Source organism: Chromobacterium sp. FG22 (assembly GCF_057809415.1).
Genome location: NZ_JBMDJX010000020.1, coordinates 1 through 55,493, shown reverse-complemented (window position 1 = coordinate 55,493; position 55,493 = coordinate 1). Strand labels below are relative to the sequence as shown.

General features: G+C 65.2%; 53 protein-coding genes and 2 tRNA genes (1 of these 55 running past the window's edge). 21 read left to right on the top strand and 34 right to left on the bottom strand.

The features are described from left to right. Window positions 1-2,030, bottom strand: the 5' portion of a protein-coding gene (locus ACODSD_RS18000) for a heavy metal translocating P-type ATPase (protein WP_488877966.1). The gene continues 328 nt to the left of window position 1, outside the view; the window shows 2,030 of its 2,358 coding nt (coding positions 1-2,030); its start codon is at window positions 2,028-2,030; the stop codon falls past the left edge of the window. A gap of 142 nt (window positions 2,031-2,172) precedes the next feature. Here ACODSD_RS18000 and pncA point away from each other — a divergent pair, with 142 nt between their 5' ends. Both pncA and ACODSD_RS17990 read left to right on the top strand, forming a co-directional pair. Then, entirely contained in the window at window positions 2,173-2,805 is a 633-nt protein-coding gene (pncA, locus tag ACODSD_RS17995) for a bifunctional nicotinamidase/pyrazinamidase (protein WP_488877965.1), read from the top strand. Window positions 2,806-3,003: 198 nt separating this feature from the next. After that, the gene (locus ACODSD_RS17990) at window positions 3,004-3,909 is read left to right on the top strand and encodes an SAM hydrolase/SAM-dependent halogenase family protein (RefSeq protein WP_488877964.1); all 906 of its coding nucleotides are present in this window, start codon (window positions 3,004-3,006) and stop codon (window positions 3,907-3,909) included. 9 nt (window positions 3,910-3,918) lie between these two features. On the opposite strand, the gene ACODSD_RS17985 is transcribed toward ACODSD_RS17990, so the two are convergent. The 13 genes from ACODSD_RS17985 to ACODSD_RS17925 all read right to left on the bottom strand — a co-directional run bounded on the left by ACODSD_RS17985 (window position 3,919) and on the right by ACODSD_RS17925 (window position 17,090). Further along, window positions 3,919-4,827, bottom strand: coding sequence for a fimbrial protein (locus ACODSD_RS17985; RefSeq protein ID WP_488877963.1), 909 nt, complete (start codon window positions 4,825-4,827; stop codon window positions 3,919-3,921). 215 nt (window positions 4,828-5,042) lie between these two features. Continuing rightward, window positions 5,043-7,583: a fimbria/pilus outer membrane usher protein gene (locus ACODSD_RS17980; protein WP_488877962.1), complete on the bottom strand. Its 2,541-nt coding sequence runs from the start codon at window positions 7,581-7,583 to the stop codon at window positions 5,043-5,045. A gap of 59 nt (window positions 7,584-7,642) precedes the next feature. Continuing rightward, on the bottom strand, window positions 7,643-8,374 hold the full coding sequence (locus ACODSD_RS17975; RefSeq protein WP_488877961.1) for a fimbrial biogenesis chaperone: 732 nt from the start codon (window positions 8,372-8,374) through the stop codon (window positions 7,643-7,645). Between the two features lie 179 nt (window positions 8,375-8,553). Beyond that, window positions 8,554-9,144, bottom strand: coding sequence for a fimbrial protein (locus tag ACODSD_RS17970; protein ID WP_146176578.1), 591 nt, complete (start codon window positions 9,142-9,144; stop codon window positions 8,554-8,556). A gap of 428 nt (window positions 9,145-9,572) precedes the next feature. Further along, window positions 9,573-10,652, bottom strand: a complete 1,080-nt coding sequence (corA, locus tag ACODSD_RS17965) for a magnesium/cobalt transporter CorA (RefSeq protein ID WP_048412489.1) — start codon at window positions 10,650-10,652, stop codon at window positions 9,573-9,575. Between the two features lie 7 nt (window positions 10,653-10,659). Continuing rightward, window positions 10,660-12,147, bottom strand: coding sequence for an exopolyphosphatase (gene ppx / locus ACODSD_RS17960; RefSeq protein WP_449727711.1), 1,488 nt, complete (start codon window positions 12,145-12,147; stop codon window positions 10,660-10,662). A 198-nt stretch (window positions 12,148-12,345) separates the two neighbouring features. Continuing rightward, the gene (gene phoU / locus ACODSD_RS17955) at window positions 12,346-13,047 is read right to left on the bottom strand and encodes a phosphate signaling complex protein PhoU (RefSeq protein ID WP_107798437.1); all 702 of its coding nucleotides are present in this window, start codon (window positions 13,045-13,047) and stop codon (window positions 12,346-12,348) included. A 113-nt stretch (window positions 13,048-13,160) separates the two neighbouring features. Next, window positions 13,161-13,820 (bottom strand): ribose-5-phosphate isomerase RpiA, encoded by a 660-nt coding sequence (gene rpiA, locus ACODSD_RS17950; protein ID WP_107798436.1) that lies wholly within the window; start codon window positions 13,818-13,820, stop codon window positions 13,161-13,163. 106 nt (window positions 13,821-13,926) lie between these two features. Beyond that, window positions 13,927-14,403, bottom strand: coding sequence for a 2-C-methyl-D-erythritol 2,4-cyclodiphosphate synthase (ispF, locus tag ACODSD_RS17945; protein ID WP_107798435.1), 477 nt, complete (start codon window positions 14,401-14,403; stop codon window positions 13,927-13,929). 1 nt (window position 14,404) lies between these two features. Continuing rightward, complete coding sequence (ispD, locus tag ACODSD_RS17940) at window positions 14,405-15,088, bottom strand: 2-C-methyl-D-erythritol 4-phosphate cytidylyltransferase (protein WP_107798434.1); 684 nt, start codon at window positions 15,086-15,088, stop codon at window positions 14,405-14,407. After that, complete coding sequence (gene dnaQ, locus ACODSD_RS17935) at window positions 15,085-15,804, bottom strand: DNA polymerase III subunit epsilon (RefSeq protein WP_227104610.1); 720 nt, start codon at window positions 15,802-15,804, stop codon at window positions 15,085-15,087. Before dnaQ ends, ispD begins: the two co-directional genes overlap by 4 nt. Before the next feature lie 70 nt (window positions 15,805-15,874). Beyond that, on the bottom strand, window positions 15,875-16,318 hold the full coding sequence (gene rnhA / locus ACODSD_RS17930) for a ribonuclease HI (RefSeq protein ID WP_081550245.1): 444 nt from the start codon (window positions 16,316-16,318) through the stop codon (window positions 15,875-15,877). 46 nt (window positions 16,319-16,364) lie between these two features. Further along, a complete protein-coding gene (locus ACODSD_RS17925; RefSeq protein ID WP_107798432.1) occupies window positions 16,365-17,090 on the bottom strand; it encodes a class I SAM-dependent methyltransferase in 726 nt (241 codons plus the stop codon). 13 nt (window positions 17,091-17,103) lie between these two features. On the opposite strand from ACODSD_RS17925, the gene gloB reads away from it, so the two are divergent. Together gloB and ACODSD_RS17915 are read left to right on the top strand one after the other, a co-directional pair. Beyond that, window positions 17,104-17,868 carry a hydroxyacylglutathione hydrolase gene (gene gloB, locus ACODSD_RS17920; protein ID WP_488877960.1) on the top strand — a complete coding sequence of 255 codons (765 nt, stop codon included), beginning with the start codon at window positions 17,104-17,106 and terminating at the stop codon, window positions 17,866-17,868. A 326-nt stretch (window positions 17,869-18,194) separates the two neighbouring features. Beyond that, entirely contained in the window at window positions 18,195-20,006 is a 1,812-nt protein-coding gene (locus tag ACODSD_RS17915) for a lytic transglycosylase (protein WP_488877959.1), read from the top strand. Between the two features lie 56 nt (window positions 20,007-20,062). Here the strand turns inward: ACODSD_RS17915 and ACODSD_RS17910 are convergent, their stop codons facing one another. Both ACODSD_RS17910 and dtd read right to left on the bottom strand, forming a co-directional pair. Continuing rightward, window positions 20,063-21,142, bottom strand: a complete 1,080-nt coding sequence (locus ACODSD_RS17910; protein ID WP_107798429.1) for an FUSC family protein — start codon at window positions 21,140-21,142, stop codon at window positions 20,063-20,065. Between the two features lie 3 nt (window positions 21,143-21,145). After that, on the bottom strand, window positions 21,146-21,598 hold the full coding sequence (gene dtd / locus ACODSD_RS17905; protein WP_488877958.1) for a D-aminoacyl-tRNA deacylase: 453 nt from the start codon (window positions 21,596-21,598) through the stop codon (window positions 21,146-21,148). 135 nt (window positions 21,599-21,733) lie between these two features. Here dtd and yaaA point away from each other — a divergent pair, with 135 nt between their 5' ends. Beyond that, a complete protein-coding gene (gene yaaA / locus ACODSD_RS17900; protein WP_107798427.1) occupies window positions 21,734-22,507 on the top strand; it encodes a peroxide stress protein YaaA in 774 nt (257 codons plus the stop codon). 258 nt (window positions 22,508-22,765) lie between these two features. Here the strand turns inward: yaaA and ACODSD_RS17895 are convergent, their stop codons facing one another. Beyond that, window positions 22,766-23,761: a 2-hydroxyacid dehydrogenase gene (locus tag ACODSD_RS17895; RefSeq protein ID WP_488877957.1), complete on the bottom strand. Its 996-nt coding sequence runs from the start codon at window positions 23,759-23,761 to the stop codon at window positions 22,766-22,768. A 221-nt stretch (window positions 23,762-23,982) separates the two neighbouring features. On the opposite strand from ACODSD_RS17895, the gene ACODSD_RS17890 reads away from it, so the two are divergent. From ACODSD_RS17890 to ACODSD_RS17870, 5 genes are read left to right on the top strand one after another with little or no spacing between them, the layout of a single operon-like run. Next, window positions 23,983-25,317 (top strand): MFS transporter, encoded by a 1,335-nt coding sequence (locus ACODSD_RS17890; protein WP_235087147.1) that lies wholly within the window; start codon window positions 23,983-23,985, stop codon window positions 25,315-25,317. A gap of 11 nt (window positions 25,318-25,328) precedes the next feature. Then, on the top strand, window positions 25,329-26,570 hold the full coding sequence (locus ACODSD_RS17885) for a Zn-dependent hydrolase (protein ID WP_488877956.1): 1,242 nt from the start codon (window positions 25,329-25,331) through the stop codon (window positions 26,568-26,570). Further along, window positions 26,567-27,589: a histone deacetylase family protein gene (locus ACODSD_RS17880; RefSeq protein WP_488877955.1), complete on the top strand. Its 1,023-nt coding sequence runs from the start codon at window positions 26,567-26,569 to the stop codon at window positions 27,587-27,589. The genes ACODSD_RS17885 and ACODSD_RS17880 overlap by 4 nt, the downstream gene beginning before the upstream one ends. A 16-nt stretch (window positions 27,590-27,605) precedes the next feature. Next, window positions 27,606-28,601 carry a LysR family transcriptional regulator gene (locus ACODSD_RS17875; RefSeq protein WP_488877954.1) on the top strand — a complete coding sequence of 332 codons (996 nt, stop codon included), beginning with the start codon at window positions 27,606-27,608 and terminating at the stop codon, window positions 28,599-28,601. Window positions 28,602-28,612: 11 nt separating this feature from the next. Then, window positions 28,613-28,936, top strand: coding sequence for a hypothetical protein (locus tag ACODSD_RS17870; protein WP_488877953.1), 324 nt, complete (start codon window positions 28,613-28,615; stop codon window positions 28,934-28,936). Window positions 28,937-28,995: 59 nt separating this feature from the next. Here the strand turns inward: ACODSD_RS17870 and ACODSD_RS17865 are convergent. From ACODSD_RS17865 to ACODSD_RS17845, 5 genes are all read right to left on the bottom strand, one after another. Next, window positions 28,996-29,072: transfer RNA gene (locus ACODSD_RS17865), tRNA-Met, on the bottom strand. Window positions 29,073-29,497: 425 nt separating this feature from the next. Further along, window positions 29,498-30,124: a VC0807 family protein gene (locus ACODSD_RS17860; protein ID WP_227104622.1), complete on the bottom strand. Its 627-nt coding sequence runs from the start codon at window positions 30,122-30,124 to the stop codon at window positions 29,498-29,500. Between the two features lie 174 nt (window positions 30,125-30,298). Then, window positions 30,299-30,484 carry a hypothetical protein gene (locus ACODSD_RS17855; RefSeq protein WP_019103612.1) on the bottom strand — a complete coding sequence of 62 codons (186 nt, stop codon included), beginning with the start codon at window positions 30,482-30,484 and terminating at the stop codon, window positions 30,299-30,301. A gap of 255 nt (window positions 30,485-30,739) precedes the next feature. Next, window positions 30,740-32,800, bottom strand: coding sequence for a methionine--tRNA ligase (gene metG, locus ACODSD_RS17850; protein WP_227104624.1), 2,061 nt, complete (start codon window positions 32,798-32,800; stop codon window positions 30,740-30,742). Between the two features lie 151 nt (window positions 32,801-32,951). After that, window positions 32,952-34,214, bottom strand: a complete 1,263-nt coding sequence (locus ACODSD_RS17845) for an MFS transporter (RefSeq protein WP_107800310.1) — start codon at window positions 34,212-34,214, stop codon at window positions 32,952-32,954. A 576-nt stretch (window positions 34,215-34,790) separates the two neighbouring features. Between ACODSD_RS17845 and ACODSD_RS17840 the strand changes: the two genes are divergently transcribed. The 11 genes from ACODSD_RS17840 to ACODSD_RS17790 all read left to right on the top strand — a co-directional run bounded on the left by ACODSD_RS17840 (window position 34,791) and on the right by ACODSD_RS17790 (window position 43,894). Then, window positions 34,791-36,185, top strand: a complete 1,395-nt coding sequence (locus tag ACODSD_RS17840) for an L-cystine transporter (RefSeq protein WP_488877952.1) — start codon at window positions 34,791-34,793, stop codon at window positions 36,183-36,185. 143 nt (window positions 36,186-36,328) lie between these two features. Then, window positions 36,329-37,666, top strand: coding sequence for a CoA-disulfide reductase (locus ACODSD_RS17835; RefSeq protein WP_488877951.1), 1,338 nt, complete (start codon window positions 36,329-36,331; stop codon window positions 37,664-37,666). A gap of 150 nt (window positions 37,667-37,816) precedes the next feature. Then, window positions 37,817-38,908 (top strand): iron-sulfur cluster carrier protein ApbC, encoded by a 1,092-nt coding sequence (apbC, locus tag ACODSD_RS17830; RefSeq protein WP_107800313.1) that lies wholly within the window; start codon window positions 37,817-37,819, stop codon window positions 38,906-38,908. Between the two features lie 10 nt (window positions 38,909-38,918). Next, window positions 38,919-39,701 carry a glutamate racemase gene (gene murI, locus ACODSD_RS17825; RefSeq protein ID WP_235087122.1) on the top strand — a complete coding sequence of 261 codons (783 nt, stop codon included), beginning with the start codon at window positions 38,919-38,921 and terminating at the stop codon, window positions 39,699-39,701. Further along, on the top strand, window positions 39,698-40,150 hold the full coding sequence (locus ACODSD_RS17820) for a ribonuclease domain-containing protein (RefSeq protein WP_227104634.1): 453 nt from the start codon (window positions 39,698-39,700) through the stop codon (window positions 40,148-40,150). The genes murI and ACODSD_RS17820 overlap by 4 nt, the downstream gene beginning before the upstream one ends. Further along, window positions 40,141-40,419 (top strand): barstar family protein, encoded by a 279-nt coding sequence (locus tag ACODSD_RS17815; protein WP_107800316.1) that lies wholly within the window; start codon window positions 40,141-40,143, stop codon window positions 40,417-40,419. Before ACODSD_RS17820 ends, ACODSD_RS17815 begins: the two co-directional genes overlap by 10 nt. Window positions 40,420-40,773: 354 nt before the next feature. Next, entirely contained in the window at window positions 40,774-42,006 is a 1,233-nt protein-coding gene (locus ACODSD_RS17810; protein WP_107800317.1) for a dicarboxylate/amino acid:cation symporter, read from the top strand. Between the two features lie 114 nt (window positions 42,007-42,120). Continuing rightward, window positions 42,121-42,210, top strand: a tRNA-Ser gene (locus ACODSD_RS17805). A 118-nt stretch (window positions 42,211-42,328) separates the two neighbouring features. Next, a complete protein-coding gene (locus ACODSD_RS17800) occupies window positions 42,329-42,784 on the top strand; it encodes a hypothetical protein (protein WP_488877950.1) in 456 nt (151 codons plus the stop codon). Between the two features lie 159 nt (window positions 42,785-42,943). Further along, window positions 42,944-43,219 carry a hypothetical protein gene (locus ACODSD_RS17795; RefSeq protein WP_227104639.1) on the top strand — a complete coding sequence of 92 codons (276 nt, stop codon included), beginning with the start codon at window positions 42,944-42,946 and terminating at the stop codon, window positions 43,217-43,219. A gap of 243 nt (window positions 43,220-43,462) precedes the next feature. Beyond that, window positions 43,463-43,894, top strand: a complete 432-nt coding sequence (locus ACODSD_RS17790; protein ID WP_227104641.1) for an excinuclease ATPase subunit — start codon at window positions 43,463-43,465, stop codon at window positions 43,892-43,894. A 15-nt stretch (window positions 43,895-43,909) separates the two neighbouring features. On the opposite strand, the gene ACODSD_RS17785 is transcribed toward ACODSD_RS17790, so the two are convergent. From ACODSD_RS17785 to ACODSD_RS17730, 12 genes are all read right to left on the bottom strand, one after another. Next, window positions 43,910-45,133 carry a beta-ketoacyl synthase N-terminal-like domain-containing protein gene (locus tag ACODSD_RS17785; protein WP_166451959.1) on the bottom strand — a complete coding sequence of 408 codons (1,224 nt, stop codon included), beginning with the start codon at window positions 45,131-45,133 and terminating at the stop codon, window positions 43,910-43,912. Between the two features lie 2 nt (window positions 45,134-45,135). Beyond that, entirely contained in the window at window positions 45,136-45,603 is a 468-nt protein-coding gene (locus ACODSD_RS17780; protein ID WP_166451958.1) for a hypothetical protein, read from the bottom strand. A 19-nt stretch (window positions 45,604-45,622) separates the two neighbouring features. After that, window positions 45,623-46,846, bottom strand: coding sequence for a beta-ketoacyl-ACP synthase (locus ACODSD_RS17775; RefSeq protein WP_370646580.1), 1,224 nt, complete (start codon window positions 46,844-46,846; stop codon window positions 45,623-45,625). Further along, the gene (locus ACODSD_RS17770) at window positions 46,846-47,571 is read right to left on the bottom strand and encodes a 3-ketoacyl-ACP reductase FabG2 (protein WP_488877949.1); all 726 of its coding nucleotides are present in this window, start codon (window positions 47,569-47,571) and stop codon (window positions 46,846-46,848) included. Before ACODSD_RS17770 ends, ACODSD_RS17775 begins: the two co-directional genes overlap by 1 nt. After that, window positions 47,568-48,026: a hotdog family protein gene (locus ACODSD_RS17765; protein ID WP_227104646.1), complete on the bottom strand. Its 459-nt coding sequence runs from the start codon at window positions 48,024-48,026 to the stop codon at window positions 47,568-47,570. The genes ACODSD_RS17770 and ACODSD_RS17765 overlap by 4 nt, the downstream gene beginning before the upstream one ends. Further along, window positions 48,023-49,204 (bottom strand): beta-ketoacyl-[acyl-carrier-protein] synthase family protein, encoded by a 1,182-nt coding sequence (locus ACODSD_RS17760; RefSeq protein WP_488877948.1) that lies wholly within the window; start codon window positions 49,202-49,204, stop codon window positions 48,023-48,025. Before ACODSD_RS17760 ends, ACODSD_RS17765 begins: the two co-directional genes overlap by 4 nt. Continuing rightward, entirely contained in the window at window positions 49,201-49,752 is a 552-nt protein-coding gene (locus tag ACODSD_RS17755; protein ID WP_488877947.1) for a DUF3261 domain-containing protein, read from the bottom strand. Before ACODSD_RS17755 ends, ACODSD_RS17760 begins: the two co-directional genes overlap by 4 nt. Next, a complete protein-coding gene (locus ACODSD_RS17750) occupies window positions 49,746-52,091 on the bottom strand; it encodes an MMPL family transporter (protein ID WP_488877946.1) in 2,346 nt (781 codons plus the stop codon). Before ACODSD_RS17750 ends, ACODSD_RS17755 begins: the two co-directional genes overlap by 7 nt. Beyond that, a complete protein-coding gene (locus tag ACODSD_RS17745) occupies window positions 52,091-52,720 on the bottom strand; it encodes a LolA family protein (protein WP_166451951.1) in 630 nt (209 codons plus the stop codon). The genes ACODSD_RS17750 and ACODSD_RS17745 overlap by 1 nt, the downstream gene beginning before the upstream one ends. Before the next feature lie 2 nt (window positions 52,721-52,722). Then, complete coding sequence (locus ACODSD_RS17740; RefSeq protein WP_043590872.1) at window positions 52,723-53,169, bottom strand: acyl-CoA thioesterase; 447 nt, start codon at window positions 53,167-53,169, stop codon at window positions 52,723-52,725. After that, window positions 53,169-54,707 carry an HAL/PAL/TAL family ammonia-lyase gene (locus ACODSD_RS17735; protein WP_488877978.1) on the bottom strand — a complete coding sequence of 513 codons (1,539 nt, stop codon included), beginning with the start codon at window positions 54,705-54,707 and terminating at the stop codon, window positions 53,169-53,171. The genes ACODSD_RS17740 and ACODSD_RS17735 overlap by 1 nt, the downstream gene beginning before the upstream one ends. Window positions 54,708-54,755: 48 nt before the next feature. Then, a partial coding sequence (locus ACODSD_RS17730) for a lysophospholipid acyltransferase family protein (RefSeq protein WP_488877945.1) occupies window positions 54,756-55,493 on the bottom strand: 738 nt, incomplete at its 5' end.

Below are 55,493 nucleotides of genomic sequence, written 5' to 3'. Positions count from 1 at the left end.
GCCACCTTGAAACCCTGCGCCTGCCAGCGCCGCACCTCCGCCGCCTTGTCCTGCGGCTTCACCTCGGCGCGGTAATCGCGGATGCCCGCTTCCGCGGCGATGCCGGCGGCGGTGGCCGGGTTGTCGCCGGTCAGCATCGCCACCCGTATGCCCATGGCCTGCAACTGCGCCACCGCCTGGGCCGAACTGGGCCGGATGCGGTCGGCGATCGCCAACAGGCCCAGCAGTTCCTCGCCGCGCGCCACCGCCACCACGGTGTTGCCCGCCTGCTGCAGGGGCAAGGCGGCGGACAGCGCCTGCTCGCCCAGCCAGCCGGGCACGCCGGCGCGCACCAGGCCGTGGCCGGCCACCTCCGCCTGCACCCCCTGCCCCACCTGGGCGGCGAAGCCGCTGACCGGCAGCAAGGGCAAGCCCTGCTGCTGCGCCTGCTGCAGGATGGCGCGCGCCAGCGGGTGTTCCGAACCGGCCTCCACGCTGGCGGCCAGTTGCAGCACCAGGTCCGCGTCCGCCGCCAAGGGCAGCACTTGTTTCACTTGCGGCTTGCCCTCGGTCAGCGTGCCGGTCTTGTCCACCAGCAACACCCCCACCTGGCTGGCCAGTTCCAGCGCGGTGGCGTTGCGGAACAGAATGCCGCGCCGCGCGCCGTTGCCCACGCCCACCATCACCGCCGTCGGCGTGGCCAGGCCCAAGGCGCACGGGCAGGCGATCACCAACACCGCCACCGCGTGAATCAGCGCCGCCGACCAGTCCTGCAGCCACAGGCCGGTGACGACGAAGGTCAGCAGGCTGATGCCCACCACCACCGGCACGAATACGCCGGAAATCACGTCCGCCAATTGCTGGATCGGCGCCTTGGAGCCCTGGGCCGCGCTGACCAGACGCACGATCTCGGCCAGTTGGGTGTCGCCGCCCACGCCGGTGGCGCGCACTTTAAGCATGCCGTCCTGATTGCGGGTGGCGGCGTAGACGCTGTCGCCCACCCGCTTGGCCACCGGCAGGCTTTCACCGGTGAGCATGCTTTCGTCCAGCGCCGCCGCGCCGTCCACCACCTCGCCGTCCACCGGCAGGGTTTCGCCGTGGCGCACCACCACCACATCGCCCTGGCGCAGCGCGGTGACCGCCACCTCTTCCACCCGGCCGTCCTCGCGCTCCACGCGAGCGGTCTTGGGCGCCAGCCGGATCAACTCCTCGATCGCCGCCGAAGTCTTGCCCTTGGCGCGCGCCTCCAGCAGCTTGCCCAGCAGCACCAGGGTGATCACCGAGGCGCTGGCTTCAAAATAAACATGCTGGTCTTCCAGCCCCAGCAGCGTCACCGCCGCCGACAACAGCCAGGCCATGCTGGTGCCCAGAGCCACCAGCACGTCCATATTGGCGCCGCCGCCGCGCAGCGCCGCCCAGGCGCCCTTGTAGAAACGCCAGCCAACCACGAACTGCACCGGCGTGGCCAAGGCCAGCTGCCAGTAACGCGGCAGCCAGCCATGGTGGCCGCCGCTGAACATCGCCGCCATTTCAATGACGAAGGGCAGCGTCAACAGAGCGGAAAACGCGAACCACAGCCGCTCGCGTCGGTAGCGGCGCGCATGCTCGGCGGCCAGGGTGTCGTCGCCCGGCCCGGCCTTGGCCGCGGCCTGGTAGCCGGCGCGGCTGACCGCGGCGAGCAGCGCCGCCTCGTCGGCCAGCCCGGCCACGTAATCGACGCGCGCGCTCTCGCTGGCGAAGTTGACCTGGGCGGACACGCCCGGCAACCGGTTCAGCACCTTCTCGATGCGGCCGGCGCAGGCGGCGCAAGTCATGCCCTGGATGTCCAGTTCCGCCTGCCGGCGTGGCACGGCGAAACCGGTCTTGGCGATGGTGTCCACCAAGGTTTGCGGCGGGGTTTTGACCGGGTCGAACGAGACCTTGGCCGATTCGCTGGCGAAGTTGACCGCCGCCTCCACCCCGTCCAGCCGGTTCAACTGTTTTTCAATCCTGGCGGCGCAGGCCGCGCAACTCATGCCCTCAATCGGCAAATCCACGGTGCTTGCTGTCATGATGACCTCCTGAGCCGAATTATATACCCCCATAGGGTATTTGTGGCAAACCCTTTTTTCACTCTTGTCACCGTGGCGGGCTTTACCACGCCGGCGGCCGCGTGGTAACAAGATAGGCTGAGAACCCTTGCAGGAAAACGCTATGCCCCTGAAACGCTACGGCGACGATTGCGCCTTGATCGTGGTGGACGTGCAAAACAGTTTTTGTCCCGGCGGCGAACTGGCGGTGGCCGACGGCGATCAGATCGTGCCGCTGATCAACCACATGATGCAGTTCTTCAACCGGGTGGTCCTGACCCAGGACTGGCACCCGGCCAAACATGTGTCCTTCGCCAGCCGGCATGCCGGCAAGCAGCCTTTCGACAGCATCCAGCTGCCGTATGGCGAGCAGACGCTGTGGCCGGATCACTGCGTGGCCGGCAGCCATGGCGCGGCATTCCACCCCGAGCTGGACACCAGCCAGGCCCAACTGATCATCCGCAAGGGCGGCAACCCGGCTCTGGACAGCTATTCCGCCTTTGTCGAAGCGGATCGCCAAACTCCCACCGGCCTGGCCGGCTACCTGGCCGAGCGCGGCGTCAAGCGGGTATGGCTGGCCGGGCTCGCCACCGACTACTGCGTGGCCTGGAGCGCGCTGGACGCGCGCGCCGCCGGCCTGGAAACCACGGTGGTGGACGACGCCTGCCGCGGCATCAATCTGAACGGCTCGCTGAGTAGCGCCTGGGCGCAGATGCTGGCCGCCGGCGTGCAGAGGCTGCGCTCGGACGAGGTGTAAGAACCTGTTTACGATCTGCTGCGCGTAGTGAAGCGTTGCACGGTGAGTACGAGCTCAAAATGCTCATGTACCACCTGTACACTCCGCTTTTTCGCTCGTTTCCGCCTTGTCTCGCCTTAGCTCGCGAGATCGTGGACAGGTGCTAAGCAAGCCCGGCGCTGGCAGGCGCCTGGAAACAAAAACACTTAGGAGAAAAGAATGAAGCTATTCAAACACGCCCGCCTCTGGCTGGCCGCCGGCCTGCTGCTGGCCGGCTTGGCGCGCGCGGACGCGCCGCTGGTGCTGATGACGGACTTCGGCCTCAAGGACGGCGCGGTGTCGGCGGTGCGCGGCGTCGCCTACTCGGTGGATCCCAAGCTGACGCTGTCCGACCTGACCCACGAGATCCCCGATTACGATATCTGGAGCGGCGCCTACCGGCTGTACCAGACTGCCAACTACTGGCCCAAGGGCACGGTGTTCGTGTCGGTGGTGGACCCGGGCGTCGGCACCGAGCGCCAGTCCGTGGTGCTGAAGACCCGGGACGGCCGCTACTTCGTCAATCCCAACAACGGCCTGCTGACCTTGATCGCCGAACGCGACGGCGTGGCCGAACTGCGCCGCATAGACGAGAAAACCAACCGCTTGCAGGGTTCGGCCGACTCCTACACCTTCCATGGCCGCGACGTCTACGCCTACACCGGCGCGCGGCTGGCCGCCGGCAAAATCCGTTTCGAGGACGTGGGCCCGCCACTGCCGGCCGCCGCCGTGGTCAAGCTGTCGTACCAGCGCGCGGAAGCCGCCGACGGACGGCTCAAGGGCATGATCCCGGTGCTGGACCCGCAATACGGCAATGTGTGGACCAATATCCCCAAAACCTTATTCGAAGCCCAGGGCTTCCGCCCCGGCGACGCGGTGAAAGTGCGCATCTTCAAGCAGGGCAAGCCGGTGGACGAGGTGGTGGCGCCTTATCGCCGCACCTTCGGCGAAGTGCCCAGCGGCCAGCCGCTGGTCTATCTGAACAGCCTGCTGGACGTGTCGCTGGCACTGAATATGGACAACTACGCCGCCAAGCGCGGCATCGGCTCCGGACCGGAGTGGTCGGTGGAGCTGAGCCGGCCCTGAACGCCGCCGCTACTCGAAATCGAACTTCAAAGTGGCGCTGCCCTGGAACCCGCCCGGCGTCGGGTTCTCCACCATCTTGACCGGCCAGGCGGTCAAGCCGAACAAGGCGCGCAGATTGTCGTAATCCAGCGCGATCGGAATCAATTGCCCGCCGGCCGGCGTCCCGCCAGGCAGGCTGGGCGGCACCAGCTTGCCGGCGCTCTCCATCGCCACCGCCACGTTCTGATGCGTGGTTTCCAGATAGCGCGCGTCCCGGCCGTGCGGCCGTCCTTCCAGCGCCAGATTGATCTTGACCCCGGCGGAGATATTGGTGCATTGAATCTGGAAAGTGCGGCTCACCGCGCTTTGCCTGGCCGCGCCGGAACGGGCCAATTGCCCGGCGATCAAGGGGCCGAAATCGATGGTGGTTTGCTGCCCCGCGGCCAACTTACAGTTCTGCGGCACCGTCACGCTCATGCTCATGAACAGGCTGACCATAGGAGAGCTGTCCGGTGCCGTAGGGTAGCCACGCACGCCGAACACATCCAGCACTTTGAATTCCGGCACATTCAAGGTGCCGACAAACGGACGGCTGATCAACAAATGCACCCGCCCCCGGCTGCCGGTTTCAAAGGGCCGCGAACCTATCGTCTCGCCGTTTACGCAGCGTAGCTGGCCGGTCATTTCATTGCTCAAACTGTCCCACGGCACCGCTTTATACTGTCGAACCTCCCCTGCGAGAAAGACCTCCACCCCCACTTGCAGATTGCGGTTCAAGGCATAGAACTGCAACGGCACGCCATTGACCGTTCTGCGCTCCCCCTTGGGCAACTCGGTCCTGGTGGTGTAGAACACCTTGTAAGGTATTGTCGATCCAGTACAAGCGCAGCCCGCCACATACGTCTTGCCCAAATCCCATAAATAAGCGTTCGGATACAAGGCCCCCGCCGCATTGTCATCCGGCGAGGTAAAAGTCCGGTTAAACGCGAAACTGAACCGGGGAACCGAGCCTGTAGGCTCGCAAGGCCCCGCATTGGCCATGCCTCCAAGCAGGAAGCTCAGCAGCATGACGCCGATGCTCCGCCGAATTTTGATGTGCTTCATTCGCTGATGCTCCACTCGATCATATTGCAAAGTCGGCCCGCTCCCGCGGGCTAGCCGCAGTTCAGAGTCCGCCGCTGGTAATAGCGGCCGGCCTTGGCCGGCGGCAGCCGGTAATCGGCCGTACACTGGCCGCCCCGCCATTTCACCGTCAGCCGGCCGGTCTCCCGCTTCAGCAAGGCCAGCACCTTGCCCCTGGGGTCGACGATGCCCAGCGGTTTGCCGTCGGCGTCCTCCACGCTGGCGCCAAACGGCGCCGGAGCGCCGTCCGGCCGCAGCAGGGTGAACTGGGCGCGCTGGCCGCTTCTGGCCTTGAACACGCCCTTGACCACAGCGCCGCGCCGCGGCACCACCAGCTTGACCGTGTCGTCCAGTTCCACGTCGGCCCCCAGCTGCCGGGTATCCAGGCTCAGGGTGTTGACGCGGTAGGGCTGCGCGTAGGGTTGCACCGCGTAGCCGTTGCGCCCCAGTTCGCCGCCGTTGCCGGTGCGCAGCGCCGGTCCGGTCACGCCGTCCACTTGCAAGAGCGCGAAGGTGTCGCCCACCGGACGGCTCAGGTTGACGCCGCCGCCATGGGCGACAATGGCGCCGGACAGGCCGACGCTGGCGGACTGGTAATGACGCGCCGCGTTGTAGGCCGCGCTCAATTGCACGAAATCGGCGTTGTGGTTGACGCTGAGCCCGCCCGAGGTGCTGCCGTTGCGCCCGGCATGGCCAAGCTGCACGGAATAGGTGGTGTTCTCGCCCAGATGGCCGCTGACGCCGGTTTGCAGCGTGGAGCCGTTGCCGGAGGTGTGGCTCAGGTTGGCGTACATCCGCGGCGAGCGCGGCTTGGGCCCCAGCGGCACGGTAAAGGTCAGCATCACCTGGTTGCTGCTGACGCCGCCGGGCCGGCTGTCGCGGCTCCGGCTCAAGGTGAAGTTGTAGCCCAGCAGTTTCCAGTTGTTGCCGTAGCCCAGGCCCACGCTGCCGCTGCTGCCGTTCTGTCCCCAGTAGCTTTGCTGGCTCAGGTTCAGATACAGGCTGCCGAAACGCCGCTCGCGGCCCAGGTCCTGCTGGGTGCTCAAATCGATGCGCGAGCGGCTGCGGCCGAACTGTCCCTGGCTATTGCCGGCGAGATCGTTGGCGTGGTCGTTGAAACTGCGATAGCCGGAGGTCGAATAGCGATACGCGGCCAGCGTCAGGTTGGTCAGGGTGCGGGTAAAGGTTTTGGCGTAAAGCAGTCTCAAGCTCTGCCCTTGCCGCCGCGCGCCCCTGACCCGGCTGTTGGACTGGGTGAAGTCCAAGGACAGCGCGCCCAGCGGGGTGTTGGCGCCCACGCCCAGGTTGACGGCCTGAAAATTCGATGTGAGCTGGAAGCCCGCCGCCACCGTGCTGTCGTCGCCCGCGCCGTAAACCAGGGTGCCGGCGGCGAAGCTGGGATGCACGTCCTGGCTGCCCTGATACTCGCCGAAGGCGGCACTGTAGCGCCAACGGCCCTTGCGCAGCATCAGGGGCAGGCTGGAGAAGGACTGCTGCGTCACCCGCTTGCTGCCGTCGGCCTCGGTGACGGTGATTTCCAGATCGCCGTTGGAGCCGGACGGGAAAATATCGCTCAGCTCGAACGGCCCCGGCGGCACATTGGCGCGGTACAGCGTATAGCCGTTCTGGCGGACTTCCACCACCGCGTTGCTCTGCGCCTGGCCGCGCACCACCGGCGCGTAGCCGCGCTCGCCGTCCGGCAGCATCGCGTCGTCGCTGGCCAGCTGCGCGCCTCGGAAGCGCACGCTGTCGAACAAGGTGGAGTCTGCGTATTGCTCGCCCAGCGCCAGCTGGCTTTTCCAGCCGATCAAGTCGCGCTGCAACACGCTGCGGTTGCTGCGCGCGCTCATGGACTGGCCGTCGGCCCAGTTGAAGGTGCTGTCGTTGCGCAAACGCCAAGCGCCCAGATTGACGCCGTTTTGCAGGCCGAGGAAGGCGTTGCGGCGGTTGACCCCGCCCGGCTCGCTGCTGCGGCTCTCATTGCCGTTGAACTGGTAGTTGACGTAGGCGGCGGCCACGCCGGCGTCCCAGAGCGCCGGGTCGATATAACCGCGCGCGCCGCGGCTGAGAAAGGCCTGGGGAATGCTCAAGCTCAGTTGCAGCCGATTGGCGTCGTAGTCCGCCGCCGCCAGGTCCATCAGCGCCGGCAGGTCCAGGCAGGCCGGGTCGTCCGCGGACAAGGTCGGCGTCAGGCTTTGCAGCTGCACGCCGGCCGCCTGCAGCAAACCGGCGTCGATGCAGGCTTCCACCTTGCCGCTGGCCGCCTGGCGAAACAGCACGTCGCGGCGGCCGGTCAGATTGCCGTTGACCAGCACGTCCACGCGATAGTTGCCGGGCAGCAAGGCGTTGCCGGCGCTGAGCACCGCGCTCAAATCCGGCATCCGGCCGGAGCCGTTGATGAAGTTGGTGTTGAAGGCCAGCAAGACGGGCGCGGACTGCGCCTCTCCTTCCGCCGCCTCCGCCCGGGCCAGTTCCGCCAGCGCCATCAACAGGGCCAGGCAGCCGGGCTTCAGCGCGGAACGGCGTCGGATCGAGGTTTTATTCCAGGGCTGACGATTTGGACGTATGCGCATGATTGGGCTTTATACGGGGGGGATCCGGCAGATGGCCGAGGAAGATGGAAGCGACATGGTCAAGGTTCCTGGGGGCGCTGCTGAGGGCGGCCTTCCCGGCCGGCTTCGAGCGCGACCTCGTACTCCACGAGCCCGCCGAAGTCGTTGATGATGCCGTAGCGCAGTTGCGCGCTGCCGGCGGCGGACGGTTTCAGCGGCCATTGCCCGCTGCCGCCCGGCGCCACCATATAGGCGCTCGCCAGCTCCTGCGTTCCAGCACCGGCCTTGAGCGTCAAATCCACCACTGTCACGTGATAGCGGCTGGGGTTGTCCACGCGCAAGGCCGGCCTGCCGTCGGCCTGGAGCAGGCTCCAGCGCAAGCCTTCCGGCGCTTGCAAGGCGGCGTCGCTGCCCAGCCCCTGAGGCCGGAAGAACACCTTGACGCGCTGGCGCACCGCCAGTTGCAGCACATTGTCTCCGCGCGCCGCCTGGGGGATTTCCTGCACGTTCAGCCAAAATACCGACTCCCGGTCGGGCGCCGCTCCGGCGCCCTCGTACAACACCCGCAGCAACTGCTGCTGTTTAAGCGGCAAGCGCGCCAGCGGAGGCGTCACCGCGAACGGCAGTTCGTCCGGCTGGCCTTCCGCCGACTCCAGCCAGGACTGGACCAAGATCTCCTCGCCCAGATTGCTGACGATGATGGAGGCCTCCTTGTCATTGCCGTCAAAGATGACGCGGGTGCCGTTAAGCGCGATGCCGGCCCAAACCGGACTGATGAGCAAGGCCAGGGAGAGGAACAGAATGATTTTCATGAGTGAGGCCACGAGATATCCAACAATGGTCCCAAGGCGGCTGACGCGGCCGGGCACGCGATGAGGAAAGGGAGGACGGCGCGCCGCCCTCCTGGCAGAGCCTGTTCAAGGGACTGCGCGGCGCGGCCAGTCCCGCGCCGCGGCATGGCGCGGACGCCTGACGACGCCGCGCCGGCGCTTTAGTCGTAAGTCAGGGTAAACGGCAGGCTGGCGTTGGCGATGCCGGGCGACATGGCCCCGCCGGAGCCGACATAGGCGGCGGCGAAACTGACGCGACGGATATCATCGGGCTGACCCGGCTGGTCCTCTTGCAAGAGAACGCCGCTGGTCAGGTTGTAGGCGGAGGGGTTGGCCACCGCGGCGCTGTCGAACACCGCGATGCCGACGCCCCGGGCAAAGCCCGGAGACGAGGTGCCGTTGTTGACGCGCAGGATGTTGTTGCCGCTCATCACTTCCGGCGCCGCGCCGGCCAGCTTCATCGTCACTTTGCTGGCGGTTTTGCAAATGATGTTGAAGTTCACCTGCCGGCTGCCGGCGCCGGTGAACTTGGGATTGGCCAGCGTGCCGATGTCCTCCACCGACACCGTGCCCATGTCCACCTTGATGCTGTTGGCGTCGCCATTGGGCGAGCTGAGCCGGCAAGAATCGGAAATCACTCGGCCGGTAAAGTCGATCTGGCCGGAAAGGGTATCGGCAAAGACCGGACTGACGGCAAAGGCGGCCAGCGCCGCCAAAACGAATTTCCCTTGCTTGCTGTTTAACAATTTCATGCAAAACCTCCCTCAGATTGAAAAAGCCGCAGACCAAAGCCTGCGACGTTCGAATGGCGAAAACACGCCAATGCCAAGATTGTCAAACAATCTGAAGAGGATTTTAGGTTTTCAAATACTTATGAAATATAGGATTTATCCTATTTTATTGTCATATGGTTATATGAAACGCTAACCATGAGGTAATCATCTTAAAATCGCATAATATTAATATGCGAAATTAATGGATTTTTATTGGGAAACTCCATATAAAAATAAATCCCCCTCAGGGGAAGGAGAAAAGCCCAAGGCAAGCTGGGCCGAAAGAGGACTCGCCGCGCTTTTCAAGTGCGTAACGCGCGGGCGGAAAAAAACGGCAGCCGCCGTACAGGCGTCTGCCGTTTCTCAGGGAATACGCTGGGCTGGTCCGGCCTAGGCGGGACCGCGTCTCAGAGCCAGCGCCGCTTCCAGAACAACCATCCCAACCCGCCGGCGATGCCCAGCATCGCCACCAGCACCAGGTGATAGCCGTAATGCCATTTCAGCTCCGGCATGTATTCGAAGTTCATGCCGTAGATGCCGGCGATCAGCGTCAGCGGCATGAAGATCATGGTCAAGACGGTGAGCACCCGCATTTGCAGGTTGAGCCGATGGGACTGGGTGGACAGATAGAGGTCCAGCATGTCGCCCACCATCTCGCGCGACATCTCCAGCGATTCGATCACATGCATGGTGTGATCGTAAGCGTCGCGTAGATAGACCAAGGTCTCCGGCTTGAAAAAGCCATGCTCGCCGCGGTTCAGCGAAATCAGCATTTCCCGCATCGGCATCAACGCGCGGCGCAGCTTCAGGCAATCGCGCTTCAGCCTCTGGATCTGCAGCAAAACGCCCTGATCGCGTCCGCGCAGCAGCATGGTGTCCATGCGCTCCACTTTTTCGTTGAACTCGGTGAGCACGCCGAAGTAGTCGTCTATCATCGCGTCCAGCAAGGAATAGCCCAGGTAGTCGGCGTCCTTGTGGCGCAGCAGCCCGCGTCCGCGGCGCAGCCGTTCCCGCACCTCCTCGAACACGCCGGTGGGCCGCTCCTGAAAGCTCAGCACGAAACGGCGGCCGATGACCAGATAGATCTGATCGGACAACAAGCGCCCGGCGCCGTTTTCACTGTGCTGGTGGTAGTCGAACACCCGGCTGGCGACGAACAAATAATCGCCGTAGTCCTCCACCTTGGGCCGCTGGCGCGCGTTCATGATGTCTTCCAGCACCAGGGAATGCAGGCCGAAGCGCTGGCCGATGGCGCGCATCACCTCGGGCTGGTGCAGGCCGTAGACGTTGAGCCACAAGACGCCGCCGCCGGGCTGGTGGGCCAGGCCCTCGGCCACGGTCTGGAACACGGTTTCCTGCAATTGCTCCGGGCCGTATTCGAACAGCGAGATCGAGGCTTCCGGCAATTTCGCCTCGCCCACAGACAGCAGGGTGCCGGGCGCCTCGCCCAGCGTGGGAATGCGTTTTTTCAGCGTGGCGTGGCGCATGGGCGGATCACACTTGCACGATGTCGAGCACGAAGCCGACGTTCTTCCACTGGCCGATCTCCTGCTTGAAGCCGCTCGCCGTCAGCGGGCTGCCCTTCAGCCAGACCTTGTTCAGCGTCAGCGCGAAGCCGGTGGCGTGCTGGCGCAGGTCCAGCATTTCCGGCAGCGCGATGCTGTTGCGGCTGCGGTGGAACAAGACCGCCAGCCGCAGCGACACCACCGCCTGCCACAGGCTGGAGTCTTCCATGTATTGCCGCATCTTGCCCATGTCGCCGCGGTGGCCCAGCACGATGGCGGCCAGCGTGGCCTGTTCGCGCTTGGAGAAGCCGGGCATGTCGGCGTGCTGCAGGATGTAGGAAGAGTGCTTGTGATAGGCGGTGTGCGAGATGGTCAGCCCGATCTCGTGCAGCTTGGCCGCCCACAGCAGGCGCTTGAGCATGGCCTGGTCCACGTCCTCGCCGGCCACCATCCGGTACAGGCGCTCGGCCAGCGCGGTGACGCGCTCGGCCTGGGCGGTGTCCACATGGTAGCGGCGCTTGAACTGGGTGACGGTGGTATCGCGCATGTCCTTTTCACGCTGACGGCCCAATAGATCGTATAGCACGCCGTCGCGCAAAGCGCCTTCGGCCACCGTCATCTTGTCGATGGCCAGTTCCTGGAACACCGCGATCATGATGGCGAGGCCGCCGGCCAGCACCGGCGCGCGGTCGGCCTTGAGGCCGTTGACGTCGATGGCGGCGATGCCGCCCTGGCGGATCAGCAGCGCCTTGAGCTTTTCCATGCCGGACAAGGTGATGTCGGCCGTGCTCCAGTCGTTGATTTCCAGCACGTCGCGCAGGGAACGCGCGGTGCCGGAGGTGCCCACCGCCAGCTGCCATTCTTCGCGCTGGTATTGGTGGGCGATGCGCTGAATCTCGTTGCGCGCGGCCAGGATGGCGTCCCGGAAATTGGCCTGGGTCAGCTTGCCGTCGCCGAAATAGCGCAATGTGTAGCTGACGCAGCCCAGGGGCAGGCTTTCGGTGACCAGGGCTTTGTAATGGCTGCCGATGATGAACTCGGTGGAGCCGCCGCCGATGTCCACCACCATGCGCCGCTCCTTGGTGTCCGGCAGCGAATGGGCGGCGCCCAGATAGATCAGCCGCGCCTCTTCGCGGCCGGCGATCACCTCGATGGGAAAGCCCAGCAAGGGCTCGGCCTTGGCGATGAAGTCCGCCGCGTTCTTGGCCACGCGCAGGGTGTTGGTGCCCACCGCGCGCACTTGCGCCGGGGTGAAGCCGCGCAGGCGCTCGCCAAAGCGGGCGAGACAGGCCAGGGCCTTGTCCTGGGTTTCCTGGTCCAGTTGTTTGTCGGCGGTCAGGCCCGCGCCCAGGCGCACGGTCTCCTTCATCACGTCCAGCGCGTACAGCTGGTCGTCCACCACCCGCGACACTTGCAGGCGGAAGCTGTTGGAGCCCATATCGATGGTGGCGAGCACGTTGTTTGGGGGCGTGGTCAGTGTCAAAGACACCCCTTCTCTCTTTATCAAGGCCCGCGCCCGCGCGGCGGCGCCGGCGGAAACGGGGGGATTCATCATCAGGTTGGATCGCCGGGGGACTGGCACGGACGCCGGACGCAACAATGGCGGTAACACCGAATGTTACCGCCATTTTAGGCAAACCGTCATGTCAAGTCGCCGTGGCCGGCGCGGGCCGGCTCAGCCCAGGGTTTCGCGCTTCTTGGTTTCCAGCGTGGTGTGGCGGATGTCCTTGCCCTTGACCAGGTAAACCACGTATTCGGAAATATTGGTGGCGTGATCGCCGATGCGCTCTATCGCCTTGGAGATGAACAAGGTGTCGATGGACATGCTGATGGTGCGCGGGTCTTCCATCATGAAGGTGATCAGCTGGCGCAGTTCGGCGGCGAAGTCTTCGTCCAGCTCCTGGTCGGCTTCGGCCAGTTCCAGCGCGGCGCTGGTGTCCAGGCGGGCGAAGGCGTCCAGCGCGCGGCGCAGCATGCCCAGCGCCGCGTCCGCCATTTTCTCGATCTCGCGGAAGCGCGGCACCTGATAGCGTTCGGACTGGTAGATGGTCTTGCCCATGCGCGCGATCTTCTTGGCTTCGTCGCCGATGCGCTCCAGATCGGTGATCACCTTGATCACGGTGAACACGATGCGCAAGTCGCTGGCCGCCGGCTGGCGGCGGGCGATGATGTGCAGGCAGTCGTCGTCGATGGTGACTTCCATCGCATTGACCAGCGCATCCTCGGCGATCACCTTGTCCAGCTTGTCAATATCGCCGGCCAGCAGGGCTTCCACCGCGGACAAAATCTGCTGCTCCACCAGTCCGCCCATCTGCAGGACGCGGGTGCGGATGGTTTCCAGCTCCATATCGAACTGTTTGGAAATATGCTCTGCCATGTCTGCCCCAAACCAAAACCAGTCAAAAAACGCTATGTTAATGCGGGCAGATGACGCCGATGTGACAATTCATCTGCCCGCCTGCGGGCGGCCTGCTCGAAGGCGAACGGCCCTTAACGGATTTCTTCCACGCCGCTTTGCCGCCCCAACACCAGCACATCGGCGCGACGGCGCGCGAACAGGCCGCAGGTGACCACGCCGGCCAGATGGTTGATGATCTCCTCCAGTTCCACCGGCTTCTGGATCTTCAAGCCGTGCACGTCCAGGATCACGTTGCCATTGTCGGTGCTCACGCCCTGGCGCAGTTCCGGGTGCCCCCCCAGCTTGACCAGTTCGCGCGCCACATAGCTGCGCGCCATCGGAATGACCTCGATGGGCAACGGGAAGCCGCCCAACATGGCGACGTATTTGCTTTCGTCGGCGATGCAGATGAATTGATCGGCCACGCTGGCGACGATTTTCTCGCGGGTCAGCGCGGCGCCGCCGCCCTTGATCATGTGCAGGTGGTGGTTGATTTCATCGGCGCCGTCGATGTACACCGGCAGCGCGTCCACTTCGTTCAGGTCGAACACCGGGATGTGGTGGGCCTTGAGGCGGGCGGTGGAGGCGTCCGAGCTGGACACCGCGCCGCGGATGCGGCCCTTGATGGCGGCCAGCTCTTCAATGAACAGATTGACGGTGCTGCCGGTGCCGACGCCGACGATGCTGTCGTCCGGCACGAATTCGATGGCCTTCTTGGCCACGGCAAGCTTCAGTTGGTCCTGAGTCAACATGGTAATGCCTCCTGTGTTGGGATGGTATTGCGCCGGGCGGATTATGGCACGGGGCGGGCCGCCGGACACCTGTCATCAATCTCGAACGGCGAATCTCGGCGCGGTTTTACACGGGCATCAGCAGGCAGGCGGCTTGCGCCTCTATCGCCTCGCAGCGGCCCAGATAGCCCAGCTTTTCATTGGTCTTGCCCTTGACGTTGACCGCGCCGATCTCCAGGCCCAGGTCTTCGGCGATGGCCGCGCGCATCGCGTCGATGTACGGAGCCAGCTTGGGCTGCTGCGCGATCAGCGTGCTGTCCACGTTCACCGGGCGCCAGCCGGCGGCGCGCACGCGCTTGGCCGCTTCGCGCAGCAGCGCGCGGCTGTCCGCGCCTTTGAATTCGGGATCGGTGTCAGGAAAATGGCGGCCGATGTCGCCCAGCGCCGCCGCGCCCAGCAAGGCGTCGGTAATCGCGTGCAGCAAGGCGTCGGCGTCGGAGTGGCCCAACAGGCCCTTATCGTGCGGAATGCGCACGCCGCCCAGGATCAACGGCCGGCCGGCCACCATCTGATGCACGTCGTAGCCCTGTCCAACTCGAAACATATCAATCCTTTCTTGCCGCCAGCACCGCGCGCGCCAAGGCCAGATCGCGCGGATAAGTCACTTTGAAATTCTGGGCGTCGCCCTCCACCAGCCGCGGCTTGCCGCCGCAGCGCTCAATGGCGGAGGCTTCGTCGGTCACATCCGCCAGATCGCCGCCTTGCAGCGCTTCCCGCAATTTGCCGCGGCGGAACATCTGCGGAGTTTGCGCCAGCCACAGGCCGGCGCGGGAAACGGTGACCGCCACGCGCTGTTCGGCGTCGGCGCGCTTGACGGTGTCCGGCACCGGCAGGGCCAGCAAGCCGCCCACCGGATCGTCGCCCACCTCGGCCAGCAGCCGCTCCACCGCGTCCGCGGTCAGACAGCAGCGCGCGGCGTCGTGCACCAGCACCCAGTCGTCGTCGGCGCAGTCCAGCGCCTCCAGGCCGTTGCGCACGCTCTCGGCGCGGCTGACGCCGCCCGCGCGCAGCACTTGCAGCTTGGGGATGTCCCAGTCGAAATCGTCGAACCACTCGTCGCAAGGAGAGATCACCACCGCCACCGTCTCCACGGCGGGCACCGCGGCCAGCGCCTGCAGGGTGTGCCACATCAGCGGCCTGCCGTTCAATTGCAGGTATTGCTTGGGGCTGGGCGCGCCGAAGCGGCTGCCGTGGCCGGCGGCCGGCACCAAGGCCAGATAGCGGCTCACGCGCCCTCTCCAGCCGGCGTCTCCAGGCTGCGCCACAGGCAGCTGCCCTTCACCGACTTGTCCAGATCGTTCAAATAACTTTGATGATCGGCCAGCTCCCGCTCGTTGGCGCGCTTGACGATCAGCGGCTTGCGCTCGAAATCCATCGCGCCATGCTGGCCGCCGGGCAGATCGACATCGATGTCCATCACCAGGCTTTCCTGGCCGCGGGTCATCCACAGATAGACTTCGGACAGCAGCTCGCAGTCCACCAGCGCGCCGTGCAAGGTGCGGTTGGAGCGGTCGATCTCGAAGCGGTCGCACAAGGCGTCCAGGCTGTTGCGCTTGCCGGGGAACTGGTCGCGCGCCTCGCGCAGGGTGTCAATCACATTGGCGCACAGGTTTTTGATCGACGGCAGGCCCACTCTTTCGAATTCGGCGTTGAGGAAGCCGACGTCAAACGGCGCATTGTGGATGATCAGTTCCGCGTCGCGCAGGAAGTCGGCCATTTCCTCGGCCACCTCGCGGAACTTGGGCTTGCCTTCCAGGAACTCCAGCGAGATGCCGTGCACGCGCTGGGCGTCCGGATCGATGTCTCGCTCCGGGTGGATGTAAAGATGCAGATGCTTGCCGGTCAGCTTGCGGTTGATCATTTCCAGGCCGGCGAATTCGATGATGCGATGGCCTTGGGCGTGTTCGAGACCGGTGGTTTCGGTATCGAGAATGATTTGTCTCATGCGCTATCCTGGCGACGGCCGCCGGCGGCGGCGTCGCTCTGACTTCAGAAGAAGGGCGGACGCGGCCGGCTCAGGCCAGCTCTACGCCGCGGTTGGCCAGCTGATCGGCCCTTTCGTTGAACTCATGGCCGGCGTGGCCTTTGACCCAGCGCCACTCCACATGCAGATGGCGGTTGCGTTCGGCGTCCAGTTGCTGCCACAGATCGGCGTTCTTCACCGGCTCCTTGGCCGCGGTCTTCCAGCCGCGCGCCTTCCAGCCGTGGATCCATTCGGAAATGCCTTTTTGCACGTATTGGGAGTCGGTGTACACCACCACCTGACACGGCCGGTTCAAGGTGGCCAGGCCCTTGATCACCGCCAGCAACTCCATGCGGTTATTGGTGGTGTTGGCCTCGCCGCCGCACACTTCCTTTTCCTTGCCCTTGAAGCGCAGCAAAGCGCCCCAGCCGCCCGGTCCCGGATTGCCCTTGCAGGCGCCGTCGGTATACATCTCTACCTTGTCTTCAGTCGTCATGCTGTCTCGTCATTGCCGGGGCTCGCGCCCCGCTTGCTGTGTTGTTTCATGGTTCCCGGTGGCTATGATGGCGCTCGTTGCCGGCGGCCACCGCCAGGCCGGCCTTGGCCTTGCCCTGCTTCCAATTGGGCAGGATCAAGCGCATGCCGCGCTGGCGCTTGATCGCCTCGATGCCGTACACGCCGGCGGCCAGCGGCCACCAGCGGTCCCCGGCCCGCTCCATGAAGCGGAAACGCTGCACCCAGTCGCAGCGGGAGAACGGCGGCGCGTAGCCCATGAAGCCTCCGCTCGCGGGTTCCAGCTCCAGCAGGGTCAGCCAGTCCTTGATGCGCACCAGCGACAGGAAGTTGCCGCTCCACGGCGCGTTCTCGCGCCCTTGGACCAGTCGGCGCACGCCCCACAGCGACACCGGATTGAAGCCGGTGAGGATCAGGCGGCCCTCCGGCATCAGCACGCGCTCGGCTTCGCGCAGTACCTGATGCGGCACGGTGGTAAAATCCAGCACATGCGGCATCACCAGCAGGTCCAGGCTGCGGCTTTCGAACGGCAGTTGCTCCGGAGCGCACAGAATCTGCGCCGGTCCGGAGTCCGAAACGCGGCACTGCCAGGGAATGCGGTTGGCGCGCAGGAAATCGACTTCCGGCAAACCCAGCTGCACCGCATGAAAGCCGAACACGTCGGCGACGGCGCGGTCGAAATAAGCCTGCTCGCGCTCCAGCAGATAACAGCCCAATTCGCTGGAGCTCAGCCAGTCGCTAAACGAATTCTTCATCGAGAGAAGCCTTATGCCAGCCAAATACACCGTCAGCCCGGTAGGGGCCTTCAGTGACAATTATATCTGGGTTTTGCATCACAGCGGCCGCGCTGTCGTGGTCGACCCGGGCGAAGCCGCGCCGGTGGCCGCCTTCCTGGAACGGGAAGGACTGCAACTGGAAGCCATCCTGATCACCCATCACCACGCCGACCACATCGGCGGCGTGGCCGAGCTGTCCGCGCGCTGGCCGGACGCCGCCGTCTACGGCCCGGCCGACATCGTCTCGGTCTCCCGCCCGGTGATGGACGGCGCCCGCGTCGAGCTCTCCTTCGGCGCGGCCGCGGTGCTGGAAGTTCCGGGCCACACGCTGAACCACCTGGCCTATGTAATCGACGACGCGCTGTTTTGCGGCGACACCCTGTTCGGCGCCGGCTGTGGCCGGCTGTTCGAAGGCACGCCGCGGCAAATGCACGATTCGCTGGCCAAGCTGGCCGCGCTGCCGGACGCCACCAAGGTCTATCCGGCCCATGAATACACCTTGGCCAATCTGCGCTTCGCGCTGACGGTGGAGCCGGGCAACCCGGTGCTGGCCATCCGCATGAGCCGAGACCTGAAGCTGCGCGAGCAGAACCTGCCCACCCTGCCCTCCACCATCAGCCTGGAACGCGCCAGCAATCCCTTTCTGCGCGCGCATGAACCGGCGGTGCGCCAGTCCGCCGCGCACTGGAGCGGCCAGCCGCTTAATGATGTTGTCGAGGTCTTTTCCGCGCTGCGCGAGTGGAAAAATCGCTTCTGAGGGATTTGTTCACAATCTTGCGAGCCAAGGCGAAACACGGCGAAAACGGCAGGGAAAACGACGGGAAAAACGGAAGGCGCGTCGCGGTCCATTCGTATTTCAAAACGGTTTTCAAGGCCGTATCGCCTACGCGCGGCCTACCGCGAACGGCCCCTCAAACCATGACAAGGAACTGAATCCTGAGCGCCACTGTTAAAAATAACTGGCGCAGGACAGTCTGCATGGCCTATATGTCAGCAAAGCACATGAAGTTATTTGGTTTTTTGGTTGACACCCCTATGTTGGCTGTTTAGCATCAGCCGAAATCAGAATTCCGGGCCCGCCAAATGAATCGCTTCACCCCGTTGGCACTTTCGCTGTCATTTGCTTTTTTATTTGCCTCCGCCGCGCACGCGGACGGGGCGTTTCGCCAATCCGTCGGCGTGGACGAGGGCCTGGCCTCCGGCCTGGACATGATGCTGCTGAACTCCAGCCTGCTTCGCAACGGCGACAATGTCTGGGAGCGCGCGCGCGAAGGCTTCCAACTGCCGGAAGTGAACGCCGATATCGTGCGCCGCCAGGAACGCTTTTATGCCAGCAAGCCGGAATACTTCCGCCGCACGCTGGACCGCAGTAGAAAATATCTGTTTCACATCATGAACGAGGTGGAGCGCCGCGGCATGCCCACCGAACTGGCGCTGCTGCCGCTGGTGGAAAGCGCCTTCGTTCCCACCGCGAAATCCCATGTCGGCGCCTCCGGCCTGTGGCAATTCATGCCAGCCACCGGCCGCCACTACGGTCTGGAACAGACCTGGTGGTACGACGGCCGCCGCGACGTGATGGAAGCCACCCGCGCCGCGCTGGACTACCTGGAAAACCTGTACGGACAGTTTGGCGACTGGAATATCGCCTTGGCCGCCTATAACTGGGGCGAGGGCAACGTCTCCCGCGCCATCGCCCGGCTGCAGGCCAACGGTCAGGAAGTGACGTACGAAAACATCCGCATGCCCAACGAAACGCGCAACTACGCGCCCAAGTTGCTGGCGGTGCGCAACATCCTCAACGATCCGGCCAAGTTCGGCGTGCGCCTGGACAAATTTCCCAACAAGCCTTATTTCGTCGCGGTTTCCACCGGCAAGCACATGAATATCGACATCGCCGCCAAGCTGGCCGGCGTGTCCATCGGGGAATTCAAAGAACTGAACCCGGCTTTCAACCTGCCGGTATACGCGCACAAAAACGGCCGCCAGATGCTGATCCCGGCGGCCAAGGCCGACAAGTTCCAGGCCAATCTGGCCAAGTGGGACAAGCCGCTGCTCACTTGGGAAGTCTACACTCCGCCCGCGGACGCCAACGTCAGCCTGATCGCCAGCGAGCACGGGATGAGCACCGGCCAATTGATGAGCGCCAACAATCTGAGCAGCAGCTCGCTCAAGGCCGGCCAGCCGGTGCTGGTGGCGATGAGCAAGGATCAGCGCGACATCCGTCCGCTGGACGCCACCGACACCGCCTTGCCGGAAAGCGGCGACAGCGCCACCCTGTTGGCGCAGGCGGAAACGCCGCGCGCCGCGCCGGCGGTGATGGTCGCCTCGGCCCAAGCCGTCCCGCAAGCCACCCCCGTCGCTCAGGTTCAGACGCCGCCGGCCGCCGTCCAGCCCGCTCCCGCCCTGGCGGCAGCGCCGGAATCCCCGCCGGCCTCGGCCAAAACCGTCCTCGTGGCGGCTGCGCCCGCGACAACGGCCACGGCCGACGCCGACGGCAATTACACCGTGGCCGCGGGCGACACCCTGTACAGCGTCGCCCGTCGCTTCAACCTTAGTCTGGACGATTTGAAAACGGCCAATCAGTTGGACTCCAACACCGTTCTGGTCGGCCAGGTGCTCAACGTCAACAAAACCCTGGACAAGAGCGTGACCCTGCTGGCGGACAGCCGCGCCAGCCAGGCTCAGCAAGACGCCTTGCTGAAAGTCAGCGGCCTGCAGATCAACCAGCGCGCCACCGGCAGCGTGCCGGCGGAATACGTGGTGCAGCGCGGCGACACCCTGTTCAGCATCGCCCGCCGCTTCGGCGTCAATCACAACGACATCCAGCGCTGGAACGATTCCCGCCAGTTGACCCGGCTGCAGCCGGGCCAGAAAGTGCGCATCCAGGGCCTGTAAGGACTTGGCCCGCAAAAAAAAGCCAGGGCGGGCCCTGGCTTTTTTCATGTCCGCCGCTAACGGCTGCGCCCCTGGCTGGCGCTGCTCAGCCAGTGCCACACCATCAGCAGCACCCCGCGGCTGGGCGGCGGCACCTGCATCAGGCTGGGCAGCAGCAGCGCCAAATCCTCGCGCAAATGCTCGGCGACCAGATTGAACTCCGCGGTCAGCCAGTGGCAATACGAGGGCTTGTCCAGCGCCAGCGGACTGACCGCCTCGCTCAGCACCTCCGCCAGCATCGCCGGCTGATTGAAGCGCATGCCGTGAGCGGCGCGCATCAGCGTGCGCACGATGGCGCGGCGCTGCTCGGCGCCGTCGCTCAGGGCCGGCGTGTTCTGGGCCACCTCGCCCATCCGGTCCAGCAAGCTGCACAGCGCACGCTGACGCCGCTGGATGGCGTCGAAACCCGCCGCGGGCAGGCCGGACTCCTGTACCGCCGCCGCCACCAAGGCGCGCATCCGGATCAAGCGGCTGTTGAAACGCTCCAGCGCCAGGCCGGCATCCACCTCGCGCCGCCGCGCGATCTTGCTGTACAGGGTGGCCGCTTCGCGCAAATTGTCCGCCAGCAAAAAACGCCAGCTGTCTATCGCCCGCAAAGGAAACAGGCCGGCGGCCACCAAGCCCAGCAGGGAACCGGCCAGCACATTGAAGCCGCGCCACAGCGCGGCCTCCACCGGCTCGTTGCCCAGGCCGGCGACAATCACCATGGTCAGCCCCACCAGCAGCGCCAGATACTCGCCCTTGCCCAGCGCGAACCAGGCGCTGAGCATCACCAGCGCCGTCATCCACAGATAGCAGGACAGCGGCGAATGGCGATACAAGGCCATGGCCACCAGGCCGGCCGCCGCCCCCAGCAAAGAGCCGCCCATGCGCTGCAAGGCCTTGCGCCTCACCCCGCCCCAGTGCGGCACGCTGCCCAGCACGATCAGAATGGTCACCAGCATCCAGCTGCCATGCGGTATCTCGAACAGCAGGTTCAAGGCCAAACCCACCAAAAACGCCGCGGCCACCCGCAGCACATGCGCCTGCCGGGCGTACAGGTTCAGATAATACGGCGTCAGCAGAATGCGCCAGGAGCGCCAGCGGCTGCCTTCCATCTCTTACTCCATCATCTTGCTGTCCAGCCAGATCGTCACCGGACCATCGTTGACCAGCGCCACCTGCATGTCCGCGCCAAACACCCCGGTGGGCACCGGCTTGCCCAAGGTCTGCGCCATCGAGGCGACAAATTGATCGAACAGGGGGCTGGAGCGCTCCGGCCGCGCCGCGCGCGAATACGACGGCCGATTGCCCTTCTTGGTGCTGGCGAACAAGGTGAACTGGCTGACCGCCAACACCTCGCCGCCGCAATCCAGCACCGAGCGGTTCATCACGCCGGCCTCGTCGTTGAAGATCCGCAGTTGGCTTAGCTTGCGCGTCAGCCAGGCGATATCCTCCGCCCCGTCTTCCTCCTCAATGCCCACCAGCAACAACAGGCCGGGACCGATCTCCCCGGTCACGCGCCCTTCCACCGTCACCGACGCCTGCCTCGCCCTTTGCACCAATACCCTCATGCCCTCTCCTTGCCAGACCATCATAGATTCAAATCCCGGCCTGCATTCTAGAGCCAAGCGCGCCGCCGGTCACGACGACGGGCCAAGCCCCGCGCAGTCCAGTACAATGACGGCTGCTCAATAAGGATTCGCCTCATGCTGATGGTCATCTCCCCAGCCAAGACGCTGGACTTCGACACCCCCGCCGCCACCGATCACTACACCCAGCCGGACTTTCTGCATCACAGCGCCGAACTGATTCAGGTGCTGCGCGCCAAGAGCCCGCTGGAAATCGGCAAGCTGATGAGCATCAGCGACGCGCTGGCCCAATTGAACGTGGGCCGCTACCACGACTGGCAAGCGCCGTTCAGCCCGGCCAACGCCAAACAGGCGGTGCTGGCCTTCAAGGGCGATGTCTACGAAGGTCTGAACGCCGCCAGCCTGGAGCCGGGGCAGATGAGCTATCTGCAAAACCATTTGCGCATCCTGTCCGGCCTCTACGGCGCGCTGCGGCCGCTGGACCTGATGCAGCCCTACCGGCTGGAGATGGGCACCCGCCTGAGCAACCCGCGCGGCAAAAACTTGTACGAGTTCTGGGGCGACACCGTCACCCACGCGCTGAACGCGGTGCTGGAGCAAAGAAAAGACCCGGTGCTGGTGAACTTGGCCTCGGAGGAATACTTCAAGGCGGTGAAGCCGGCCAAGCTCAACGGCAGCCTGATCACCCCGGTGTTCCAGGACCGCAAGAACGGCCAGTACAAAATCATCAGCTTCTACGCCAAGCGCGCGCGCGGCATGATGGCGCGCTGGGCCGCGCTGCATCAGGTCAGCCAGCCGGAGCAGCTCAAGCACTTCGACAGCGCCGGCTACGCCTTCGATGCGGCGGCCTCCAGCGAGCTCAACTGGGTGTTCCGCCGCGACCTGCCCTAAGAACCTCTAAAGTCTGCTGCGCTTCAGCGATACGGCGTTGAAAACCCCTTCGAAATGCTCATGTACCCCCGTACATTCCGCTTTCTCAGCCTCAACGCCTTGTCTCTCTCTCTGGCTCGCGAAATCGTAAACAGGCGCCCTAAGACCCGCTAACAGCATCCCTGACCCTGCGTTGCGCCTCCTTGTCGTACCACTTGTACTGTCTGCGTCGGCACACCTTGGCTCCGCTTCTCAGCGCGGTTTTCTTAGCAGCCCCAACTAGGCGGAGACGGCGTTGACCAGCGCCTCTCCCCGCTCGAAAGCGCCGGCATTGCCCAAGGTGGTGTCGGCGATATTCATCAGCGCCTCGCGCGTCAGAAAGCCCTGGTGCGAAGTCACCAGCACATTGGGGAAAGTCAGCAGCCGCGCCAGCTGATCGTCCTGCAGCCCGCTTTCCGACAGGTTCTCGAAAAACACGCCCTCTTCCATCTCGTACACATCCAGGCCCACGCCGGACAAGCGCCCGGCCTTCAAGGCCTCCAGCAAGGCGGCGGTATCGATCAGGCCGCCGCGGCTGGTATTGATCAAGACCGCGCCCGGCTTCATCCGCGCCAGCGTCTCGCGATTGACCACATGCCGGCTCTCCGCCGTCAGCGGCAGATGCAGGCTGATCACGTCCGCCTGCCGCCAGACCTCCTCCAAGGACACGAACTCGCAGCCCAGGCTCGCCGCCAGCTCGGCGTTGGGATACAGATCGTAAGCCAGCACCCGCATGCCGAAGCCGCGTGCGATGGACATCGTGGCCTGGCCGATGCGGCCGGCGCCCAACACACCCATGGTCTTGCCGTGCAAATCGAAACCCACCAGTCCGTCCAAGGAAAAATCCATCTCCCGCACCCGGGTATAGGATTTGTGGATGCGGCGCACCACTGCCAGCAGCAAGGCGAAGGCGTGCTCAGCCACCGCGTGCGGCGAATAGGCCGGCACCCGGGTCACCGCGATGCCGTACCGGCGGCAGGCCGCCAGATCCACGCCGTTGTAGCCGGCGCAGCGCAAGGTCACCAGCTTCACCCCCGCCGCCGCCAGTTTGGCCACCACCGCCGCGTCCAGCCTGTCGTTGACGAAGGGGCAGACCGCGTCCACGTCCTGAACCAGGCCCACGGTGTCCAGGTTCAGGCGCGGTTCGAAAAACTGCAATTGATGATGGTGGCTTTGATTGGCGGCCTCCAGCGCGTGGCGGTCGTAATTCTTGGCGTCGAAAACGGCAATGCGCATGCTGCGGCTCCTGAATGCGGATGGATGAAAGCACTATAAGGCAGCGCGGCATCCAGCAACAGCCTCCCTCTCGACGCCGCCGCCGCCGAGGACGCCGGAAAAATATGAACCACAGTAATAGCCTGGATGCATATTGATGATTTGACGACACCTGCTCTGTGCGCAATAAATTCACCTTGCCGGCAATACGATCAACCCTCTCCCAAGGGCGGACCACCGACATGGAAAATATTATTTCAGGTAATAGCAAATCCGGGCAGCTTGCCCCAGGCGCCCGTCAACCGGCGCGCGCCGGACTGGCCGCCTTTGTCGGCACCATGATCGAATGGTACGACTTCTACATCTACGGCACCGCCGCCGCCCTGGTGTTCGGCCAGTTGTTCTTCCCTCCCGGCGACCCCTTTCTCAGCCGCATGGCCGCGCTTGGCACCTTCGCCGTCGGCTTTTTCGCCCGTCCCCTCGGCGGTATCGTCTTCGGCCACCTGGGAGACAGGCTGGGCCGCAAAAAGTCCCTGGTCATCACCCTGATGCTGATGGGCATCGCCACCGTCTGCATCGGCCTATTGCCCACCTACCAGCAGATCGGCCTTTGGGCGCCCGTCGCGCTGGTGGCGCTGCGGGTGCTGCAAGGCGTCGCCGTAGGCGGAGAATGGGGCGGCGCGGTGCTGATCGCCGGCGAACACGCCGGCCGCCAACGCCGCACCTTGTTCGCCTCCTTTGCCCAACTCGGCAGCCCGGCCGGCTTGATCCTGTCCTTGCTGGCCTTCAAGTGGGTCACCGCCATGGAGCCGCAGGCCATGCTGGACTACGGCTGGCGGCTGCCCTTCCTCGCCAGCGCCGGCCTGCTGCTGATCGGCCTACTGATTCGCTTGGGCGTGAACGAATCCCCCGAGTTTGAAACCAGCCGCCAACAGCGGGCCGCCAGCGCCGCGCCGCTGCTGGAGGTGGTGCGCAAGGCCTGGCCCTTGCTGCTGTTGTGCATAGGCGCCAACACCATAGGCATTGCCGGCGTCTATTTCACCAACACCTTCATGATCGTGTTCACCACCGAATACCTGGGCCTGGCCAAATCCGCGATTCTGGCCTGTCTGTTCTACGTCGCCTTCATTCAATTCGCCATCCAGCCGCTGGCCGCCTGGCTGGGCCAAAGATTCGGCGCCGCCCGCTTCCTGAAAATCGCCGCGGCGCTGGCCATCCTGTCCCCCTATCCGATGTTCGTGCTGGTCAAGCAAGGCGCGGCCAGCGGCAATGCCTGGTTGATGGTGATGGGCATCGCCATCTGCGTGATTTGCATGGCCAGCTTTTACTCGGTGATCGCCGGCTTCGTCAGCGGCATCTTCGAAACCCGGGTGCGCTATACCGCCATCTCCCTGTCCTACCAAGTCTGCGGCGCCATCGCCGGCGGTCTGACGCCTTTGATAGGCACCATGCTGGCCCAGCGCTACCACGGCGAATGGTGGCCGCTGGCGATATTCTATTCACTGATGTCCGCCGTCTCCCTGCTGTCCGTCGTGGCGCTGGACCGCCTGCGCCACCTCCATGCAGACCAAGCCTGAGGGGCCCCTCCATGCTGAACATAGACTCCGCCCGCCTATGGCAAAGCCTGCTTGCCATGTCTCAAATCGGCGCCACCGGCCGCGGCGGCGTCTGCCGCCTGGCGCTCAGCGCCGAGGATGTCGCCGCCCGGCGGCTGTTCTCCACTTGGTGCCGGCAAGCCGGCCTGAGCCTGGAGAGCGACGCCGTCGGCAATCTCTTCGCCCGCCGCCGGGGACGCTGCGCCGAACTGGCGCCGGTGATGATGGGCAGCCATCTGGACAGCCAGCCGGAAGGCGGCAATTTTGACGGCGTCTACGGCGTGCTGGCCGCCTTGGAGGTGATTCGCGCGCTGAACGACCATGATGTCGAAACGCGACGCCCGCTGGAGATCGCCTGCTGGACCAATGAAGAAGGCGCGCGCTTCGCGCCCGCCATGCTCGGCTCCTCTGTGTTTGCCGGCGAATTGCCGCTGGAACAGGCGCTGCGCGCCGCCGACAGCCAGGGCGTCACGCTGGCCGCCGCCTTGCAGGCCAGCGGCTGTCAGGGCCCGCGCGCAACGCCCGGCCCCATGCCGGACGCCTATTTCGAAGCGCACATCGAACAAGGCCCGGTTCTTGAGTCGCGGCGGCTGCCGATCGGCGTGGTCAGCGGCGGACAAGGCATCTTGTGGCTGGAGGCGGAGCTTGAAGGCGCCGGCGCCCACGCCGGAACCACCCCTCGGACATACCGCAGGGACGCGCTGCAGGCGGCGGCCGCCATCCTGACGCAATGGGAGAACGACGCGCCCAGCCGCTACCCGCAAGCCTTGTGGACTTGCGGCCAGCTGACGATAGGCAAACCTTCGCGCAACACCGTGCCGGGCAAGGTTCAATTCAGCCTGGACTTGCGCCATCCGGACGCCGCCGGCCTGCAGCTCATGGCCAACGACATCTGCGAGCGGATCCGCGGCGTCGCGCAGGCGCGCGGCATCGCCGCCCGCATCGAAACGCTATGGCATGCCCCGCCCACTCCGTTCGACGCCGGCTGCCAGCGCTTGCTGGCCGAGGCCGCCGCCCGGCTGGGCTATCCCCACCAAGACATCGTCAGCGGCGCCGGCCACGACGCCATCGTGCTGGCTCGCCACTGTCCCAGCGCCATGGTCTTCATCCCCTGCCGCGACGGCATCAGTCATAACGAAGCCGAATCCATCGAACCCGAGCATGCGGCCATGGGCGCCAATGTGCTGCTCCACGCCGTGCTGGCTCGCGCCAACGCACAGGACAACGCCTCATGAAAACTTTTTTCCATCCGCTGCAACGCCGGCATCAACCGCAAAGCTATCTGTCTCGCGGCCAAATGCGCCAAGCGCAGGAAGTGCCGCAGCGCATCGACGCCCTATTGTCCGCGGTGCGCCAATGGCAATTCCCGCTCCACGAGCCCGCCGACCACGGCATGCCCCCCCTCGAAGCGGTGCATCAGCGCGACTACCTTGAATTCCTCCAGCACGGGCACGAGGCCTGGCTTGCCGCCGGCCAAGGCGAATGGGGCGATGAACTGATATCCAATATCTTTGTGCGTTCGCCCAACGCCGGTCGCGGCATCCTGGCCCAAGCCGCCAAACACCAGCTGGACGGCAGCTGCCCGATTGGCGCCGACACCTGGCTGGCCGCATATTGGTCGGCCCAGAGCGCGGTTTCGGCCGCGGCGGCCGTCCAGGCGGGAGAACGCTTCGCCTACGCCTTGTGTCGCCCGCCCGGCCATCATGCCCGTCCCGACGGCGCCGGCGGTTTCTGTTATCTGAACAATGCCGCCATCGCCGCGGAAAGCCTGCGCCCCGCCTACCCTCGCATCGCCATCCTGGACACCGACATGCACCACGGCCAAGGCACTCAGGACATCTTCTATGCGCGCGACGACACGCTATTCGTCTCCATCCACGGCGATCCCACCAATTTCTACCCGGTGGTGGCCGGCTTCGCCGACGAATGCGGCGCAGGCGCCGGCCAGGGTCACAATCTGAACCTGCCCCTGCCCCATGGCAGCGATGAAGAGGCCTTCTTCCGACAACTGGAACCGGCCTGTGCCGCAATCCACCGCTTCCAGGCCGACGTCCTTGTGCTGTCGCTGGGCTTCGACATCTACCAGGAGGACCCGCAATCCAAAATCGCCTTCAGCAGCCCCGGCTTCGCCCGCCTGGGTCGGCGGATCGCTCAATTGCGCCTTCCCACCGTCATCGTGCAGGAAGGCGGCTATCACCTGGACAGCCTGGGCCGCAACGCCGGACAGTTCTTCTCCGGCCTGCTGCAGCCCTGAGCGCGAGAGGCTTCGCATGGAAAAGCGCGCCAACACTGTGGAAGCCGTCTTCGGCCGGCTTAACGACACCCTGGACTGGAACCTGCTGCGCACCTATCTGGTCATCGTCGAAGAGCGCGGCATCAGCCGCGCCGCCGTCCGCCTGCACCTGACTCAGCCGGCGATCAGCCGCTCCTTGCAAAGACTGGAAGAACATCTGAACATGCGCCTGATCAGCCAGCGCTCGCCGCAGCACTTCGCCTTGACCAAGGCCGGGGAGGAGGTTTATCGCATCGCCGGCGAAGTGCGCGGAGCGGTGTCCCGGCTGCAACTTGGCTTGCAGCAAACGCCCCATCACCACGATGTCGCCGGCCTGGTGGTCCTGCTGACCATCAGCCGCATCGAATCAGCCGTCTACGACAAATGTCTGGCCGAATTCCATCGCTGCCATCCACGCGTGGACTTGCGCATTGACGTGATGCGCAGCGCCGACATCATCAACTCGCTGCAGCAGAAAACAGCCGGCCTGGGCCTGAGCCTGTCCCGCTTCGCCGTGGACAAACTGGAGCAAGTCTGTATTTTCCCGCAGCGCTTTGCGCTGTATTGCGGCCGGCATCACAGGCTATTTGGCGAAATGGACTTGCAACTGACCGATCTGCTGACGGAAAACTTCGTCAGCTTTTCCAGCGATCAGCTGGGCGACTGCCTGTCTCCGCTGACCATTTTCCGCGAACAAGCCGGCTTCACCGGCCGCATCGTCGCCAGTTCTCCCAGCCTGGACGAGATTCGCCGCATGATCTTCGCCGGCTACGGCATCGGCGCGCTGCCGGAACATAGCGTCGCCAACGACATTGTGCAGCAGCGCTTATGGCGGCTGCCGCCGGAACAAGGCGTCGCCGATATCGACATCTACCTGATGTGGCATCGCGAGCGCAGCCTCAGCGTCGCGGAAACCGCCTTCCTGAAATTTTTCCGGACATTCATGCTGGCCTACCCGCCCTGTGAACGACTGGGCGCCGTCAGCGGCATTTGAAAGGCAAACTCATGGACCAAGCCGCCTTACGCCCATCCCCAAGCATGCCGGCGACGATTCCGATGCTGACGCTGCTCCGCCAGAACCTGGAGCAGCTGAGGCGGGAGCCGCAGCCGGAATGGCCGCAATTGGAACACGCGTTGGCGCAAGTGGAAAAGACGCTGGAGCAAAATCTGGTGGAACTGAGCGGAGTCAACGCCGCGCTGGCCACCTTGGCCGGCCTGCTAGGCCATCATGAAGACCGGGCGCTGTCCGGCCCCGGAGTGCAGGCGCTGCTGGAGCCCTTGCAACTGAAGCTGGAAGATATTTTCCGGCAGTTGAACGAACTGGCTTAATCGAGAAGGAAAGTAAAACGCAAAAAACCCGAAGCCGTTTGGCTTCGGGTTTTTTAACTTGGTTGCGGGGGCAGGATTTGAACCTACGACCTTCGGGTTATGAGCCCGACGAGCTACCAGACTGCTCCACCCCGCGTCTGATCTGTCTGCTGTGTTTCGTGCAGAGGAGCGAACTATACCCCGCCCCGTTTTTCTGGTCAAGCGTTTTGGGAAAAAAGATTTCTGATGCGGGGAAAGTTCGCACCAAGACGATTCATACTTGTTAACAGTTGATCTTTACTACCACACACCTGATCAACAAAGACCGTCTAAAGTGAACTCAAGGTCAGCGCAGTCGTTCTCCCCGAGCGATTGCGGCCCGAGAAGTCAGCCGCCTGTCTGCCAACAGGCGCTGCCGATGCGGGCGCGATCTTGTGCATTTTGGAAGACATTGCCGCTGCGGTTTCGACTGCCAGCGAAGCCGCAAAACAAGCAGCCGTGTCTTTCCTCCTAAGTGTTCATCACGGAACTTCAGGGCCGCTTTTGCGGCCCTTTTTTTTGTCTATTCGCCCGAGATCCGCTTCAAAGCGCGGCCATGGCCACGGCGGCTTCGCGGCGCATCTTCCGCCTATACAGCAAGGTCATCAGGCACAGCCCGCCCATCACACCGTAGCTGATGAAGGGCGCCACCAGCAGAAAACGCTCCACCGGCCAGGTCCAGGCCAGATAAGCGCGCCCGCCCGCCTCCAGGCTCAAGCCCAAGCCCCACCACAGCGTCATTTGCTGGATGGCGCGCCTGAAGCCATCCGCGCGCCATAGTTGTTCGAACCGTTCCCGCCCCTGCTCCGATTCCCGCGCCAAGGTCGCCCGCGCCAGATAGAACACCAGCGGCCGACGCAGCGCCAGGGACAGCAGAAAGCCGCAGCCGATCAAACCTGTGATCAGGGACTCGCGCAGCAACAGCAGGCGCGCGTCGCCGCCCAGCAGCATGGCCAGCAAGGACAAGCCTATGCCCAACAACACCAGCAGGCTCAAAGCGTCCACGCGCCGGAAGCGCAACAGCTCGATCACGCTCCACAGCACCGGCGGCAAGGCGGAAAACATCAGTGCGCCGGCTTCGCCCCAGCGCGGCTCGCCATAGCGGTAGCACAACCAGGGCAGCAGGAAATTGACGATGATTTCCAGTATCAGTTTTGCGCGTTTCGGCACGGCGCCTCCGCCTTCAAATGCAAAAAGCATGAACAATTTGCATCGAAACGTCAACTGCCTGACTTGAGTTTTTCGCAGGGGGAGAAAAAGGACGGGCCAAAAACAAAGCCCCGCATTTTGCGGGGCTTCATCTGTAATCTGCGCAATGGAATGGACAAACGCAGGGGAGTGGCATCAGGCGGCCGCCTGAATGAAGGCGTTGGCGGGATACAAGGCGCTGGCCAAACCCAAGGCGGACTTGAAAGTCACTTCAAACATCTTGCCAACCTGTCGAATGCTGACCACTTCGTAATGCATGGTAGAGCCGCTGTCCTTGTGCTCAAGGATTTTGTAGCCGGGTTTCAGTTGAGAAATTTTCATGATGGTTCATTCCTTTTTCTTTTTTTTGGGTTGTTCAAAATTCATTTCATCTAGAGACATACCATATTTTCAAAAGTTCCGCCAGCCGGACGAGAATGTTTCGCATTTGGCTTGCAGTGAATGTAACAGCCTCAGATGACAGCCCGGTGAAGGTTTCGGGGCCGCGAAATGACGCGGCCCCTGCATGCCAATATGACAGCAGGGGCCGCGGGACCCAACTAGTAAAAAGAACAGTCAGGATTAGGAACTACCGGCTCAGCCTATGCGCATGCCCGGCTTGGCGCCTTGATCGGCGTCCAGCAGGAACAGGCCTTCGCTGTCGTCCTGGCCGGAAGCGCAGACGATCATGCCCTGCGACACGCCGAAGCGCATCTTGCGCTCGGCCAGATTGGCCACCACCACCACATTGCGGCCCACCAGTTTTTCCGGCTCCTGATAAGCCTTGCGGATGCCGGAGAAGATGTTGCGCTTCTCAAAGCCCATATCCACGGTGAACTGCAGCAGTTTGTCCGAGCCTTCGACGAAGTTGCACTCCAGCACCTTGCCGATGCGCAGGTCCAGCTTGGCGAAGTCGTCGATCTTGATGGTTTCGGCCAGCGGCTCGTATTGAGCCGCGGCCGGGGTGTCTGCGGTGGCTTGCATATTCTGTTTGTTCGCTTCTATCAGTTTGTCGATCAGCACCGGGTCGATGCGCTGCATCAGGTGCTGGTAGGCGTGAATCTTCTTGCCCAGCAGCAGGTTGGCGGCGTCGCTCCAGGCGAGCGGCGCCACGTCGAGGAAGGCTTCCACGCCTTCGGCCAGCTTGGGCAGCACCGGCTTCAGGTAAATGGTGAGCAGGCGGAAGGCGTTGATCAGCACGGTGCAGACTTCCTGCAAGCGCGCGTCCTGGCCTTCCTGCTTGGCCAGTTCCCACGGCTTGTTGGCGTCCACGTAGGCGTTGACCACGTCCGCCAGCGCCATCACGTCGCGCAGCGCCTTGGCGTATTCGCGCGCCTCGAAGGCGGCGGCCAGTTCATCGGCGGCGGCCTGCAGCTTGGCGAGGATGTCGCCGTCGCTAACCTGGCTGGCCAGCATGCCGTCAAAGCGCTTGGCGATGAAGCCGGCGGAGCGGCTGGCGATGTTGACGAACTTGCCCACCAGATCGGAATTCACCCGCGCGACGAAGTCGTTCAGGTTCAGATCGATGTCTTCGATGCGGCCGTTCAGTTTGGCGGCGATGTAATAGCGCATCCACTCCGGATTCAGCCCGCAATCCAGATAGCTCTTGGCCTGGATGAAGGTGCCGCGCGACTTGGACATCTTCTGCCCGTCCACGGTGAGGAAGCCGTGGGCGAACACGCCGGTGGGCGCGCGCAGGCCGGAGTAGTTCAGCATCGCCGGCCAGAACAGCGCGTGGAAGTACAGGATGTCCTTGCCGATGAAGTGGTACATCTCGGTACGGCTGTCCTTGCCGAACCACTCGTCGAAATTCAGGCCGCTGCGATCGCACAGGTTCTTGAAGCTGGCCATGTAGCCGATGGGCGCGTCCAGCCACACATAGAAGTACTTGCCCGGCGCGCCCGGGATTTCGAAGCCGAAGTACGGCGCGTCGCGGCTGATGTCCCAGTCCTGCAGGCCGCCGGAAATCCACTCGTTCATCTTGTTCAGCGATTCCGGCTGCAAATGCGGCTGGGTCGCGCCGTCGGCGCGCACGCTGCTGCCGCCGGTCCATTGTTTGAGGAAGTCGGCGCACTCGCCCAGACGGAAGAAATAGTGCTCGGAGGTTTTCAGCACCGGCTTGGCGCCGGACACCGCCGAGTACGGGTTCTTCAGTTCGGTGGGGTTGTAAGTGGCGCCGCAGACTTCACAGTTGTCGCCGTATTGATCCTTGGCGCTGCACTTGGGGCATTCGCCCTTGACGAAGCGGTCCGGCAGGAACATCTGCTTTTCCGGGTCGAACAACTGCTCGATGGTGCGGCAGGCGATCTTGTCGTCGGCTTTCAAGGCCAGATACACCTGCTCCGCCAGCGCCTTGTTCTCCGGGCTGTTGGTGCTGTAGTAGTTGTCGTGGCCGATCAGGAAGCCCAGAGAATCCGCCAGGTGCAGTTCGCGCACGCTGTCCACCAACTGCTCCGGGGTGATGCCCTGTTTTTCCGCCGCCAGCATGATGGGGGCGCCGTGGGTGTCGTCGGCGCAGACGTAATAGCATTCGTGGCCGCGCATCTTCTGGAAGCGCACCCAGATATCGGTCTGAATCTGTTCCAGCATGTGACCCAGATGCAGCCCCGCGTTGGCGTAAGGCAGTGCGCTGGTCACCAGAATCTTGCGTTTGCTCATTAGGATTGTTCCAAAGGTGCGATCTGAAACGATCGATTATAGAGGCAGTCGCCCCCGGCGGTCACGACGGATATCCGGGAAACGGCGGCCATCAAGACAAAGCCCGGCCGCGCATGCGGGCCGGGCTGTGCCAGCGGGGCCGGGTTCGGGCTCAGGAAGCCTGATTGGCCAGTTCCGGCTGCTTGGCCTCGGCCTGTTGCGCGCGCTCCAGCATGGCCCCGCGCACGGTGCGGCGCGCCACCTGCACATAGGCCAGCGAGAAGGCCAGCGACAGGCAGGCGAAGCCGAGCATGCCGGCCTGCTGGTAAGCGATGCGGAACAGCTCCACGCCCAGCGCGTAGCCGGCCATGGACAACATGCTCATGCTGGCAGACACCGTGCCCTTGCCGGCGGCGTCGCAGGACATCAGCGCAAAACGGTAGAGCACGCCAAACGCCAGGCCTTCGCCGAAAGCCATCAGCGTCATGCCGGCCACCATGAAGTATTGCGGATGCGCGGACAACAGCACGCCGGACAGCATCAGGCTGAGGCCGATCACGATGGGCCACATGCCGATCAGCGCGGAACGGCCCAGCGGCCAGCGGCCGGCCACCAGCACCAGCGCCAGATTGCCGGCGATCAGGCCGCCGAACACCGGCAGCTGCATCAGGCCGTATTCCAGCGCGCTCATGTGCAGATCATTCACCAGCAGCACCGGCGACATGGCGATCCAGCCCATCAGCGGCAGCGCCAGCAGCGGGATGCACAGCGCGGACAGCACGAAGCGGCCGTTGCCGAACACTTTCAGATAATCGCGGCCCATCTGCGCCAGCGGCAGTTTCTCGTGGCTGGGCTGGGTGGTTTCCGGCATTTTCCAGATCAGGCCCAGCAAGGCCAGGAAGGACAGCGCGGCGATCAGCAGGAAGCTGGTGCGCCACGGCGCCAGCTCCATCAGCGCGGCGCCGGCCAGCGGGCCGGCCAGCGGCGCGATCAGCGCCACATTGGCCATCAAGGCGGTGACCTTGACCGCGGCTTTTTCTTCAAAGGCTTCCTGCACCGCGGCGTAACCGACGGCGTTGATGAAGCACAGGCCAATGCCCTGCAGCAGACGCAGCGCGATGAAGGCCTCGATGGAGTTCACCAGATAGGTGGCCAGGCAGGTCACGGTGAAGTAGGCGACGCCGAACAGCAGTACCGGCCGGCGGCCGATGCGGTCGGACAGAGGGCCGGTCAGCCAGGACAGCAGCGCGCCGCCCAGCAGGAAGGCGGTCATGGACGCCGGCACCCAGGAGGCGTCGACCAGGAATTCCCGGGTGACCGCCAACATGGCCGGCTGCACCATGTCGTTGCAGATGTAGACGGCGAATTCGAACAGAACCAGGGCCAGCGGAAACAATAGATTGGAACGGCTAAGCTTTGCGTGTAGAGCGGACATTAGGGAGATGCAGCCTTTCTGAGACCGGCAAGCGGCGCGCTTGCCCATGCGGCCGGACGGACAAGGGCCAAATAAAGCGAAAAAGGGGCGCAATTGTACCTGCAGAAAGCCTGGCGCGCAAAGCAATTTTTGCCACAAACACAATAAAAACAGCAATTTGCAACCCAAACACCCCACACCCCGCCAAGCAAAGACGAGACGAGCGCGCAGGCGCCGGCCCAGCCATCGTCGATCGCTCCGGCTCGGCGCCACGGCGCGATTGATAGAAAAACAATCAATAAGCTTATGCTTATTAATATGAGTAAAGCGCGGGGAATATCGGTAAAATCGCCGCTTTTCGCCGTATTCCCCCGGCGCGGCCGCGCGGGCTCCCGCCAGCGGCGCCCCGCCGGGCGAAGCTTTTTTATCAGGATTCCAAGCTCGTCTGACCTCGCTCAAAATGCCGACGCCGCGCCGTCGCTACGCTGAGCCCAGCTCGCCGCCCCACCCCAAAACCCGCCCCTGCGCTTTGACGCCAAGCCGGCCCGGGCGGCCAGCGGAACCTGACGACAAAACCAATAGATTAAGGGGTTTCCCATGACCTTGACCGTCATCGCCACGCTAGCCGTCACGCTGGCCTTGTTGGCGCTGCTGTGGCAGCAGCAACGCACTCACGTCTCCTTCACCAAGCGGGTCTTCACCGGCCTGGCGCTGGGCGTCGCCTTCGGCGCCGCGCTGCAATGGCTGGCCCAACCCGGCTCGCCGGCGCTGGCCGCCTGCCTGGAACTGTGCGAAATCATCGGCTCCGGCTACGTCAAGCTGCTGCAGATGATCGTAATCCCACTGATCATGGTGTCCATCATCGCCGCGCTGTTGAAGCTGGAAGGCGGCTCCTCGCTGGGCAAGATCAGCGCCGCCACCCTGGGCGTGCTCTTGTTCACCACCATGCTCGCCGCCGGCGCCGGCATTCTGATGGCCAATCTGTTCGGCCTCAGCGCCGAGGGTCTGACCGCCGGCGCCGCCGAGGTGGCGCGCGGCGAATCGCTGGTGAAGAACCTGAGCACGGTGGAGGACTTGTCCTTCAGCAAGCTGGTGCTGGACTTCCTGCCGGCCAACCCCTTCCTGGACATGACCGGCGCGCGCAAGACCTCCACCATCGGGGTGGTGATCTTCTCGGTGCTGATCGGCCTGTCCGCCACCGGCATCGCCCGCAAAAAACCCGAGCTGTTCGCCAGCTTCAGCCATTTCATCGCCGTGGCCCAGGCCATCGTGATGCGCATGGTGACCCTGGTGCTGCGCCTGACCCCTTACGGCGTATTCGCGCTGATGACCAAGGTGGTGTCCGGTTCCAGCTGGGCCGACATCGTCAACCTGATCAACTTCGTGCTGGCTTCCTACGGCGCGATGCTGCTGATGTTCGCCGTGCACCTGCTGCTGGTGGGCCTGGCCGGCGTCAATCCGCTGCGCTGGACTAAAAAAGTGATCCCGGTGCTGACCTTCGCCTTCACCTCGCGCACCAGCGCCGGCTCCATCCCGATGAACGTGGCCACTCAGAACAAGCTGCTGGGCATTCCGGACGGCATCGCCAACTTCGCGGCCTCCTTCGGCGCCACCATCGGCCAGAACGGCTGCGCCGGCATCTACCCGGCCATGCTGGCGGTGATGATCGCCCCCACCGTGGGCGTCAATCCGATGGACCTGCACTTCATCGTGCCGCTAATCGCCATCATCACCATCAGTTCCTTCGGCGTGGCCGGCGTTGGCGGCGGCGCCACCTTCGCCGCGCTGATCGTGCTGTCCGCGCTGGACTTCCCGGTGGCGCTGGCCGGCCTGCTGATCTCGATCGAACCCTTGATCGACATGGGCCGCACCGCCCTCAACGTCAGCGGCTCCATCACCGCCGGCACCGTGACCAGCCGCCTGCTGGGCCAGACCGATATGCAGGTGTTCAATAGCGACCGCGAGATCAATCTGGACGAAGAAATGGCTTAGCAAGCGGCGCGAGACTCCGCCTTGAAAACCGCCTGGGAATGCCTATTTACAACCTGTAAATCCAGCATACTAGGCGGTTTTTCCATTAAAGCCGCCAACTGCCCCACAATGCGGCACAGCAACAACCCGGACGGGAACACACTATGAAAATCGTCATCATCGGCGGCGAAGCCGCCGGCATGAGCGCGGCGGCCAAGGCGCGCCGCAGCGCGCCGCAAGCCGAAATCGACGTCTACGAGATGTCCGAGGTCATTTCCTTCGGCGCTTGCGGCCTGCCCTACTTCGTCGGCGGCGAGTTCGACGAGCCCGGCTATATGGCCGAATTCAGCGTGGAAGACTTCGCCAAGCGCAATATCCGCGTGCACACCGGCCACCAGGCGCTGAGCATAGACCCCGCCTCCAAACGGGTGCGCGTGCGCCGGCTGGCGGACGGCGAAGCCTTCGACGCCGCTTACGACAAGCTGATGATCGCCACCGGCGCCAGCGAAATCCGCCCGCCGCTGCCGGGCCTGGACTTGCCGGGCGTGCATACGCTACGGGTGATGGAAGACGGCCTGGCGCTGCGCGCGGCCGCAGCCCGCGAGGAAGTGCGCGAAGTCGCCATCATCGGCGCCGGCTTCATCGGCCTGGAGTTGGCCGAAGCCATGGTCCGCCTGGGCAAGCGCGTGCGGCTGATCCAGCTGGCGGAACGGGTGATGCCGGATGCCTTCGACGCTGAAATCACCGACCTGATGGAGCAGGAGTTGCGCGAACACGGCGTGGCCTTGCACCTGTCCGAGGCCGTCACCGCGCTGCGCGGCGACGGCGCGGTGCAAAGCGTGCTCACCGAACGCGGCGAATACCCGGCCGATCTGGTGGTGCTGAGCATAGGCATACGCCCCAACACCGCCTTCGCCGCCGACGCCGGCCTGCAGCGCCTGGGCAACGGCGCCATCGTGGTCAACGCCTACGGCGAAACCAGCCTGCCGGACATCTACGCCGCCGGCGACTGCGCCGCCGCGCCGCATCAGCTGACCGGCCAACCGGTCTACGTGGCGCTGGCCACCGGGGCCAACAAGCTGGGCCGGCTGGTGGGCGAGAACCTGGCCGGCGGCCGCCAGGCCTATCCGGGCACCCTGGGCTCCGCCGCGGTGCGGGTGCTGTCGCTGGACGCCGCGCGCACCGGCCTGTCCGAAGCCCAGGCGCGCGCCGCCGGCTTTGATTGCCAAAGCGTGCTGGTCAAAGACAAGAACCACACCAACTACGTGCCGGGCCAGGCGGAAGTCCACGTCAAACTCTGCTACGAAACCGGCAGCCGGCGGCTGCTGGGCGCGCAGATGATAGGCCGCAATGGCGATGTGGTGCACCGGCTGGATGCGCTGGCGGTGGCCATCGCCAAGGGCGTCAGCGCACGCGAACTGGGCATGATGGACTTCTGCTACGCGCCGCCCTTCGCCCGCACCTGGGACGTGCTCAACGTCGCCGGCAACGTGGTCAAATAAGCCAGGCCGGCAGCCCCCGCCCGCCCGCGCCGATGCCAGCGCGGGCAAGTTGGGGTAAACTGCCGGACAGCCAAAGATTCAACGGATGTCCTCCCCATGCTCTCCAAGCTCACCCGCCTTTTCCAGTCCTCACCGGGAACCGAAAACAGCATGTCACTCAGCGATGCTCAAGTGCTGGAAGCCGTGTCCAGCCTGATCGACGACAACACCGGCAAACCCTTCGTCGCCGCCAAGGCGGTGAAAAACATCAAGATCAGCGACGCCGAACTGTCGCTGGACGTGGTGTTGGCCTATCCGGCCAACAGCCAGCACGAACCGGTTCGCCTGCGCTTTGAAGCCGCGCTGGCGCCGCTGGCCGAGCAACGCAAACTCAGCGTGCGCGTGGGCAGCCTGATCACCAGCCACTCCGCCCAGCGCGGCGTGCCGCTGCTCTCCGGCGTCAAGAACGTGATCGCCGTCGCCTCCGGCAAAGGCGGGGTGGGCAAATCCACCACCGCGGCCAACCTGGCGCTGGCGCTGTCCGCGGAAGGCGCGCGCGTCGGCATCCTGGACGCCGACATCTACGGCCCGTCCCAGCCGCTGATGATGGGCTTGCAGGGCCAGCGTCCGGAAACCCCGGACGGCAAAAGCCTTAAGCCGCTGGAAAGCCACGGCGTGCAGACCATGTCCATCGGCTATCTGGTGGACGCGGACCAGGCCATGGTCTGGCGCGGCCCCATGGTCAGCCAGGCGCTGCAACAGCTGCTCAACGACACCCGCTGGGACAATCTGGACTATCTGGTAATCGACATGCCGCCGGGCACCGGCGACATCCAGCTGACGCTGTCTCAAAAAGTGCCGGTCACCGGCGCCGTCATCGTCACCACCCCGCAAGACATCGCCCTGCTGGACGCGCGCAAGGGCGTCACCATGTTCCAGAAAGTGGGCATCCCCATCCTGGGCATGGTGGAGAACATGGCCATCCACGTCTGCTCCCACTGCGGTCACGCCGAACACATCTTCGGCGAAGGCGGCGCGGCGCGGATGGCGGCGGACTTTGGCGTGGACGTGCTGGGCTCCCTGCCGCTGGACATGGGCATCCGCCTGGCGGCGGACGGCGGCACCCCCACGGTGGCGGCCGACCCGGACGGCAAGGTGGCGGAACTGTACAAGGCCATCGCCCGCAAAGTGGCGGTGAAGGTGGGCGAGAAAGCCCAGGACTTCTCCGGCAAATTCCCCAAGATCGTCATCCAGAACAACTGACAAACGCATCATGATCGCGATGTTCGACTCCGGCCTCGGCGGCCTTTCGGTATGGAAGGCCGTCCGCGCCGCGCTGCCCGGCTGGGGCATCACCTATCTGGCCGATCAGGCCTACTGCCCCTACGGCCAACGCAGCCACAGCGACATCGCCGAGCGCAGCGTCAGAATGGGCCGCTATCTGCAAGAACAAGGCGCCACCCTGCTGGTGGTGGCCTGCAACACCGCCACCACCGCCGGCATCGCCGCCATGCGCCGCGAGCTTTCCATCCCGCTGGTGGGCATAGAGCCGGCGATCAAGCCGGCGGCGGCCATGAGCCGCACCGGCCGCATCGCCGTGCTGGCCACCCAGGCCACGCTGCAAAGCGAGCGGGTGCGCAAACTGCTGGACACCCACGCCGGCCACGTTGAAGTGCTGCGCCGCGTGGGCGCGGGCTGGGTGGAGCAAGTGGAGGCCGGCGAGCTGGACAGCCCGCGCACGCGCGAACTGGTGGCGGCCGTAGTGCGGCCGCTACTTGACGAGCGCATCGACCACATCGCGCTGGGCTGCACCCATTACCCGTTTCTGGAGCCGCTGATCCGCGAACTGACCGGCGACGGCATCGCCTTGTACGACCCGGCCGAGGCCATCGCCCGGCGCGTGGCCTCCTTGCTGCCGGACGCCGCGCCCGCCGTCGCCCCGGCCTACCGCTTCATCACCACCGACGCCGACAGCGCCGGCATGCGCCGCATCCTGCCGCTGCTGATAGGCGCCGACCACCCGGTTGAATCCCTGCCTCTGGAGCAAGCCCAATGATTCCACGTCTATCGCGCCTGTTGGCGCTGGCCTGTCTGATCGCCGCCCCCGCCGCCTGGGCCTTGCCGCAATGCTCGCTGGTGGCGGTCCAAGTCAATCAGCAAGCCGGCAACAAGCTCAACCAGAACGAGCTGAGCGCGGTGCTGAGCCAGTTGGGCAAGAACGGCCAGCTGCCGCCGCAATTCATCAACAAGCGCCAGGCCAAGAACGCCGGCTGGCAGCCCGGCCGCAGCCTGTGGGGCGTGCCCGGCCTCAACGGCAAATCCATAGGCGGCGACCGTTTCGGCAATTACGAAAAACGTCTGCCCAAGGGGCAATGGCAGGAAGCCGATCTGAACTATAAAGGGGGCAAGCGCGGCGCTTACCGCATCGTGTTCTCCGGTTCCGGCCAGCGTTTCGTCACCGTAGACCACTACAACCGCTTCATCGAGGTGCCACCATGCCAGTGAAAGTTTGCGAACTGCACCACATCAAGAGCCTGGACCAGCTGTTTGACGAGCTGAGCCGCCAGTTGCTCCTGCCGGCCCACTTCGGCCGCAATCTGGACGCGCTGTACGACAGCCTGGCCAAAGACGTGACGGGCCCCTTCGAGATCGTCTGGCGCGAAACCGAGGAAGCGCGCAAGGCGCTGGGCGTGGACCTTTACGCCACCATTCTGGAAATTCTGGAAACCGTGGCCGAGGAACGCGGCGACGTCACGCTGGACATCCACCACTGAAACACCGGGCCGCCGCCGCAAGGCGCCGGGGCGGCCCTTCATCCCGATGGCAAGTTCATCATCATTCGTTTCCGCAACACACACTCCGCTGCGAAATTCAAGACTCGAAATACAACAAAGACAAGCGTTCGCTAATTCACTATAATCCCACCCCTAAATAGGTCAACAACTGTCCTACAACTGGCAGCAATGCCAATAAAATCAAACAACAATAACGTAGGCAGGCCACTACATCGGCAACCTTGACACACACGAAGCGGCTGCTCCCTCCACCGGACCGGCGCCGGCATTGTTTCATTGCGAACTTGCCGTGTTGTTATCAAAACGCTCTCAAATACAGGTAGGAACTTCTCAATGCAGTCGAAAAAACTCACAGGGCTGATCCTCATCGGCCTGGTGCTGGGCATCATCACCGGCTATCTCTATCGCGAGAACGCCGCCAGCGAAGCCGACATCAAAGCCTTCGCCAGCAATATCTCCATCCTGACCGACATCTTCCTGCGCCTGATCAAGATGATCATCGCGCCCTTGGTGGTGTCCACCCTGATCGTTGGCATCGCCAAGATGGGCGACGCCAAGACCGTGGGCCGCATTGGCGGCAAGACCATGCTCTGGTTCATCAGCGCGTCCTTGATGTCCCTGACCTTGGGCCTGATCATGGTCAACCTGCTCAAGCCGGGTTTGGCGCTCAACCTGCCGCTGCCGGACACCCACGCCACCAGCGGCATCCAGGCCGGCGCGCTGTCGGTGAAGGACTTCGTCACCCACGCCATTCCCAAGAGCGTGTTTGAAGCGATGGCCACCAATGAGATTCTGCAGATCGTGGTGTTCTCGGTGTTCTTCGGCTGCGCGATGGCCGCTTTGGGCGACCGCGCCAAGCTGCTGATCGACACCATTGACGTGGTGGCCCACGTGATGCTGAAAGTGACCAGCTACGTGATGCTGTTCGCGCCGCTGGCCGTGTTCGGCGCCATCGCCGCCACCGTGGCCAAGGAAGGCCTGAGCATCCTCGCCACCTACGGCAAGTTCATGGCGGAGTTCTACCTGTCCATCGGCATCCTGTGGGGCCTGCTGATCCTGGCCGGCGCGATGTTCATCGGCCCGCGCGTGCTCAAGCTGATGGGCATGATGCGCGAACCGCTGCTGCTGTCCTTCACCACCGCCAGTTCCGAAGCCGCCTACCCCAAGACCCTGGAACAGCTGGAGCGCTTCGGCTGCTCCAACAAGATCGCCAGCTTCGTGCTGCCGATGGGCTACTCCTTCAACCTGGACGGCTCGATGATGTACTGCACTTTCGCCGTCATCTTCATCGCCCAGGCTTACGGCATCGATCTGACGCTGGCGCAGGAAATCTCCATGCTGCTGATCCTGATGCTCACCTCCAAGGGCATGGCCGGCGTGCCGCGCGCCTCGCTGGTGGTGATCGCCGCCACCCTGGCCCAGTTCAACATTCCGGAAGCCGGCCTGCTGCTCTTGCTGGGCATCGACCACTTCCTGGACATGGGCCGCTCCGCCACCAATGTGGTGGGCAACTCCATCGCCACCGCGGTGGTGGCCAAGTGGGAAGGCGAGCTGAAAAAACACTGAGCATGGTCTGCTCCGTTGAACGCGCCGCCCCTCCGGGCGGCGTTTTTTATGGCTAGCTGCGACAAGGCTATTGACAGGTAATCCCTTGCCCAATAGAATGCCCCACTCTGAGTCGGAGAGGTGGCAGAGTGGTCGAATGTACCTGACTCGAAATCAGGCGTACGTGCGAGCGTACCGAGGGTTCGAATCCCTCCCTCTCCGCCAGACCAAGCAATTAAGCCCTTGAGAAATAAAGGGCTTTTTTGTTTTGTTCTTCCGCTTCTCCCCCGTCCCGTTTGCGCCTACCATTACAGCCTTCCGCACCTGTCCAAGCCGCAGCCGCATGAATCATCTGGTCAACTACGTCAACGCCATCCTGAACGCGCCCTCCCCGCGCCGCGCGCGCCTGGACGGCTCAAGCCGGAACCGTTGGACGGATCAGTGTTATACGGTAGTCGCGGAACAGTCCACCTATGTTTTCGACGATGGCGCAATGATCCAGCGGACGACGGAACAGGACGATTACCCGGCCGAGGCCGCCTGCGCCGAGTGCTGGATTCGTTACGAAGTCGTCCGCCAGCCGTCCGGCGACGCCATCCAGCCCGGCCATATCAGCTTCAACAGCACCTGCCGCGAAGCTTTCTGGCGGCGCTACTTCTCTCCGGAGCCGCCGGCCGCGCCTGCTTGCAGGCCTTGCCCCCCCCCCCGCCAAAGCCGCTGGCTTGACCCTCCATCCCCAATCAGTAACAATCGCCGCGTGCCGCCTCATTCCGCGGTATTTGGGTGTAGCAGCTCATAAAGCCATAGCCTCGCCATAGTCCCCGCCTTATCAAAGGCAGGCGCTGGCGGGGAGGCGCATTCGTGCGCCTGCCGGAGCTATGGCCGGTCTGCTACCCTCGTCATTCGCCTGCCGTACCCGCGTAGCAGCGAAGGCAGGCCCAGCCATAGGAGCCTTCCGATGACGCACCAAACCCGGCGCTATCGCGCCCTGCTGTCTCCCTCTCTTCCCCTGAATACGCTGCTCTCCGAATTGCGTCCGTTCAACAGCGTGGCACCGGCCTCGCTGAAACGGCTGGAAAGCCGGCTGTACGCCCGCGAGCAAAGTCTGCGCAGCGCCATACGCGATCTGCGCAAGGGACACGAAAGCCTGCGCGCGGTATTGGCGCTGCTGGAGCAGGCCAAGGAACAACCCTGCCCCTGCAATGTGCTGCATCTGACGCTGGCGCCGGCGTAGCAGTGCTTGCAACACGGCCTGGACGCGCTGCAGGCGCGGCCTTGAAAGTGCCCGCGCAGGACTGACCCCGCGGCAGCGCGCGCGTAAGGCCACGTCCGGAAACGCGCCGTTTCAATGTTAATACTGTCTTTGGAATGGGCTGCGCGCGCGAGTACACTGCGGGGCCTCGATTCGACGCGGCGGCGCGGCAGACGCGCCGCCGGCGTCGTTTATCAGCCTCTTAACAGCCGAATCGCCAAACCCATGACTCTGCACAAACGAATCGCCCCTCTGCTGCTGGCCTGCGCGCTGGCGCTGCCCGCCGTCGCCCACGCCGCGGATGAAAAACTGATGCTGTCCATCGAAGACGCGCTGAACAGCGATCTGGCCAAGGAAAAGCTGGACCCTAACATCGCCTTTCGCTTTGCCCGCGGCGGCAAAGGCAAGGTGCTGGGCGAATGGGTGAGCAATAAAAAGACCAATAGCTTCGGCAAGGACAACGCCGCCGCCTGCCAGCGCGCCTTCATTTCCGCGCTGCTGGAGTTCCAGGAGCGCGCGCGCAAGGAAGGCGGCTCCGCCGTGGTCAATATCCGCAGTTATTACAAGTCTGAGGAGATCAGCAACGCCAAGGAGTATATGTGCGGCAGCGGCTTCTTGATGGCGGGCGTGGCGCTGAAGGCGCAAGTGCTCAAGTAAGCCTGAAGCGGGGCCTCAAAGCCCCGCGCGGGAGAACACCAGACAGGCGTTGGCTCCGCCGAAACCAAAGCTGTTGCACAGCACGCTGTCCAACTGGGCCGGCCGAGCGTGCCGAACGAATGGCAGGCCGGCCAGGCAATCGTCCAGCTCGCCGTATTGCGGCGAGGCGGCGACAAAGCCATGGCGCATCATCTGCAAGCTGAAGATGGCTTCCATTGCGCCGGCCGCCGCGATCGCGTGGCCGGTCAGGCCCTTGGTGGAGGAGAAGGCGGGCACGGCCTCGGCGCCGAACACGGCCCGGACGGCCTCGATTTCGACGCGGTCCCCTTGCGGCGTGCCGGTGGCGTGGGTATTGATGTAGTCCACCCGTTCCAGACCGGCGTCCGCCAGCGCCAGCCGCATGCAGCGCTCTGCGCCCGCGCCGCTGGGCGCCACCATGCTGTGTCCATCGCTGCAGGCGGCGTAACCGGACAGTTCGGCGATGATGGGGGCTTTGCGCGCCAGCGCGTGTTCCAGCGCCTCCAACACCAGCACGCCCGCGCCGCCGGCGATGACGAAGCCGTCGCGGTCCGCGTGATAAGGACGAGACGCGGTGTCCGGCGTCGACGCGTCGCCGTCGGCCAGCACGCCCATCACGTCGAACAGCACCGCGGATTGCCAGCTCACTTCCTCCGCTCCGCCCGCCAGCATCACATCCTGTTTGCCGAACTGAATCTGTTCGAAAGCGTAGCCGATGGCGTGCGCGGAGGTGGCGCAGGCGGAGGTCACGCCCAGGCTGAGCCCCTGGACGCCCAGATGGGTGGCCAGATTGGCGGATACGGTGTTGCCCATGATCTGCGGCACGTAATAAGGCGTCAGCCGGTGAATGCCGCGGCTGGCCAGAATCGCCATCGCCTCGCTCAGCTTGGCCGTGGAGCCCACACCGGAACCGACGACCAGGCCGGTGCGCGGGTGTTGCAGGACGGAAGCCGGCAGCCGCGCATGGGCAATCGCCTGCTGGGCGGCGTGCCAGCCGTACAGGGCCGCGTCCGCCATGAAGCGTTGCAGCTTGCGCGGCGGCAAGGCGATGTCGTCGCGGCGCGGCGCGCCGGCCGCCCGGCTGTTCATGCCGAGCTCGGCGAAATCCGGCCGCGCGGCGACGCCGCTGCGGCCGTTGCGCAAGGCCGTCAGCGCCGTTGCCTCATCGTTGCCGATGGGGCTGGCCAGACCATAGCCGCTGACGACGACGCGACGCTTCATGTTCAAGGCGCGATCTGGTTGGCCGACGCCTGGATCTCTTGCACCATGATGGAGACCCAGCGGTTGTAGTTGGGGTGGATCAGCACGGTGCCTACCGGCGCTTTTTCCGCGGCGCCGCTATAGTTTTTGTTCTCGCTCTTGGTTTCCACGTTCAGGTTGTTGGCGGACAGGTATTTGACGCTGTAGCGGTCCGCGCCGTAGCTGATGGCCACCTTGGCCTGATGCTTGCCGCGCACGTCCAGGCTGGCCAGCAGCTTGCCTTCGCCGTCGGCCACCACCACCCAGCCCTTGCTGCCGGCGCCGGCGATGATGGCGCGACGCAGCATGTCCGCGGTCATCGGCTTGCCGTCCATGCGCGCCACCAGTTGGTCGGTCACGTCGCGCACCGGCACGCTGGCCGGCGCGGCCTGCGCGGAAACGGCGGTCATCGCCAAAAGCAGGGCTGCAATATAAGCGCGTAGTTGACGCATGTTTTCTCTCCTGGCCGCTTTAACCGGCCTGTTTCAAAATCAGGGATGTGTTGATGCCGCCGAAGGCGAAGTTGTTGCTCATCGCGTATTCGACATCGGCCCGGCGGATGGCCCCGGTCAGGTAGTCCAGTTCGCCGCAGGCGGGGTCCACCCGGTCCAGGTTCAGCGTGGGCGCCAGCCAGCCTTCGCGCAGCATTTCCACCGTCAGCCACACTTCCAGCGCGCCGCAGGCGCCCAGGGTGTGGCCGAAATAGCTTTTCAGCGAGCTGATCGGCGCCCGCCCCAGCACGGCGGCGGTGGCCTGGGTTTCCGCGATGTCGCCGCGGTCGGTGGCGGTGCCGTGGGCGTTGACGTAGCCTATCGCGCCGGCGGACAGGCCGGCGTCGTCCAGCGCCAGCCGCATCGCGCGCGCCATGGTCGGCGCTTCCGGCTGAGTGATGTGGCTGCCGTCGGAATTGGTGCCGAAGCCGCAGATTTCGGCATAGATGGCGGCGCCGCGCGCCAGCGCGTGCTCACGCTCCTCCAGCACCAGGGTGCAAGCGCCCTCGCCCACCACCAGGCCGTCTCGGTCGCGGTCGAAGGGCCGCGGCGTATGCGCCGGCTCGTCGTTGCGCTGGCTGGTGGCGTACAAGGTGTCGAACACCGCCGCGCCGCCGGCCGACATTTCCTCCGCGCCGCCGGCTATCATCATGTCGCAGCGGCCGAAACGTATGGTTTCGTAGGCGTAGCCCAAGGCCTGGCTGCCGGAAGTACAGGCGCTGGCGGTGGGAATCACCCGGCCGGTCAGACCAAAGTACAAGCCGATATTGACCGCGGCGGTGTGGCTCATCATCTGGATGTAGCTGGTGGAGGTGACGCCGGCCATGGAGCCGGTGGCCAACATCTGGCCGAAGGCCTGTATCGGCGCCACGCTGCCGGACGAGGAGCCGTAGGCCACGCCCATGCGGCCGTCCTTGATGCAGGGGTCTTGCAGCAGGCCGGCGTCCAGCAGGGCGCGTTCGGTGGCGCACACCGCCATTTGCGCCACTCGTCCCATCGCGCGGGACATCTTGCGCGGATAGTGGGCCGGCAGCGCGAAGTCGTCCACCGGCGCGCCCAGGCGGGTGTTCAAATCCGGAAAGCCGTCCCACTCCGGCATGGCGCGCACGCCGTTGCGGCCGGCCCGGATCTTGGCCGCGATGGCGGGCCAGTCATGGCCCAGGCTGGTGATGCCCGCCATGCCGGTGATCACGACGCGGCGCATCAGACAATGCCTCCGTTCACGCCTATCACCTGGCGGGTGATGTAGGCGGCGCCGTCGGACATCAGGAAGGCCACCAGGGCGGCCACTTCCTCCGGCCGCCCCACCCGGTTCATCGGCACCATCTTCAGGGCCTCTTCCACCGGAGCGCCCTCCAGGATATCGGTGTCGATCAGGCCCGGCGCCACGCAGTTCACCGTGATCTTGCGGCTGGCCAGCTCCACCGCCAGCGCCTTGGTGGCGCCGATCAGGCCCGCCTTGGCCGCGCTGTAATTCACTTGCCCGCGGTTGCCCATCACGCCGGAGACGGAGGACAGGGTGACGACGCGGCCGCCGCTGCGGGCGCGGACCATGGGCATGATCAGCGGATGGGTCACATTGTAAAAACCGGCCAGCGAGGTGTTCACCACCAGGTCCCAGTCTTCGCCCTCCAGCGCCGGGAAGGCGTTGTCGCGGGTCACGCCCGCGTTCAGCACCACGCCCCAGAACGCGCCGTTGGCGGCGATGTCCGCTTCGATGGCCGCGCGCGCGGCCTCGCGGTCGTTGACGTCGAATTGCATCAGCGTCGCCGCCGCGCCCTCCGCGCTGGCGGCCGCTGCCACGGCCTCCGCTTCTTCACGGCGGCTGCGACAGTGGATGGCCACGTCGAAGCCGTCTCTCGCCAGTTGCAAGGCCACTGCCCGGCCTATGCCCCGACTGGATCCGGTGATCAGGATTCTTTTTTTCATTGTGCGCTGCTTTCCTGCAGAAATAAGGCGAAATCTTCCGGTTCGAACACATTGATGGTGGCCTCGGCCAGCCGGTCTTCACCGCAGGCGATCTCGCACAGGAAGGACCCCATGCCGGACTCGTCGCGATAGACCGGGCTGGCGGTCACCCGCAGCGGCCGCCCGGCGGCGAACGCCGCGCAGGCTGGCTGGTAACGACGCGTGCCCAACAGCACGCCCTGCTTGACCGGCAGCCCCGCCTGGCGCGCCGTCAGGCCCACCCAGGCGGCCACCGCCTGGGCCATCAGTTCGATGCCGATGTAGGCCGGCATATCGCCGGCGGCGTCCGCGTACCATGCCGCCGCGTCCGGCGTGGCGCGCGCCTCCAGGCCTGCGCTGTCGTAGCGTTGCACCGCCTCCAGCAGCAACATGCCGCCGCGGTGCGGCAAGACTTCGGTGATAGCCGGTAACATCATGCGTGTTCGTTCTCGTCCGTCGCTGTTGCCGCCAGCAACAGCGACACGTTATTGCCGCCAAAGGCGTAAGAGTTGCTCATCACCAGCGGCCGCCCCGCGGGCAGCGCAGCGCCGGCTTGCGTCAGTTTCAGCGCCGGCAGGGCCGGGTCCGCCGCGCCGTCCCAGACATGCGGCGGCAGCCGGCGCCGGCTGTCGCTCAGCACCAGCCAGCCGAAGCCCAGCTCGGTGGCGCCTGCGGCCCCCAGCAGGTGGCCGACCAAGGGCTTGGTGGAACTGGCCTGCACGCCGTCGGGAAACACCCGCCGCATCGCCAGACTTTCCATTTCATCATTCTTGACGGTGGCCGTACCGTGCAGATTCACGTACCCCACCTGGGCCGCCTCCGCGCCGGCCATTCGCAAGGCCCGCCGCATCGCCTCCTCCGCGCCGCGGCCTTCCGGGTGCGGCGACGACATATGCCAGGCGTCGCTGCTTTCGCCGTAGCCCAGCAAGGCCACCGGGCCCGGCTCGCGGCTGGCGATGAACAAGGCGGCGCCCTCGCCGATATTGATGCCGCGGCGTCGCGCGCTCATCGGCTGGCACAAGACGGGACTGACGGACTCCAGGGCGGCGAAGCCCTGCCGGGTCAGCTGGCACAGGCTGTCCGCCCCGCCGCAAATCACCGCGTCGCACAGCCCTTGCGACAACAAGCGGGCGGCGGCGGCCACCGCCTTGGCGCTGGAAGAGCAAGCGGTGGAGACCACATAGGCGACGCCGTCCAGCCGCAACAGCTCGGCCAGGAACAAGGCAGGGCTGCCCATTTCCTGCTGTGCGTAATCGTAGCGCTCCGGCCGCGCCTGCCCGGCCGCCTCGGCGGCGACCGCCAGCTCCGTCTCCAGGATGCCCGAGGTGCTGGTGCCCAGCACCACGCCGATCCGATGACGCCCGTAACGCGCGGCCAGCGCCTCCACGCGAGCGCGCAAGGGCTCCAGCGCGGCCAGGAGCAGCCGGTTGTTGCGGCTGTCGTAGCGGGCCAGCTCAGCCGGGATCTCCGGCAGCGCGCCCGCCACCCGGCCCACCACCGCGCCGGCCTCCTCGCACATGCCGCCGCAGTCGCCGGCCAGCAAGCGCCGGTGGATCTCCGGCAGCTCGCGGCCCAGCGCGTTGATCATCGCCAATTCGTTCAGATAAACCGTCATTGAGCCTCCGCCTCCGGCGCCATCGCCGCCAAGGATTCGATCTCCAGCGTCATGCCCAGTTGCGGCAGCCGGACGCGCCGCCCCTTGGGCGTCGGCGCGTCGATCAGCAGGGTTTGGTCGCCGTTCATCAGCCGACGCTGGCCGTCCGCCGCGTGCAGCCACCAGGCGGGCGCGCGGCCGAAGCCGTCCAGAACGGCGGCCTCGGGCAGGTGCAGCCATTGCGCCAGGGCCAGCATCGCCGGCCCCTGGTCGCTGACCCGGCGGCCGAACGGCGAGCTCGCGCTCCAGCGTCGGCCGTCCCAGCCGGCGCTCAGCAAGGGCTGGCCCAGCGGCGACAAGGCCGCTAGCGACAGCCGCTGCCCATCGGCCTCCAGCTGCAGCAAGGACAGTTCGCGAAAACCGCTGCCGCTCGCCGTCACCAACTGGCTGGCGTTATAGGTCTCGGCGGGTTGCCGCAGGCAGTAGGCCGGGGTTTGCGGCAGGCGGACGCAATGGCCGCCGCCGGCGCAAGCGGCGAGCAAGAACAGCAGGGGCAGCAGTTTCAACATGGCTCGGCCCTTCCCGCGTCCCCGGTTTTGAACAGGGTCACCATAGGCGCCAGCAGCACCGCCAGGCCCACGCCGATCAATTGAGTCAAACCAAAGCTGCTGACCGCGGGGGTGGCGCTCGCGGCCAGCAAGCCGAAGGACAGCAAGGTGGTCAAGGCCGACAGCCCCACCGCCAGCAACGCCGCCTGCTGATGATGACGGCGGCCCTCCTCCACGAAGATCGCGTAGTCCACGCCCACGCCCAGCACCATCAGGAAGCCGAGCACGACGAAAAGATTGGCGCTCACGCCCAGCCAGCCCAGCGCGCCCAGGGTGAACAGCACCGCCAGGCTGACCGGAGCGGCCAAGAGCAGCGCGCGCCGCCAGCCGTAACGGCGCTGCATCAGCGCCACGATGGCCAGCAGCGACAACGCGAACATCAGCGTGGAGGCCTCGCGGAACTGGCGGAACAGTTCGGACACGCTGGCGGCCTTGTCCACCAGCGTGACGCCGTCCAGCCCTTGGGCCGCTTGCCGCAAAGCGTCCAGCTTGCGGAAATCGCCCGGCATCACCGCCATGCGCCAGACGCCGTCGTGCCGTCCCAGCCACAGGTGGCGCAGCGGCGCGGCCAGCGGCTGAGCCAGCAGCGTTTCCGCAGTCAAGGACGGCCCCGGCCGCGCCAGGCCGGCCAGATAGCCGCCGGCGATCTCGTCGCGCACGCCCGCGTCCTGCAGCACTTGCCGGCCGGCGCGTCGCATCGCGTCTTGCAGCAGCGCGTGGTCGGCCTGTTGCCGCTCCGGCGGCGGCAGCAAGCTGGACAAGGATTGATAGCCTTGCAGCTGGCCGGCGCTCACCAAGGCGTCTAGGCGGCCGTCCAACTGCCGGCCCAGGCGCAGCAAGGCGGCTTCGCTGGGTGCTTCCAGCAGGAAGAACTGGCGGCTATTGCCCTGCCCCGCCAGCTCTCGAATCAAGTGTTCCTGCGCCAGCAACTCAGCCGAGGGCCGAATCAACTGATGCACATCGTCGTCCGCCTGCAATCGGGCCAGCCCCGGCAGCGACAGCGCGCCCAGCGCCAGCAAGAGCGCGGCCAGGCGGCGGCCGCGCATGAATTGGCAGTAACGGCCGAAAGCGCGGCCTATCGGCGGCAGAATGCCCCGCGCCGACGCCGGCGCGGCCTGACGCACAAAGCAAGGCACGCACCACAGCACGGTCAGATAGGCGCCGACCAGGCCGGCGCTGGAGAAGAAGGCGATCTGGCGCAGCCCCGGAAACGGCAGCAGAGCCAGTGCGCCGTAGCCCAGCAAGGTGGTCAGCAGCCCCATGCGGATGGCCGGATGAATGGCGGCCAGCGCTCGCTCCACGTCCCAATCCGGCCCGTCTTGCAACTGGCTGGCGAACAGATGGGTCGAGTAGTCTATCGCCACGCCGATCAGGCTGGCGCCCATCACCAGGGTCAGCAAGTGCAACTGGCCGTACACCGCCAGGGTGGCGGCCACTGCCGTCAGCGTGCCCGCGGCGATCACCGCGCCGGACAAGGCCAGATGGCGCAGCCGGCGGAACACCAGCAACATCAGGCCGATGACGGCCGCCATCGACACGCTGCCTATCCTGTTCATTTCCGCTTCGGCGCCGCCGCGCGCCTCGCCGGCGAACAGCACCGCGCCGGTGGCGGCCAGCTGGCCGCCGCCGGCGTCCGCCAGCGTGCGCAGTTCCGCCACTTCGCGGCTCAGGACTTGCTGCAGCGCCGGATCGTAAGCGTCGCCGTTCAAGGGCGCGCTCAGCAAGCGCCAGGACACGCCGTCTCGCTCCGTCGCCAGCCAGCCGTCCTTGATCTGCAACGACGACTTGGCCATAGGCAGCGCGGCCAACACATTACCGAACAGGCCGAAGGGATCCTCCGCCAGCGGCAGGCCGAAAGCGCCCTGTCCCGGCAGGCTCAAGCGGCGCAGCAACAGGGTTTCCAGATACGCTTGCGGGTTTTGCCGCAGCCCCTCGCGGTCGGCGTCGGTCAACAGGCCGTGGCGGTAAGGGGCGTAAGGCCGCAACAGGCGCGCCGGGTCAAGGTCGCCTATTTTCCCTTGCACCGAGCGCAAGGCCGGCAGGGCGCGCAGCCGGGCGGCCGCCTGTTCCGCCAGGCGGCTGGCCTGGGCCGGATCGCGATGCCCCACCATCACCACCAGGCGCTCGCCCGCCTTGGCCGCCAGTTGCGCCAAGGCGCGCTCCACCTCGGGTTGGCGCGCGTCGTCCGGCAGCATCGCCAGCATATTGGTCTGCACCGGCAAGGGCCGCCCCAGATAGGGCAGCAGCGAGGCCAGGCATAGCAGCATCAGCGCCAGCCAGCCATAAAAGCGCTTGCGCATCAACGCCCTCCCAGCAAGCGGCTTTCCTCGGCGCTCAGCGGGCTTTGCGCATCAATCCGGCTGAAGCGGATCTGCGTGCTGTCGCCGCCGGGCTCGGTCAGCGACACGCGTTCCAGCTGCGCGGCGCCGGCAAGCTCCACCGCGCCCAGGCCTTTTTGCAAAGGCCCCGGCTTGGGCTTCAGCAACAGGGTCCAGGCGGCGGGACTGCCCTTAGCCTCCACCGCGAAGTGCTGTTGCAGCAAATTCCTGTCCCCGGCCAGCAAGCCGCGGAACAAGCCTTCCACCGAGCCGATGCCGGGGATGTCGCGGCTGGCCCGCTCGCGGCGGCTGCCGTCGGGCAGCAGTTCGCTCACGCCCTTGGGCGTCATCACATAGCCCAGTTGATACGGTTTGACGATGGACCAGATCACGCCGTTTTCACGCGACAACACCATGCGTCCGGACAACTGCAGCGGCTTTTTCAAGGCGGCCATCTGCCGGCTCTGCGCGAAATCCGCGTGCAAGACCGAGTTCGCCGCCAGCTTTCTGGAAATCTGGCTCAGCAAATCCTCGGCCTGCGCCAGCGGCGCAAGCCCAGCCAGCAAGAGCGCCAGCAAGCCGCCTGCGCGGCGCGTCCACGGTTTCAACATCGTCATTCCTCGCATGGGATGCCCAGTTTGTTCCACAACACCGCCGGCGTGACGAACTGCAGCGCCATGTCGTCGGCCAGGTCCAAGGCCACTTGCACGGTGTGGCCCTGAGTCAGTTTTTCGCCGCTGAGGGCGTCGCGCAGTTGGTAAACCACCTTGAGGCGGTTTTCGTATTCCGTCAGTTGCGCGCGCGCGATCACCCGCTGACCGTAGCGGGCCGGGCGCACGTATTTCAGATAGCACTCGGTCACCGGCCAGGCGTAGCCGGAATCGCGCATCTGCGGGTAGTCGTAGTCGAAGCTGCGCAGCAGCGCGGTGCGCGCCAGTTCGAAGTACTTCACGTAATGACCGTGCCAGGCCACGTGCAGCACGTCCACGTCGTGGAAGGGAATCTCGATTTCGATCTCCGCCGCCGGCAAGGACGCGGCCGCTTTAAGGTCCGCCGTCATCAATACAAGCTCCAGGCGCGTTGCTGAATCCGCTCTATCGCCAGGCGCAGTTCGCCGTCCTGACGGCGGTCCTCGTCCAGGAAGGGGGACAGCGTCTCCAGTTCGGCCACGAAATCGCCCAGCGCCGGCGGCAGCCGGCTGATATCCAGTTCGCCGGATTGCCGCCGCAAGCGCACGCCCTGCGCCGCCGCCAGCGTCAGGCAGGCCGCCACTTGTTCGGTCAGCTGCAACACGCGCAGCGCGTCGCGGGCGGCGATGGTGCCCATGCTGACCTTGTCCTGGTTGTGGCATTCGGTGGAGCGGGAGAACACCGAGGCCGGCATGGTCAGCTTCAAGGCTTCCGCCGCGCAGGCCGAGGCGGTGATCTGCACCGCCTTGAAGCCGTGGTTGATCGCGGCCCGTTCGCCGCGCGATCCGGACAGATTCTGCGGCAGGCCGTGGTTGTAGCGGGTGTCCACCAGCAGCGCCAGTTGCCGGTCCATCAGGTCGGCCAGATTGGCCACCGCGTTCTTCATGCCGTCCATGGCGAAAGCGATATGGCCGCCGTAGAAATGGCCGCCGTGCAACACCCGCTCCAGGTCCGGATCGATGATGGGGTTGTCGTTGGCGCTGTTCAGTTCGTTCTCGATGTCGCGGCGCAGCCAGGGCAAGGCGTCGCGCAGCACGCCGATGACGTGCGGCGCGCAACGGATGGAGTAACGGTCTTGCAGGCGGATCTGTTCGCGCGCTTCGCCGCCGTCGTCCAGATCGGCGTAGATCCAGGCGGCCACCTGGTTCTGGCCTTCATGCGGCTTGACCGCGAACAGCTCCGGCGCGAAATGGCCGCGATTGCCTTTCAAGGCCAGGCAGGACAGCGCGGTCAGCCGCGCGCTCAGCCGGGTCAGGTATTCGGCGCGGGCGAAGGCCAGGCAGGCCAGGCCGGTCATCACCGCCGTGCCGTTCATCAAGGCCAGCCCTTCTTTCGGCGCCAGCGTCAGCGGCGGCAGGTCCAGTTCGGCCAACACCGCCGCCGCCGGCCGCACTAGGCCCCGGTAGCGCACTTCGCGCTCACCGCACAAGACGGCGGCCACATAGGACAGCGGCGTCAAATCACCGCTGGCGCCCACCGAGCCCTCGGCCGGAATCAGCGGCAGCACATCGTGCCGCAGCAAGGCGGCCAGTCTTTGCAGCAATAGCCAGCGCACGCCGGACACGCCCTGGGACAGGGAGTTGAGCCGGGCCAGCAGCACCGCGCGCGTGGACGCTTCGTCCAGGTAGTCGCCCAGGCCGCAGCCGTGGTAGCGCGTCAGATGCAGCGGCAGCTCCGCCACCAGCGCGGCGGGAATCGTCACCGTGCAGTTGTCGCCGTAACCGGTGTTGACGCCGTAGACTTCGCCGCCCTCGGCCAGCAGGCCGGCCAGGAAGGCGGCGCCGCGTTCGATGCGTTCCGGAAACGCGCCTCCGGCCAACTCCACTTGCACTTGTCCCTGCGCCGCCGCGCACACGTCTTCAATCGTCAAACGTCCGGCGCCCACGCTGAGCGCCTCCTTGCTCTTCATCACTACGGACTCTTTCTCGCCGCGCCACGCGGCAGCTGTCGCTTCCGGCTAAGCGCGCCAGAAATCGTAAAAATTGAACCATTGCAGCGGCGAGTGCCGCGCATGCCAGGCCAGGCGATCGGCGTAACGCTGAATCGTCCACCGCAGGGCCTCGCCGCGCTCGCGGCGCGGCAGGCGGAGCCGTTCCTCGAACGGCTCCAGCGTAATGTGGTAACGCCGCTGCCGTTTGAGGCAGAACAGCAAATAGACCGGACACTCCAGCAGGCTGGCCAGAATCCACGGCCCTTCCGCGAAGGCGGCGGAGCCGCCCAGGAACTCGGCGCGCTGCACTCGTCCGTTGTCGCTGGCCGGGGTGCGGTCGCCGACGATCACCACCCACTCGCCGTTGTCTATCTTGTCCTTGAGCAGGATGGCGGTGTCCACGCCCATGTCCTGCACCTGGATCAGGTTGACGGCGTAGTCGCCGCTGGCCGCCGCCAGCAAACGGGAAAACCGCGCGGCGTGCCGGGTGTAGACCACGGCGTTGACCCGGCGCGCGCCGGCCGCGTGTCCCAGCGCCCGGCACATTTCCAGATTGCCCAGGTGCGAGCCCACCAGCAGCGCCCCGCGCCCGCTCGCCAACAGCGCCCGCATATCGTCGCTGCCCGGCGCCGCCACCGCCTCCGGCGGCAGGCCTCCGGCCCAGGCCGCCATTTTGTCGGCGGCGGCTTCGGCGAAGCTGTAGAGATGGCGGTAGACGTCCAGCGCGCGAACGGGCGACGGATCGCCGTCGGGGGGGGGGGGGGG

Excerpts from the sequence above, each read along its gene's own strand:
- pncA (WP_488877965.1), top strand. The coding sequence starts at position 2,173 with ATGCCCCTGAAACGCTACGGCGACGATTGCGCCTTGATCGTGGTGGAC.
- ACODSD_RS17990 (WP_488877964.1), top strand. The coding sequence starts at position 3,004 with ATGAAGCTATTCAAACACGCCCGCCTCTGGCTGGCCGCCGGCCTGCTG.
- ACODSD_RS17980 (WP_488877962.1), bottom strand. The coding sequence starts at position 7,583 with ATGCGCATACGTCCAAATCGTCAGCCCTGGAATAAAACCTCGATCCGA.
- ACODSD_RS17975 (WP_488877961.1), bottom strand. The coding sequence starts at position 8,374 with ATGAAAATCATTCTGTTCCTCTCCCTGGCCTTGCTCATCAGTCCGGTT.
- ACODSD_RS17970 (WP_146176578.1), bottom strand. The coding sequence starts at position 9,144 with ATGAAATTGTTAAACAGCAAGCAAGGGAAATTCGTTTTGGCGGCGCTG.
- corA (WP_048412489.1), bottom strand. The coding sequence starts at position 10,652 with ATGCGCCACGCCACGCTGAAAAAACGCATTCCCACGCTGGGCGAGGCG.
- phoU (WP_107798437.1), bottom strand. The coding sequence starts at position 13,047 with ATGGCAGAGCATATTTCCAAACAGTTCGATATGGAGCTGGAAACCATC.
- rpiA (WP_107798436.1), bottom strand. The coding sequence starts at position 13,820 with ATGTTGACTCAGGACCAACTGAAGCTTGCCGTGGCCAAGAAGGCCATC.
- ispF (WP_107798435.1), bottom strand. The coding sequence starts at position 14,403 with ATGTTTCGAGTTGGACAGGGCTACGACGTGCATCAGATGGTGGCCGGC.
- dnaQ (WP_227104610.1), bottom strand. The coding sequence starts at position 15,804 with ATGAGACAAATCATTCTCGATACCGAAACCACCGGTCTCGAACACGCC.
- rnhA (WP_081550245.1), bottom strand. The coding sequence starts at position 16,318 with ATGACGACTGAAGACAAGGTAGAGATGTATACCGACGGCGCCTGCAAG.
- ACODSD_RS17925 (WP_107798432.1), bottom strand. The coding sequence starts at position 17,090 with ATGAAGAATTCGTTTAGCGACTGGCTGAGCTCCAGCGAATTGGGCTGT.
- gloB (WP_488877960.1), top strand. The coding sequence starts at position 17,104 with ATGCCAGCCAAATACACCGTCAGCCCGGTAGGGGCCTTCAGTGACAAT.
- ACODSD_RS17915 (WP_488877959.1), top strand. The coding sequence starts at position 18,195 with ATGAATCGCTTCACCCCGTTGGCACTTTCGCTGTCATTTGCTTTTTTA.
- ACODSD_RS17910 (WP_107798429.1), bottom strand. The coding sequence starts at position 21,142 with ATGGAAGGCAGCCGCTGGCGCTCCTGGCGCATTCTGCTGACGCCGTAT.
- dtd (WP_488877958.1), bottom strand. The coding sequence starts at position 21,598 with ATGAGGGTATTGGTGCAAAGGGCGAGGCAGGCGTCGGTGACGGTGGAA.
- yaaA (WP_107798427.1), top strand. The coding sequence starts at position 21,734 with ATGCTGATGGTCATCTCCCCAGCCAAGACGCTGGACTTCGACACCCCC.
- ACODSD_RS17895 (WP_488877957.1), bottom strand. The coding sequence starts at position 23,761 with ATGCGCATTGCCGTTTTCGACGCCAAGAATTACGACCGCCACGCGCTG.
- ACODSD_RS17890 (WP_235087147.1), top strand. The coding sequence starts at position 23,983 with ATGGAAAATATTATTTCAGGTAATAGCAAATCCGGGCAGCTTGCCCCA.
- ACODSD_RS17885 (WP_488877956.1), top strand. The coding sequence starts at position 25,329 with ATGCTGAACATAGACTCCGCCCGCCTATGGCAAAGCCTGCTTGCCATG.
- ACODSD_RS17880 (WP_488877955.1), top strand. The coding sequence starts at position 26,567 with ATGAAAACTTTTTTCCATCCGCTGCAACGCCGGCATCAACCGCAAAGC.
- ACODSD_RS17875 (WP_488877954.1), top strand. The coding sequence starts at position 27,606 with ATGGAAAAGCGCGCCAACACTGTGGAAGCCGTCTTCGGCCGGCTTAAC.
- ACODSD_RS17870 (WP_488877953.1), top strand. The coding sequence starts at position 28,613 with ATGGACCAAGCCGCCTTACGCCCATCCCCAAGCATGCCGGCGACGATT.
- ACODSD_RS17855 (WP_019103612.1), bottom strand. The coding sequence starts at position 30,484 with ATGAAAATTTCTCAACTGAAACCCGGCTACAAAATCCTTGAGCACAAG.
- metG (WP_227104624.1), bottom strand. The coding sequence starts at position 32,800 with ATGAGCAAACGCAAGATTCTGGTGACCAGCGCACTGCCTTACGCCAAC.
- ACODSD_RS17845 (WP_107800310.1), bottom strand. The coding sequence starts at position 34,214 with ATGTCCGCTCTACACGCAAAGCTTAGCCGTTCCAATCTATTGTTTCCG.
- ACODSD_RS17840 (WP_488877952.1), top strand. The coding sequence starts at position 34,791 with ATGACCTTGACCGTCATCGCCACGCTAGCCGTCACGCTGGCCTTGTTG.
- ACODSD_RS17835 (WP_488877951.1), top strand. The coding sequence starts at position 36,329 with ATGAAAATCGTCATCATCGGCGGCGAAGCCGCCGGCATGAGCGCGGCG.
- apbC (WP_107800313.1), top strand. The coding sequence starts at position 37,817 with ATGTCACTCAGCGATGCTCAAGTGCTGGAAGCCGTGTCCAGCCTGATC.
- murI (WP_235087122.1), top strand. The coding sequence starts at position 38,919 with ATGATCGCGATGTTCGACTCCGGCCTCGGCGGCCTTTCGGTATGGAAG.
- ACODSD_RS17820 (WP_227104634.1), top strand. The coding sequence starts at position 39,698 with ATGATTCCACGTCTATCGCGCCTGTTGGCGCTGGCCTGTCTGATCGCC.
- ACODSD_RS17815 (WP_107800316.1), top strand. The coding sequence starts at position 40,141 with ATGCCAGTGAAAGTTTGCGAACTGCACCACATCAAGAGCCTGGACCAG.
- ACODSD_RS17810 (WP_107800317.1), top strand. The coding sequence starts at position 40,774 with ATGCAGTCGAAAAAACTCACAGGGCTGATCCTCATCGGCCTGGTGCTG.
- ACODSD_RS17800 (WP_488877950.1), top strand. The coding sequence starts at position 42,329 with ATGAATCATCTGGTCAACTACGTCAACGCCATCCTGAACGCGCCCTCC.
- ACODSD_RS17795 (WP_227104639.1), top strand. The coding sequence starts at position 42,944 with ATGACGCACCAAACCCGGCGCTATCGCGCCCTGCTGTCTCCCTCTCTT.
- ACODSD_RS17790 (WP_227104641.1), top strand. The coding sequence starts at position 43,463 with ATGACTCTGCACAAACGAATCGCCCCTCTGCTGCTGGCCTGCGCGCTG.
- ACODSD_RS17785 (WP_166451959.1), bottom strand. The coding sequence starts at position 45,133 with ATGAAGCGTCGCGTCGTCGTCAGCGGCTATGGTCTGGCCAGCCCCATC.
- ACODSD_RS17780 (WP_166451958.1), bottom strand. The coding sequence starts at position 45,603 with ATGCGTCAACTACGCGCTTATATTGCAGCCCTGCTTTTGGCGATGACC.
- ACODSD_RS17775 (WP_370646580.1), bottom strand. The coding sequence starts at position 46,846 with ATGCGCCGCGTCGTGATCACCGGCATGGCGGGCATCACCAGCCTGGGC.
- ACODSD_RS17770 (WP_488877949.1), bottom strand. The coding sequence starts at position 47,571 with ATGAAAAAAAGAATCCTGATCACCGGATCCAGTCGGGGCATAGGCCGG.
- ACODSD_RS17765 (WP_227104646.1), bottom strand. The coding sequence starts at position 48,026 with ATGATGTTACCGGCTATCACCGAAGTCTTGCCGCACCGCGGCGGCATG.
- ACODSD_RS17760 (WP_488877948.1), bottom strand. The coding sequence starts at position 49,204 with ATGACGGTTTATCTGAACGAATTGGCGATGATCAACGCGCTGGGCCGC.
- ACODSD_RS17755 (WP_488877947.1), bottom strand. The coding sequence starts at position 49,752 with ATGTTGAAACTGCTGCCCCTGCTGTTCTTGCTCGCCGCTTGCGCCGGC.
- ACODSD_RS17750 (WP_488877946.1), bottom strand. The coding sequence starts at position 52,091 with ATGCGCAAGCGCTTTTATGGCTGGCTGGCGCTGATGCTGCTATGCCTG.
- ACODSD_RS17745 (WP_166451951.1), bottom strand. The coding sequence starts at position 52,720 with ATGTTGAAACCGTGGACGCGCCGCGCAGGCGGCTTGCTGGCGCTCTTG.
- ACODSD_RS17740 (WP_043590872.1), bottom strand. The coding sequence starts at position 53,169 with ATGACGGCGGACCTTAAAGCGGCCGCGTCCTTGCCGGCGGCGGAGATC.
- ACODSD_RS17735 (WP_488877978.1), bottom strand. The coding sequence starts at position 54,707 with ATGAAGAGCAAGGAGGCGCTCAGCGTGGGCGCCGGACGTTTGACGATT.